Source organism: bacterium, assembly GCA_019695335.1.
GTDB lineage: Bacteria > CLD3 > CLD3 > SB21 > SB21 > JABWBZ01.
Map to the genome: position 1 here is coordinate 57,672 of JAIBAF010000003.1, position 57,671 is coordinate 115,342.

Sequence of the window (57,671 nt, forward strand, 5' to 3'; positions counted from 1 at the left end):
GATCAGGATGTATTTTCCAAAAGCGCCGCGTATCTCCGGTTAACCAGCCGTATGGGACATTTTGCTTCGCAATGGATCAACAGTCCGATAAGCAAGATCAACGTTCATTATTTTGGCGATGTATTGCATCATCCAACGAATCTGCTGACGCAAACACTGATTGCCGGACTTTTCAAAACGATGATCGAGCAAGTCAATATTGTCAATGCACCGGCGATTGCCAGAAAACAGGGCATTGATATTTCAGAAACACGTAGTACGGAGCATCAGGATTTTACTCATTTGATAACGCTTGAGATAGTGACTAATGACCGGTCCCAGTTTTTATGGGGAACATTATACGGAAAGAATGATCCTCGTATTGTAGGTATCAATGGCTACATTTTTGATGCACACCTCGATGGCGCGATGTTGGTTTTATCTAATGAAGATAAACCGGGTATGATCGGACGACTTGGCACCATTCTTGGAAATCATGGAATTAATATAGCCCAAATGTCGCTTGGGAGAAAAGGAGCGGGAGGCAAAGCCATGACCATCCTTAATGTTGACGATGCATGCGCCGATAATGTTATCCGTGAACTGGAAAAGCAAGGATTCACAGACATTCGGTTTATCCAAATAACAAATGAATTTGAACCGTATCGTTTCAGAGTTTCAGAATAATAACGTGACAAAGGCAGGTAAAATATTTCGTATTGCAGCGTTGACGCTAACGGTTGGCGCTTCTTTATTTCCATTGATCTGGATGCTCGGACAATCGTTGAAAGGCTACACTCAAGGATGGTCTTTTCAAAGTTACGTTGATGTGTGGAATTCTGGCCTTTTTGGGCGATATTTTTTTAACAGCGTTTTAGTCGCATTGTGTGTCACGTGCGGCAATTTGCTTTTCTGTTCATTGACAGGTTATTTTTTTGCACGGCAAAAATTTCCTTATAAAAACCTGATTTTTGCCAGCGTGCTATTGACGCTGATCATCCCGGCGCAAATTGTAATGGTTCCGATGTATGTGATGATGCATGCGTGGGGATGGCTAGATTCTTATTGGGCTTTGATTGTTCCATGGTTAGTCAATCCTTTTGGGATATTTTTGATGAAACAATACTTTGAAAGTTTGCCGGTGAGTATTGAGGAATCGGCAAAATTAGATGGCGCCAACGACTGGTCAATCCTGTTTAAAATTGTCATGCCCATTGCCAAACCGGCCCTCGCTGTGCTCGGAATTTATATTTTTGTAAATAACTGGAATCAATTTTTATTTCCATTTTTGTTTGTTGATTCCGATACAATGAGGACGTTACCGGTCGGCTTGGCATTTTACAGCGGTTATCAGGATATTGATATCCGTCATCTCATGGCCGGCGCATCCATCGCCTCGATTCCAATGATCTTGGTGTTCTTGATTTTTCAGCGACAAATAATTGCCGGATTGGTTGCAGGTTCGATTAAGGAGTAAAATTCATAAAATGGTTATTGCGGTTATTTCGGACATTCATGCTAATCTTGAAGCATTGACACGGGCGCTGGAAGTCATTGACGAATTGAAGGCAGATGAGATCATTTGCCTTGGGGATGTGGTCGGGTATGGACCCGATCCTGATGCCTGTGTAACTTTGATTCGTCAGCGTTGCAAAGTAGTACTTTTAGGCAATCATGATCATGCGGCGTTACATACGGATGCCGCGGCCAATTTCAACAATTTTGCAAAACAAGCTGTGTTATGGACAGCAGAACATCTGAGCGCTGAGAGCAAAAATTATCTAAGTAATTTGCCTTATACATACAAACGCGATAATATTTTGTTCGTACATGCTACGCCGATGAATCCGGAAAAATGGCATTATATTTTCACGTATGAAGAGGCTCAAAAGCACTTTATGCACTTCACTGAAAACATTTGTTTCGTAGGACATACTCATTTCCCGGGTATTTATAGTAATTCTCCCGAGGCAAAAAAGATTAACAAGGAAAATCAATTTATCATTAATGTTGGCAGTGTGGGGCAGCCACGCGACGGAAATTATCGTATTAGTTTTGGCTTATTTGATGATACCGAATGGAGTTATAAACACGTCCGTGCGGAATATGATGTAACGACAACTTTTAATAAAATCAAAAATAACGGACTGCCGGATTACCTGGCCGAACGCTTAATCCAGGGACGATAAATAATCAGGAGCATACGGATTTCATGATCAATTTATTATTAAAAACGATTTTCGGAGACAAACATGTCCGCGATATTAAAAAGATATTGCCGCTCGTTGAAGAAATAAATCGTTATGACGCCGAATTTGAAAAGTTAAGCGATGACGAGTTAAAACAAAAAACGGCTGAGTTCAAAAAGAAAATCAAAGATAATACCGTAGAAGAAGCCGCCGAAGTAGAAAAAGTGCGTGAAACTATTCGGTCAAACGCCGACCCCAATAAAGCCAAAGACCTGATTGATTCGCTTAAGGCTGCAGAAAAACATTTAACGGATGTTGAGAGAGCTGTGCTGGACGATATTTTACCTGAAGCATTTGCATGCGTAAAACAGGCGATGAAACGTTTGAAAGGGCAGTCATGGGATGTATGTGGGCGTCAAATCACCTGGGACATGGTTCCGTATGACGTTCAGTTGATAGGCGGAATCGTATTGCATCAGGGTAAGATTTCAGAAATGGCAACCGGCGAAGGTAAAACGCTGGTGGCTGTTGCTCCCATTTATCTGAATGCTCTTACGGGTCGCGGTGTACATCTTGTGACGGTCAATGATTACCTGGCGCTTCGCGATAAAGAATGGATGGGACGCGTGTACGAGTATATGGGACTGACTATTGGCGTCATTCTGAATGATATGAATCCGCAACAGCGCAGGGTCGCTTATGGCTGCGATATTACGTACGGAACCAATAACGAATTCGGTTTTGATTATTTACGCGATAACATGGCGACATCACCGGATGATGTTGTTCAGGTCCGAGGACATTATTATGCCATTGTGGACGAAGTAGACTCCGTACTTATCGATGAAGCTCGTACTCCTTTGATCATCAGCGGCGCCGTCGATGCGCCAACCAATCAAAAATATGAGGAAATGAACGGCGCGGTCAAAAAGTTAGTTGATTTGCAAACCCGATTAGTGAATCAACTGGTTGCAGACGGCGAAAAGTTAGCCGAAGCCGGAGATGAAAAAGAAGCCGGAAAAAAATTCTTGATGGCAATGCGAGGAGCACCGAAAAACAAACGTTTGATGAAAGCCATGAAGGAAGAGGGCATTGCCGCTTTAATTCAAGGAACCGAAAATGAATACCTTCGCGATAAGAAAATGCATGAGATCGACGAAGAGCTGTATTTTGCTATCGACGAAAAAAATCATTCCATCGATCTCACTGAAAAAGGTCGAAACACGCTTTCACCATCGAATCCGGAAACGTTCGTGATCCCGGATCTTTCCGATGAAATCATCAAGATTGACACGAATTCAGGTTTGAGTGATCACGAAAAAGTTATCAAGAAAGACGAATTGGGAAAATTATATTCCGAACGCAGCGATCGTATCCATAGTATGGAGAAATTACTGACGGCATATTCACTTTATGAAAAAGACGTCGAATATGTTGTGCAGGACGGAAAAGTTCAAATCGTTGACGAATTTACAGGACGTATCCTTTCCGGCCGGCGTTACAGCGACGGTTTGCATCAGGCGATTGAAGCTAAAGAAGGCGTCAAAGTCGAACGCGATACTCAAACGCTTGCGACAATTACGTTACAAAATTATTTTCGATTGTACAGCAAATTGGCCGGTATGACCGGTACGGCAGTGACTGAATCGACAGAATTCTGGGAAATATACAAACTGGATGTCACGGTTATTCCGACCAATCGAAAAATTGTCCGTGGAGATCACGAAGACCAGATTTACCGTACCAAGCGCGAAAAATATAATGCTGTGGTTGATTTAGTATCGCAAAATTGTAAAGACGGTAAACCTACGCTCGTTGGAACTACATCGGTGGACGTTTCGGAAACGCTCAGCCGTATGTTGACCCGTAAAGGCGTCAAGCACGAAGTACTCAACGCAAAACAAAATCAGCGCGAAGCTGAAATTGTCGCTAACGCAGGCCGAAAATTTGCCGTCACCATTGCTACGAATATGGCCGGTCGTGGTACGGATATTAAATTAGGCGATGGCATTAAAGAATTAGGCGGTCTGCAGATTATCGGTACAGAACGGCATGAATCACGGCGAATCGATCTACAGCTACGCGGGCGAAGCGGTCGGCAGGGCGATCCGGGTGCTTCAGTTTTCTTTATTTCCCTCGAAGATGATTTGATGCGTTTATTCGGATCGGAAAGAATTGCCCGCGTTATGGACCGGCTTGGAGCGGAAGAGGGGGAAGTCATTTCACACCGCTGGATTACGAAAGCGGTCGAACGCGCCCAAAAGAAAGTCGAAATGCGTAATTTCAGCATCCGTAAACGTTTGCTGGAATACGATAACGTAATGAATCAACAGCGCGAAATCATTTACTCACGCCGCCGTCGTGCGCTGATGAATGAAAACATTAAAACTGAATTTCTGGAAATCATGGATGAATTTATCGAGCTCTTGTTTGATAAATTTACCAATAAACAGCAACATCCGGAAGACTGGGATCTGGATGGGTTACAGGAATTTTTACTTCGTACGTGCGGTATTCAAATAAGCAAAGAAGATTTTTATTCCATCCGGTTAGAACAATTCAGTGAAAAACTCCGTTCAATTCTGGATGGACGTTATGAAACACGTGAGCAAGTATGGACTTCTGAGAATATGCGGCGCATTGAACGCATTGCTATTCTTAAAACCATCGATGAACGTTGGAAGGAACATTTGCGTGAAATGGAGGAATTCAAAGAAGGTATCCATTTACGCGGTTATGGTCAGAAAGATCCCCTGATCGAATATAAGACTGAAGGTTTTGACATGTTCATGCAACTGCTGGATCGGATCACAACCGAAGCGGTTGAATTTGTTTTCAGAGCAGAACCCGTTCAAGAGATGGAACAACAAATGATCAAGCGCGCACGCGCCATGAAAACCGTGCATGCATCATCGGATGGAATGGGCTACAGCGGTGGAGGTGAACAGGCGCAGGAACAGAAAGCACCCAGTCACACACCGGTCAAAGCTGAACAAAAAGTTGGCCGCAACGATCCATGCCCTTGCGGCAGCGGGAAAAAATATAAACATTGTCACGGCCGATAAAATTGCAATAAGAAAAATATGGTAATTCCAACAACGAACTTGAAAGAGTTCAAACTTTTTCGCCGAGGCAAGGTGCGGGATGTTTATGAAGTTGACGATAAACTTCTCATTGTCGCAACCGATAGGATTTCTGCTTTTGACGTGATCATGCCGAATCCTGTTCCCCAGAAAGGCGAAATTCTGACTCAGATATCATTATATTGGTTCGGCCAAACCAAAGATATCGTGCCTAATCATCTGATAACTTCAGATGTCGAACAATATCCATCTGTATGTAAACCCTATTCGCAAATTTTGTCTCAGCGAAGTATGTTAGTTCACAAAACCAATCCACTTCCGGTTGAATGTATTGTTCGCGGCTACATTTCAGGCTCCGGCTGGAAAGAATATCAAAAAAATTCTACGATTTGTGGAATTCCTCTGGGCAAAGGCTTAATGGAATCAGAAAAGCTGTCGGAACCGATTTTTACGCCATCAACAAAGGCGGAAAGTGGTCACGATCATAATATTTCGTTTGAAAAGATAAAGCATTTGATTGGTCAGGAAACGGCTGAAAAAGTACGTGAGATGGCTTTAAAGATTTACGTCAGAGCGCAATCCATTGCCGAGAAAAAGGGAATTATCATTGCCGACACAAAAATGGAATTCGGAATTAAAGATGGCGAAATTATTTTAATCGATGAACTGCTTACGCCTGACTCATCCCGGTTCTGGCCGGCAGCTTTGTATAAGCCCGGAGGAAGTCAGCCGAGCTTTGATAAACAATTTTTGAGAGATTATCTGATCGCTATTCGTTGGGATAATAATTCACCGGCGCCTCAATTACCCGACGAAATTATTATCAAAACTAAAGAGAAATATACAGAAGCTCTTCGTTTATTAACGCAATAAAGCTATTCCAATTTTTTCAGTAAAACCTTCCAAATAGCTTCCGGAACTGGGCCTACCGATAGCCGTGGCTGCCTCACAAGCTTCAGATCTTTAAATTGACTATCGGCCTTGATCTCTTTTAATGTCACCGTTTTAGCAAATTTCTTTATCGCTTGGATCTCAATTACGGATAAATCAGCATGTTTGGGATCCGGATAGGCCGTAGAAACGGCTTCTGCCAAACCTACAATACATTTCTCGTCTCCGGTATGATAGATCATCAGTTGATCTCCTTTTTGCATGCTCCGAATATTGTGCAACGCATACGGATTTTTAACGCCATCCCATACAGTTTTTTTGTCACGAATGAGGTCATCAATAGAATAGGTCGATGGCTCGGTTTTTAATATCCAGTAATTCATAAATTAACTCCATTTATTTTAAATAATAATATGTTTTAATGGTAACTGGATAAAGAAAGTTGTACCCAGATTCTGGACACTTTCAACATTGATTTGTCCGCGATGTTCTTCGATAATAGTTTTTACAATTGCAAGACCCAGCCCCATTCCGGTAGATTTAGTTGAGAAATGCGGCTCAAAAATCCGTCCAAGCAGGTCTTTTGGAATCCCTGTGCCATTATCGGCAACGGAGATATGAACGAACTCGCCTTTACAATACAACCGGATGACTATCTTACCATCATTTTTGGATGCTACTACCGAAGAAGCGTTTTCCAAAAGATTGATCAACACCCTTTTAATCGCTTCGATATCGGCTTCAATTGAAGGAATTTCATCCAACAATAGTTCTATAGGAATTTTTGCATATAGAGCTGAAACATCACGAACGACCTTTGTTAAATCTATCGATTTGAACGCCAAAACCGGCATTCTGGCAAATTCAGAGAATTCTTTGGTAAGATTTCTTAAACTTTCAATTTCTTCTTGGACAATTTCATAACAATCGTTTAAAGTTTTCCTATAGCGCTCATCGTCGCCTTTATATGAATCTTTAAGCTGTTGAATAGTCAATTGAATAGGGGTGAGAGGGTTCTTGATTTCATGAGCCAGCCGTTGCGCGATTTCCCGCCATGTGGACATTTTTTCGAGAAAAAGCAGCCGCTGCTGTTGTTGTTTGATATCCAAAACCATGCGATTAAACGAATTCGTCAATTTTCCTATTTCATCTTGACGGGATTCTATAGCGATTTGGTAATCCCAATTACCTTTGGAAATTTGATCGGTACCATAAACCAGTTCTTGAATTGGCCGTGTCATCGTCGAAGAAAAAAACACGGCAATGCCGATTGAAACGGCTATAATCAGTAAATAAACTGTTAAAAATGCGAATAAAAAGCTGCGTGTAATTGCATCACGCTCAAGTCCGAACGTTTTGTAGAACTGGAAAACCGCCAAGATATTCTCTGATTGTTTGGTAAAATCGGATTTAAGTTGGACCACACTCAATAAAATCCCTGGCTTTTGATTTGCCGTCAAAAAGGGCAGCCCGGTCAAAATAATCTGCCCATCTTCACGGTATTCCGATAGTATAATTTGACTTTCAAGTGCATCCTTAAACAATGCTCGGTCGTTTAATACTTGAGTAATACTATTGTCATTGGAATATATAAAAATTAACTGATCGGCATCTCGCACAGCAATCCCATCAAATTTAAAAGCGTTTGATTTTAATGATTCATAAAGCCGTCGAGATTCAGTTCGATTATCAATTTTAGTGTTCGTAACGGTGACAAGAAACCGGCGTACGTCGGAAGCTTGCATAAGCTGACGTGTATTTTCCAGGCAAATTTTTTTTTCATTTTGCAGTATAGTTCTGGAGAGTTTGACTCCGTCTTCTAACGCCAGTTCCATCCTTCGGCTAAAGCCAAGATTGAAAACCTTTTCCATCATGCTTTGGAACAAAAACGAGAGGGGAATCGCCGGAAAAAGGGAAAGAAAAATAAACGCGGCGATCAACCGGTTTTTGAGTTTTTGAAAAATCATTGGCGAGGTAATTCAGATAATTTAAAACTTTGAGAATTAAACCAGCCGCTCTTTTTAGATTTGCTTGAGCCGAAAAAGAACTGAAGCAGACCGGACAAACTAAAGTGAAGCTCTTTACCGGAATTTTCATCCAGTGAACTTTCTTCCGTATCGTTTAGCCATTCCCAGAATGTACGCTCCTGTTCCGATCCGATTTGTTTAATTAAAATTCGCAATCGAATCGTATAAGTTCGTTCATAATTCAATGTTGCAGAATTAGTTATATCGATATTCTGCACCTGTCGCATGTATGACTGTAACGAATCAAACGATGGAAACTTTTTTTCAGATGTCTCATTATGTAATGAAAATACTTCATCCCAAACATCGTAATGAATCTTCAATGCGCGATCGCCTCGGAGAATGTCAGAGTTTCCATCAGTTAATACCCAGTTTAAAGACATATCCATAGGTAACCCGCTCAAAATAGTTCCAGTAACTTTTTCGTTGAAAAAATTGTCCAAGCTGACGTCAAACTGTAACCGGTCATTACGAAGAAACGGTTTGATAGCGTTGACTTGTCCGTATAGAAAAGTTGCCGTTATGTTAAGCGCGATAATAATCGAAAAATAAATTTTTGAATATGATTTCATCAAAAAGTATACCCAAGAAAAAAGTGTAAAGTAAAATCGTCAACCAGTTCTTTGCGGCTTGAGCGTGTCAAAGGAAATCCCATGTCGAGACCGACGACATTGATCACAGGGATTTTCGCCCGAAACCCGAATCCAGTGCCAACAGCCACATGATTATTGAATTTAATTTCCTGATTGCTCGACCAATTATTACCGACATCCATGAAAATAATTCCTGTTAAAAAGTTTTGTGGGAATTTATTTCCAATTAGCGGAATCCGATACTCGCTATTGACGATATAAAATTTATTGGCGCCTTCGGCCGGTGAAAGACTGTAGTTTAAATATCCGCGTAAAGAGTTGGTTCCTCCTAGATAATAATTTTCGTAAAAAGGAACGCGCGTCAGGAAATCGGTTTTTTGCATGATGTAAGCACCGCGAAATCTCATAGCAAAAGTTTGTGCGCGATAAGTTCTAAAATAGCGGCGATAATCCAATTCGTATTTGATAAAACTATAATCACTGCCAAATGCTTTAGACGAAATATCTACGCCAATTTTAGTCCATTTTCCTCGTGTTGGTTGAATGCGGTTGTCACGGGTATCTCGGTACCAATACACATCAAAACTTGAGAAAAAATGTTTTTGAATGACGCGCTGAATGGCTCGGGGCAACAGTTCGTATGTCAAATCCAACCGATTGCTTGCAAATAATGCATTGGCGCCCGAATCGGCTTTGACGGAGGCCATTCTGAATTCTATAAATAAACCCCGTGTGATGATTTTTGAAAAATCGAAAGTAATAGAGCCACCGAGTCGCCGGAGTCCGTGAATATAACTTTGCAACTTTTTACGAGTTGTGTCAGGCGGAGTAGAGTAATACACTAATCCGCGTTTTTCAATAAAAGCTTTGACTGAATATGGAAGTCGACTGGTGTTAAAACCATTGTTGGCATATTCCATGTATAAGCCGCTCACGTTCCCACCAACAACACTTCCGATATGGCCTCCGATTCGAAAATCAAATTTCAGTTGTTCACCGCTACGACTAAAAACATTTTGCCGAATACCGATCGGCGTTACTGTCCATCCATCCATATCATATAAACCTGCCGCAAAAATCACATAAGGAAATTTCTGCTTTTCAGCATCGATAGTGAGAACCACTTGTCCTTTTCCGGATCCGGGTTGTGGCAAAATTTGAACGTTTTTAAAAAAACCACTGCTTTTTAGGCGAGATTGCGCGATTTGCAACTTTTCAACATCAAGCGGGGAATTGAGGCTCAGGCCTGTTAATTGGGCAAGCAATTGATCAGACAAGTGACCTACCGCCGGAAATCGTATTGATTCGATTTTCAGGACACGTTCAGTCGTATCAAGCTGTGAAAAAACAGATTGGCCGCTGATCATCAGGAAAAAAAATAAAAAGATTTTTTTCATTTTAACGTGAAATGGTTACACCTTTGCGCGCACAATATTTTTTTACTTTGCAATTACTGCATAGCGGGGACACGGGTTTACAATGATTTTGTCCGAAAGCAACGAGTAGATCGTTATATTTTAACCAATATTTTACCGGTAATTTTTTCCTTAATGCCATTTCGCTATCATCAGGAATTTTGGTCTTAATATAGCCGAACCGGTTAGAAATTCGATGGACATGTGTATCAACGCACATGGCCGGCTTATTATAACCCAGAATCAACACGAGATTGGCCGTTTTCCGGCCCACACCTTTAAATTTTAATAATTCATCAATTGTATCCGGAACTCGTCCTTGATACTCGTCAAGAAGCTTCCTGCAAATATTCAAAATTTCTTTGGATTTATTGCGATAAAAGGCAACAGGATAGATGAGTTTCTGAATTTCTTCTTCAGACAACTTCAGCATGTTTATGGGATTTCCTGCAATTTTAAATAGCCTTAGGCTAGCTTGTTCAGTCACTTGATCTTTAGTTCGCAAACTTAATACTGTGGAAATCAAAACGCGAAATGGCGATTGTTCGTCATTGGCAATTACGCTGACCACCGGTAATTTCCATTTTGTTGCTTCTTTTTCAATGATCGACAATACACGGTTAATATTTGAATTTGTGACCATTTTTGTTCTTTATTTGTGCGATTAGGTATTGCAAACGAGTAAATATTTAGTTATCATTTGCGGTTCACAAGATATTATTTTTTGAATGACAAAACAAGAAGTTTAAGTCGAAGAAAACTAATTTATTAGGAAATTTTTGCTGAATTTCTTGGGTTATTTAACTTGAATCTATATTCAAATTCCTGATCTTGGAGGTTGTATATCATGTCTGAAAATTCTGTTTCGAAAGTTTCGAAAACAGAAAGTACCTACGATCAAACGATCGCTATTACTCCTTCAAGTTCCTATGATCTTAGTGCCGCTGAACGACTCACGCCCAAAATAACTTACCCTACGGACATTCCTGCCAATGAACTCCTTTTATATCGTATAGGATTCTACACCGTTTTGATGTTAGGTTTGCTCATTTTAGCGTTCACACTCAATGGCTTTTACTTGTCGGAAAGGATGGTGTGGAACACATATATTGGCCCTGTTAATGTTGGTGGCAAAACAATTTCTGAAGCCCGGAACATGCTTGAAGACTATTTAAATGAATTTAAGCAGGCCAATATACCTCTCCGTACTAATAAAGGCGTTTTTATTGTCAGCAATGCCGGTTTTGGGACAACTTACGACATTGAATCGGCCTTGATCAAGGCATACAAAAAAGGACATGATGAACATTTCTGGCCAAACCAACGTAAACGACTCTCATCTTTTTTTTCTTCACAGACCATTCAACCCCAACATTGGTTTGATATAAATCGTTTTACTCGACTGATTACCAATAGCATTCCGGCTTTAAAATATAACCAGCCAACGGATGCTACGGTCAGTTATGTTAATAAAGAATTTGTAGTTGTACCTGGAACGGATGGATTAGGGTTTGATGAAGAAGCGGCAGTCAAACAGTATGAACAAATGCTTTCAGCTATCCAATCGGCGGATCTTAATATCGAAATTAAAGATCGGACAGCTGATATTGATGTTGAAATTGCCGAATCTGCCCGAAAACTTGTGAATTCTATGAGCCGCAGGCATTTAGTCATGATGTATTCGTACGACGGATACAATTATGACCGATGGTCTTTGTCGCTCAGAGAGTCTCGCGATTGGTTTGAATTCAAAAAAATCAAAGAAATGGGCAATGCTAATCTCTATCCTGTTTTAAAAAATGACAAATTGCGCGCTCATTTGAATAAACGCATCGCTCCATACATGTATCTCGCTAAAGAAGACATTACAATAAAAAACGTAAACGGCAAACCTGTTGCTGAAGGGGTTGCCAAAGACGGTTATTATCTTGATGTAAGAAAATCAGTTAATGCTATCAACGACTCTCTGATGGCCAACAGGATCGATACGGTTGGTAATTATGCTGTGATGCTTGAAGTTGCACATTTGATTGGCGGAGTATCTAATCCGGATAATGAATTTAATATTTCAGACGTACTGGCAACTGGCGTAACGGATTTTTTTGGTTCGCCACAAAATCGAAAATTTAATATTGGTCATGCGGCGAAAAATTTTCAGAACTTAGTTCTGCATCCGGGTGAACGATTTTCGTTTATAAAACAAATGGGGATCGTCGATAGTACTACCGGTTATTTAAAAGAATTAGTCATCGTCAATGGAGATAGTACAGAACCCCAATATGGAGGCGGCATTTGTCAGGTTTCCAGTACACTTTTCAGGACTGTCTTTTTTGCAGGCTTAGATATTGTAAATCGCATTAATCACTCGTTCGAAGTGAAGTATTATCGACCGGTTGGTCTAGATGCCACAATTTTTGATCCCTCACCAGATCTTATATTCAAAAATGATACGGAAAACTTGATTTTAATACAGAACTATGTCGATATAAAACGTACTAAACTTTATTTTAAAATTTTTGGTAAAAAAGACGGACGTAAGGCCAGCTTTGAAGGACCTGTTTATGACGGTTTAGTTGGAGAAAAACAAGAACATTACCGTTACACATGGTTCCGTCACATCGAATATAAAGATGGAAAACAGATTACAGAAAAATATCCGTCCGTATATCGAAACAAAGATCTTGTCAAAAAACACAATCCTTCTGCCGATTCACTGGCAAAAGTAATGGCAGACTCATTAGCCAAAGTTTTTGCCGATTCAGTATCAGCGGCTAGGGACGATTCGCTCAAATCTCAAATCGAAAAATCAAATGAGACGCCCGACGATGAAGAATTGGAGAATTCTCAAACGCCGTAGTCTTCAAATATGCGGGCAATTATCTGCTGATTGGCTTTAGGGAATGCAAAGCGTGTAAGCTCGCTGATCGATACCCACCTGAGTTTTGTTTCCTTCCGGTTTTTTAATTTTCCAAAAGTATGTCGTGCATAAAAAAAGTGCAGCATGATCGAATAATGGGAATAATGGTGTTTAAACGACACAATCGGCTTAGTTATTCGGACGGTTATACCTGTTTCTTCTTCAACTTCACGAATACACGCTTGCTCGATAGATTCATCTTCCTTTTTTTTCCCTCCTGGAAACTCCCATAAATTGCCTAAAATAACATTATCGGGGCGTTTTGCGATCAGAATCTTACCGTTTTTTATAATAACAGCGACCGCAATGTGTTTGATTTCTCCTCTGATTTTCTTTTTCTTTTTTGGTAAAATTGAAGGATCGTCCATCTCTCTAAAAGCGCGACATTCAAGTTTCCAACAACATTTCGAACAAAGCGGTTTAGCCGGTTTACAAACTAATGCACCCAATTCCATCAACGACTGATTGAAATCCGATGCTTTTCCTTCAGGGATCAATTCCTGAATAAAAGGTGTAATAACTTTTTTGACGATCGTTGAATCCAATAATCTGGTTATTTTCAACAGGCGAGAAGCCACTCTGATGACATTCCCGTCAACGGCCGGATAAGATTTGTTATAGGCAATGCTCAATACAGAACCCGTAGTATAAGTGCCAAAACCAGGCAATTTGCTTAAAAGTTCATAATCATCCGGAATGTTCCCGTAATATTTTGCAACGATAATCTTGGCTGCATTATGAAGATATTTGGCGCGTCGGTAATATCCCATACCTTCCCAGATTTTCATGACGTCATCAAGTTCAGCATTAGCCAATGAATACACATCAGGAAAACGCTTTAAAAAGCGTTGATAATAGGGGATGACCTGATCGACCTGAGTTTGCTGCAACATTAGCTCAGAAATCCAAATGGCATACGGATCTCTTGTTTTACGCCAAGGCAAATCACGCTTATTAGATTTAAACCACGTTAAAATTTTTTTTTGGAGTGTTTTTCTTTTTTTAAGGATCTCCGACGTGTACTGTTTGCTCATAATAAAATTTGAATTTGATTGTACTTTTGCTGAACGAATTGGTACGACAGGTGACGTTTTAATATTGATATTGGAGGTGTGTTTGCCTATATTTTTTTAATTCGAACATTTTACAAATTCTAGACTAAGAATACCAATAAAAATCTTACCTATGGAATTTTATGATCTTAACTGATGCTCAAATACTTTCGGAAATGGAGAAAAAAAGGATCCTTATCGAACCGTTTCGACGTGAATGCCTTGGCTCTAACAGTTATGATGTTCATCTCGGAAAGCATCTCGCTGTATATGAAGACGATGTTCTGGATTGCAAAAAAGATAATGCCATTCGGCATTTTGAAATTCCGGAAGACGGTTTTTTGTTATTGCCTACCAAACTTTATCTGGGCGTGACCGAAGAATACACCGAAACTCACGCTCATGTTCCTTTTTTGGAAGGAAAATCCAGTATTGGAAGATTGGGAATTGATATTCATGCTACAGCTGGAAAGGGCGATGTTGGCTATTGCAATACTTGGACGCTTGAAATTTCGGTCCGCCAGCCGGTAAAAATATATGCCGGAATGCCCATTGGCCAATTAATCTATTTTGAAGTATCCGGCAATATTGAAATGCCATATAACCGAAAAGATTCTGCTAAATACAATGAACGTACTGTGAAACCGATCAGCTCTAGGATGTTCAGGAATTTTAACCCACAATCCAACCGATGGAAGTAATAACATAGAACAGCTCTGCTATGCCGTTATCCAGCCAAATTTTTGTTCCGCTTTTCCGTGCATTAATTTCCCTTGAAAGTCAGAACTCTTTTTTAAAACTATTTGCTACTTCGTTATTTGAAAATATACCAGCCGAAGAACTGAGCGTGATAACATCAAGTTCTCATTCATCTTTTCACAGAACTTGGTGCGCCTGCTCTGGTCCATCCGGAATTATTGAGAACTATGATCGTGTAATCATAGAACAGAACAATAATTTTTATAAAACAGTCCTTTTGAAAGCAGAAACTTTTCAAAAAAAACTTGAAGATAACGCGTTTCCGTGGTCGGTTTTTTCACGAAACGATCATTCTACTTTTGTATGTTTTCCTGTCACATCGCATGATTCAATAATCGGATCTCTCAATGTTGGCAGAACCAAACCTAATTTTAGCGATTCAGAACTTTATTTGATTCAGGCTTATACCGATTTGTTATCTCTGGCTTTACTCATTCATAAATTTAAAGACGATTATCAAGCCCTCAATGATAAGCTGCAAGCTATTGAAAAAGAAACAAAAGAAAGCAAGGAGCGGTTCACTCAAACCGGTAACAACTTGGATGCGTGTAAATCAATGTTGCACCATTTCCACGAGATGTTAAACGTACTGAATCATAATTCTTCACACATTTCCAAATCTATTCTTCAATCCTTACTGGTTATTTCTGATTCGATGAGTATTTCATTAAGTTCTTTGACTGCAGGGTCAGAGTTTCACGAAAAAAATGGAATGGCTGACTGTAAGAAATTGATCAAGGAACTCAGCGATAATTTGAATGTGGATATTAAATCCGAGAATTTTTTTTCATTTCTTTTACCGGTCAATTATGACGTATTGCTTCAGTCGTTGACAACTATATTAAACCAATTAAAGAAAAGCGGATCAATCAGACTTAGTGTATTCGTTCAAAATAATCAGTCACATTTTTGTATGACTACAGGAACAAGCGCTCCGGATTATTTACTCCAGCAAGATTGTCATTCAATAGCTTCTGACATTGATGATCCGCTCATTCTGACAGAAATTATAAAATTACGTTTAATAAGCGCCAAAATAAAATCGAATAAAAAAGGAGACATCCTTGATTTGGACGTCGCCTTTGACATAGTACCTCATCCGGAACAAGTAGCTATGACGGAACAAACAGTTGCTGGTGATAATCAAATTTTAATTGTCGACGATGATGATGCATTACGTGAATTGCTTGCCGATATTCTGGAATCCAGAGGATATCATGTTATTGCATCGGCGGATGGTTTTAAAGCTCTTGAATTGATACAGCAGGAAAAGATTTCGTTGGTGATTTCTGATTTTGAAATGCCCAAAATTAACGGCGTTGAACTTGCCAAACAGATTAAAGCTCTTAAACCTAATCTTCCAATTGCTATTATTACAGGATGGGGAAATGATTTGAAAGAAAATTCGTCTTATTTTGATCAAATCCTTGCAAAACCATTTAATCTTACCGAAGTGCTAAAAATGGTTGAGAATTGTTTATCGATTAATCCAACGGACCGCCCATGATACTATCGCGTTCTATTTTAATAGTCGACGACGAAGAAAAAGTCATCGATGTCTTAAAAAAAACTTTCGAAGATGATTATACTGTTTACACTTCACGCGGTGGAATAGAGGGGCTCAGTCAACTTAGAGAACATTCTGTCCAGGTGATTATTACAGATGAACGTATGCCTAAAATGAGCGGGATGCAGTTCTTAAAAGAGGCTCAAACAATCAACCCTCGTACTGTAAATATCATATTAACCGCTTATACGGATATTACCGTCGCTATCGATGCGATCAATAGCGGCAATGTGTACAGGTACATAATAAAACCTTGGGATACCGAGGAATTACGTTTAACTGTTCGTCAGGCTTTTGAATTATATTATCTTCAGACTGAAAATAAATCGTTGACGGACGAACTGCTTCAAAAAAATAAAATGCTGGAAAGTAAAATTATCGAACTCAAAACTGCTCAAGAAAAGTTATTACGCACTGAAAAATTCATGACTATAGGGCAACTCACAGCCAGCATTGGGCACGAGTTAAAAAATCCTCTATCACGGATCAAGTCATCGGCGGCCGTTCTTCAATCGGAAATTAATGAAGCATCGGATGAAGTAAGGGAATTATTGCGAATTATTGATAACGAAGTAATGATTTCGACAAAAATCATTAACGATTTATTGGATTTTTCCCGTGAACGTCAAGCTATTCTAAACAAAACGAATTTGGATAAAGTTATTGATCAAACTTTGCAACGCTTAAAAATCCCGTCATACATCACTATTGAAAAAAATACCGGTAGTGACATACCTGATTTATTTTTGGATGAGGGTCAAATCCAACAAATCTTAGTGAACGTTCTTCTTAATGCAATTCAAGCAATGGACGAAAATGGGGGAAAGCTATATATTCGGACATCTGTCAATGCTGATAAAGTACAATTGTCCATTAAAGATACCGGGTGCGGAATGAATGCCGAGCAGATTAAAAAAATATTTGAACCGCTTTATACGACTAAGCCCAAAGGCATTGGATTGGGAATGTCGGTTGTCAAAATGCTGCTGGATAAACATAATGCAGAAATCAAGGTCGAAAGTAGAGAAAATATCGGTACGACCGTTACAATTTTATTTCCAATGCAAAATTAACGATCGGAGACTTCATGTTCAAACCTGTTACTGAACAGCTTGCTATCATCAAGCGTGGAGCTGTGGATATCATACCGGAAGAGGATCTCGTTAAGAAGCTTGAAAGGTCATACAGTCAAAATAAACCTCTCAAAATTAAATTAGGATGTGATCCTTCTAAGCCTGATTTACATATTGGCCACGCGGTTGTATTGCGAAAATTGGCTCAATTTCAGGAACTCGGACATACGGCTATTTTGGTAATTGGAGATTTTACGGGCATGATTGGAGATCCAAGCGGCAAAAATAAAACACGTCCACCCCTTACCATTGAAGAAACCCGGGAAAACGGTAAATCATATTTCGAGCAAGCTTCCAAGATTTTGCATAAAGAGAAGACGCAAATCGTATATAACTCCGATTGGCTTGGGAAAATGTCATTTGCCGATGTGGTTAAACTGACAAGCAAATATACTGTTGCAAGAATTCTTGAACGCGATGATTTCGAAAAAAGATATCATAATAATGAACCGATCAGTTTGCACGAATTTCTTTATCCAATGGCCCAGGCGATGGATTCCGTTGCTTTGGAAGCAGATGTTGAATTAGGCGGTACTGATCAACGATTTAATTTGTTGGTTGGAAGAGATATTCAGAGGGAATTTAATCAAGAGCCTCAGGTGATATTAACTATGCCTGTTTTAGAAGGTACGGATGGCGTTCAGAAGATGAGCAAGTCTTTGAATAATTATATCGGATTTACCGATCCTGCTAAAGAAATGTTTGGGAAAGTGATGTCCATCCCGGATACTATGATCTATAAATATTTTGAATTAGCCACTACTGTTTCACTCAACGAGCTGGATACAATTAAAACTGAATTGTCGGATGTTAAAACTAATCCTTCATTGTTAAAACGGCGATTGGCGCGCGAAATTATCACAATTTATTATTCACAAAAAGCGGCTGAAGATGCCGAGGCAGAATTTGACCTGATATTTAAGAATAAAAGTATCCCCGATGAAATACCGCTTTTCAAGGTACAATCTGACGACTTTTCGTTGGTTAAACTGCTCACTGAATCTAAATTGGTCGACTCAGGTAATGAAGCGCGACGCCAAATTCAACAAGGCGCCGTTAGTATCAACAATGAAAAAGTCAAAGATGAAAAATTAATTGTTCGTTTGGATGGAGCCGTAGTCATTAAGGTAGGGAAGCGAAAGTTTCTAAAAGTGGTGAAAGCCTGACAATCACTCGATAGCCGGAATATCAGTGATATCTTCGCCGTCGTCGTGGTGTTTAAACAAATCGATCAAAGCCCTCAACAATCCGGTCAATATAAATACCATCATTGCGGGAAAAATTAATTTAGCAGGAAAAAGAATCAAAAATGGCGTTGCTACGATCATGATCAAAAGTTTAATGGTATCTTGATGTTTTCTGAATGAAAAATTAGGCATTGCATCATAGCGAATTTTACTGACCATCAGCGCAGAAACTAATACGGTAATCCCCACCAGCACTTCTTTGTGATTAATTCCTCCAAACAATGAAAATTCAAACATGACAAAAGCGGCCAAGGATATGGCTGACGATGGAATCGGGAGCCCTTTAAAAAAACTGTCTTTTTCATGAATATCGGCCAGCTGTGAGTTGAAGCGCGCCAATCGAATTCCGCCAAATACAAGCGGGAGAAAGCTAATGAGAATACCTGCAGCGCCCCAAGGCTCAAAATACGCTTTGTAAATCAAAATAGCCGGTGCAAAACCAAACGACGAAACATCTGCCAGCGAATCGAGTTCGACTCCGAATTCTGAACTTGATTTGACTAACCGGGCGACTTTTCCATCCAAAACATCCATCACGGAGGCTATAACAATCAGCCATGCTGCCATTACGTAGTCTTCATGAATGGAATGAATAACCGATAAAAATCCTGCAAGCAAATTGAGAGAAGTGACGAGAGATGGCAAATGCCGTTTGGGGGAACGTTTCAAGCGTCAAACCTCGGCTTTTTCTTTGACAGATTTCGCAAGAGAATTTGTATTAAAACCGCCATCGCCGTTGGATGCGTTGGTATGGATAATTCCAATAACCGATGTACCACCGATAACCCGATCGCCAACTTTTAACTTTATTTCAACATTTTTCGGCACTATAACGTCGACACGTGATCCAAATTTGATAATTCCAAAACGGTCTCCTTTAACGACGCGTTCATTTTCACGTGGAATACATACGATACGTCGTGCCAGCAAGCCCGCAATTTGTTTGAATAGGATTTTACACTGTGGGGATTGTATTCCAATGATCGTTTGTTCATTAAGACGAGACGCGGTTTCCTTAAAAGCTGCCAGAAATTGGCCCTTCATGTATTCAAAATATTTTACGGTACCGGAGACTGGAATTCGATTGACATGTACGTTAAAAACCGATAAAAAAATACTGATTTGGATGGCTTCATCTTTTAAAAACTTATTTTCCCGAACGGGTTGAATCAATACGACACGGCCGTCAGCAGGGGAAACAATTACGTTTTCGTCTTCAGGAATTGTTCTATCCGGATCTCTGAAAAAATATATTATCAATGCTTCAATGGCCAAAAGAGGTATCATCACACTGTAAGTCAGTGTAGGTTTTTGAAGGAAGAATAGTAAAATAAAAGTTACTATCACAACTGAACTTACGATGGCAATGGTCGCATACCCTTCTTTAGAAACTCTCAAAATTTTCTCCTCACATTGATGAAAAAAATATTAAGTGCGATTTTTTTCTTCTTTATTCTTTGGATGTATTAATTTTTGTTTAATTTCCGCATAGAGCTTACCAACTTCAGTTTCTTTACCATGTGCGATTTCTTTTTCAATTTTTCTATCAGAAGTGACTTCCCATAAACGAACGGTGTCCAGACTGATCTCATCCGCAAGATAAATATTATTTCGTGAACGTCCAAATTCTAATTTGAAATCAACTAGTTTAAAATTCCTTCTTTCAAAGAAGTTTCTCAAAACGGCATTGACTTTGGCTGCAAGCCGCTGAATTGTCCGGACTTCATCTTGATTGGAATAGCCAAAGGCGTACAAGTGATATTCATTGATCATCGGGTTGCCAAGTTTGTCATTCTTAAAATAAAATTCTATGACAGGTGCGGGTAAGACCTGGCCTTCATCGAGTTTATAATTTTTCGCAAAACTTCCGGCTGCAATATTGCGGATAACCACGTTGATAGGAATGATATCGACTCTTTTTACCACGCAGCTTTTTTCATCAAGTCGGCCTACGTAGTGATTAGGAATATGATAGCTGTCCAAAAACTGAAAAACATGCGAGGATACTTCATTATTGATTTGCGATTTTCCGCGCACTTTAATGATTTTTTTTCCATCCGGTACAACCAAGTCATTCTTATATTCCATGAACAGATAATCTGGATTATTCGTTTGGTAAAGCTTTTTAGTTTTACCATCAAGGAATAATGACTCTTTTTCGAGTTTTTTAATATTGACTTCCAAGGTTGCCTCCTGCCAATCCGGTTTCAGTTGGAAAATTAGTTAAGACCTACGCGTTTAAATAAATAATCAACGTGAACTATACTCTGCTGAAGATCAAAACAGCGATCGATTTCTGCGAGGGATAAAACGTTTTTAACTTTTTCATGATTGACGATCAATGTTCTGAAGTCATCGTTTTCATTCTCCCATACACGCATGGCACAGGATTGAACGGTCTTGTAGGCATCTTCACGGAGCATACCTTTACGGGTCAGTGCAAGGAGTACCGGTTGACTAAAGATAAGTCCTCGGGTTCGATGGATGTTCTTCAACATATTTTCAGGATAAACGATCAGTGAATCCATAATATCAATAAATTGACCCAGCATATAATCGAGTAGAGTAGTACTGTCGGCAATGATTACCCGTTCAACGGAAGAATGCGTAATATCTCGTTCGTGCCATAATGCTACATTCTCAATAGCGGCCAAAGCGTTCGCTCGAATAATTCTGGCAAGCCCGGCGACGCGTTCACTGCGAATTGGATTCCTCTTATGCGGCATTGCCGACGAGCCCTTTTGCCCTTTTGAAAAATATTCTTCAGCTTCCAGAATTTCCGTTCGTTGTAAATTCCGGATTTCCGTGGCAAATTTTTCAAGCGACGCCGCTAATAATGCCAGGGTCATCATAAATTCCGCATGTAGATCTCTGGGCACAACTTGTGTGGAATTAATAGGGCGTAATTTTAAAATACGTGCTGTAATTTCTTCGACTTTAGGATCTAAATGTTCAAATGTACCAACAGCACCGGATATTTTTGCTACGGATATATTGGCTACAGATCTCTGAAGGCGATCGAGGTTTCGATTGATTTCATCGTACCATAATGCCAGTTTCAAACCAAATGTAACCGGTTCGGCGTGAACGCCGTGTGTACGTCCGATGCAGGGCGTTAACTTAAATTCTTGAGCGCGTCGGGCAATTACATTGCGCAGTTTTTCAAAGCTATCTATTAACTGTTGTCCGGCTTCACGCATTAATAACGAAAGGGAAGTATCCAGCACATCATTGGAAGTCATGCCTAAATGAATGTACCGTGAGTCGTCACCGACGTGTTCGGCCACATTCGTCAAAAAAGCGATTACATCGTGCTTGACTTCGCCTTCGATTTGCAGAACACGGTCCACATCAAAAGCGGCATTACTTTTGATCGTTTGCAGAGCTTTTTGTGGTATTGCACCTAATTCCGTCTGAGCCTCGCACACAGCCAATTCAACTTCCAACCATTTCTGAAATTTATTTTCGTCAGACCATATCTTCTTAAAAATCGGTCGTGTATAACGGTCAATCATAAATTCATTATTTCAGTTTGCTGAAATTCTCCATCGCTTTTTGCGCTTCCGCCTTCATTTGCAAATTGGTATAAGCGACTAACAATAAATTCCATGCATTTTTATGATCATTTTTCAACTCAACAGTTTTTTTCAAAAACGGCAACGATTTTTCAAAGAAAGGCTTTTGCAACTTGACCTTTTCTTTGTTTTCCAAATTATATCCTAAATCACCCTGAAGCTGTGCAATATAGGTATAGCATTTTCCAATTCGGTAATTATATTCCAATTGGTCAACTGCAGTAGGTAAGTTTAGTTCAAGAACACGGAGAGCTTCTTCTAAATTTTTAATTACATTTTCGATTTGTGGTTTGAGTGCGTCAGTCACTTTTTTCATATCGGCTTTATCACCACCCATTTTCTCAATAGTAGAACTGCGCTCACGCGAGTATACAGTGTAGGTTTCATCCGCAACCTGGTAATTTGATTCAACATCATCCGGTTTCAGTCGTTTGATGGTCTTAAACTCATCCAGGGCTTTATCCATTTCTTTTCTGAGAATGTATAAACGGGCCAAGTTAAAATGGAGATCGGCATTATTTGGATCGGATTTAATGGCTTCCTGATAAACTTTCAAAGCTTCATCGGGCTTATTCATAACGTCAAGAATAAATGCCTTTTGGGCAATTAGTTGTGTTTTAAGCACAATAGAGGCACTGTCAGTTACTTGAACCTGCAAAGCTTTGTCAATCCACTCTAATGATTTTTCCTGATTTTTTGCCTGATCGTATAACATATAGATATTGTAATAAATCGACAGATTATTTTTATCAATCTCAGTTAGCTTTTCCAGATTGGCTAACGCTTTATTGCGCAATTCGTCTTTTTGTGCTTCGTCTTTTTCATTGTTCAGCAATTGAAAATAACAATTGACAATCGTTCCGTAGACACCGGCCGCATAGCTTTGTTCATTAATGAAAACTTTCGGATCCCATGACAAAATAGTTTCAAATTTTGAAATGGCATCGTTGATCAATAATTTCATGCTGTCCGGATTCACCGCAGCCATCTTTTGAGCTTCATTGAACGCACGATTGGCTTTATTAAAAGTTTTCAGTTTCATGTCATTAAGGGCAGCTTTAATGGAAAAAAGAGGCGTTCCACCGGATAATTTTTCTTCTTTATCCCAATATTTCTTGCCAAAACTTAAAGCGTTTTGAAATGCTTCAAATGCTTTAGAAAATTCGTTTTGGCGATAATATACATTGCCTAAATAGAAATACGTTTCCTCTTTATCTTTTTCTTTTGTATCACGAATAACATTGTTATTGAGTAAAAGATCAATTGCTTGTTGAAGTTGGGCGTCTTTTTCGGATGGTTTAGCTTCCGAGTTAATAAGTCTTTGTTTTACGCCATTGATCACAGCGGAATGGGTGAGTTTTTGAGCATAAGAAACTTGAAATCCTATCATCAATAATATGATCAACCATCCTATTTTCGCAGGAAATAAACGCATATAGAGCCTCCAAATGATATAATGATGTTAGTTATTGCGAACGTCTGAGAAATTGTAACGAGGGCCTTTATAAATTTGTTTTTCAGTAATAATCGCAGAAATAAGCTCTGCGGGAGTCACATCAAAAGCTGGATTGTAAACCGTAGTTTCCAATGGAGCAACGCTCCGTCCAAAGCCATTCGTAATTTCTTCCGCAGGTCTTTCTTCGATTACGATTGTCTTTCCGCTTGTTATTTTTGTGTCAATGGTCGATGATGGAGCTGCAATATAAAAAGGAATTTTATGTTTTTCACATAAAACAGCCAATGTATAAGTACCGATTTTATTGGCCGTATCGCCATTCATCGCGATACGATCTGCTCCAACAATGACACAATCAACTTTTTTTTGCTGCATTAGATAACCAGCCATGTTGTCACAGACTAACGTATGAGGGATGCCCTCTTTTTTTAACTCCCACGCTGTTAGACGCGCACCTTGCAAAAGCGGTCTAGTCTCATCAACATAAACATGAATATTTTTGCCTTTGTTATGAGCCGTAACCAAAACACCTAGTGCGGTGCCAAATCCACCTGTTGCCAAACCGCCAGTATTACAATGCGTGAGAACGGAAGCTGAATCACGGATAAGCTGTTCGCCATGGTTTCCTACAGCTATACACATGGATATATCATTTTCTAAAATATTCATAGCTTCACTCGATATCAATTCAATGCATTTGGTTACAGATTCTGATGAATCCTTTACAATATTCATTATCCGTTCCACGCCCCACTTCAAGTTAACGGCAGTTGGCCTAGAGTCAATGAGACGTTTAGAAGTGTATATCAATTGAGATTTAAAATGTGGATAACTTGCATTTTTTAAACTATTGGAGACGAGATATAGTCCAAAGGCACCCGCAATCCCAAGCGCCGGAGCACCGCGCACACGAAGTTTCTGAATAGCTTCAATTAGCTGATCAATTGTTGTTAAGTCAATATATTTTTCTTCAATCGGTAAAGAAGATTGATCTAAAATACGAATGCAATTGTCAATCCAACGAATAGTTTCGACCATTTACAGGTTAACTTATAAATTCATAAAAAACAATAAAGACAAAATGTTGAGTAATATATTCAATGGAGCGTAAAAAATCAAGTTCATTCTATCCTCCAAAACATTTATTTCCATGCTTTTGTTTATCGTAAATGAATAACAAAGGATAGATTGCATCATGTAAATAATTTATGATTGCATTTGAACAATACTGGATATATATTCAAAAAAATAAAGAGGAGTCTATAATGAACACGCAAGTAAAGGGGGGAGTGGTTTGTTTTTTCATAATGGTGCTCATTGTCACTAATAGCCATTCATTAATGAGCCAAAAGCAGCTTGATACTCAAGATTCATCATTGATTTCATTGAAAAACGCTGCAGTTTTAGAATTAAAAAGTTATGAAGAACTTACTGGTGCTTTAAAATTTCTTGCAAAGTTGTTTGGAGATAAGTTAAAAAATGCAGATAAAAACCTTAAAATTGTTTTAGAAAAGAACTCTGAAGATATTGAAGGCTTGTTTTTAAAAGGTATTCTTCTGCGATTTAAAGGTGATTTAGATGAATCTGAAAATTTATTTAAACGAGTGATTTCCAAGGATGATCGTTATGTGGCTTTTGATTTTCCCAATGTCTGGCTTCAATTAGGGTATCTTTATAAAGAGGAAAAAAAATATGAATTGGCTGTGGATGCCTTTAAGCAGGGCGCAATCATTAATCTACAAGATACATGGCCTCTGATTGAATTATCGTTAGTTTTTATTGAAATGAATCGTCCAGAAGAAGCCAGTGAGGCTTTCAATGCAGGGCTGAATGAGATTAAAAATATTAAATTAATTAATAAATTATTCATTGATGTGCAAGATATAGCAACGAAATTTGAGTTGGCTCAATGGGATAGTTTAAATTCAGACAATGAGAAACTCCAATTTCTAAAAACCTTTTGGAAGAAGAGGGACCCCAATCCAATCGATCCCGTCAATCAGAGATTGATCGAGCATTATAAACGCTTGACTTATGCCCGTCAAAGTTATGGACGTCCTTTGAAACCATGGTATGATGATCGAGGATTGGTTTATGTAAGATTAGGTAAACCAGATCGTGTTTATTTTGGTAAACCAAAACAAGATGTTAGAGAGAATGAGTCTTGGTTGTACGATAATATCAAGGCTGGATTGCACTTTGATTTCGTTGAGTTTAACGGTAATTATGAGTTAAGATCTTTATTGGACGCAGCTGAAAAATCGGCTAGTATGGAAGAAATCATCAGTATCTTTGAAGAACGTTCAATGTTGCATTCCTATTATCAGGAAATGTACCAAAAAATAAGGACACAGGCCGATGTACAAAGAGGACGAGCTGAGGAACAACTAAATAACTTTTCTTATGGTGGTGGCGGGAATTTAAACTCAGCTTTTGAAAGGCTTGAACAATCGCAAATGGGGGTTCAATTTCTTGGAAATAATACTTATCAACAGGATTATATCGGTAATCAGGTATTTGCTCAGCAGAATCAACATTTTGTTTTTGATTTTGGCGCGCCACATTTGCCGATGAATGTCAATTTTGCATCCTTTAAAGGATCAACAAAGAACTCACGTCTCGAATTTTATTTTATCGTTCCTTTCGAAAAACTCAGTTTTATACCCGATAAAAATCAGTTCGAAAAATACTCATCAAATTTAAAACTAAACCTCAAGATATATGACACTAAATACAATGAGATTACATCGACCGAACGCGAAGTGACCGTTAATTCAAATGCAACGGAATTAAAAACTCATTTTTATTTAGATCAGATCGAACATGAACTCTCGCCTGGCAAATATGTCATGGCCGTTGAGGTACGGAATAATGAAAAAGATCGTGTTGGGATTTATCAGTTCGTAGTGTCAGTTCGAGATTATAGCGCCGATACTCTGACGGTAAGCGATATTGAGTTAGCCCAGTATGTTGACAATACTCTGGTAAAAGATAAATTTGTAAAACCACAAAGTACCTTAAAAGTAGTTCCTAATCCTGCCGCAGGAATCCTAAAAAATAAACCTCTAACCGTTTATTATGAGGTTTACAATCTCACGGTGAACAACGAAGGCAAAAGTTCATACCAGGTTTCTTATTCAATCAAAATGCTCGATACCGATCAAAGCTTTTTAAGTTCAATCGCTGGTATTTTTTCTTCAAGCAAAGATGCTTCCACAACGTCCGTTACAGTGAAAGAAGGTAAATCGACTTCCGAAAAAGAATATATTGGATTTGACATCAGTGAATTGCCTAAAGGTGTCGCTAGACTAGAAATTAAAGTAAAAGATTTATTATCCAATAAAGAAACGGTCAGTGGCATCAACTTGACAATTGTTGAAGACGAAAAAGCCACTTCTATTTCCAAATCGAATGAAGAAAATCAAAATTAATGAAAATTTTATTTTCGATAGGTTGGTTTTTGTACATTAGTTTTAACGTTTATGGGGGCGATGAAAAATCAGATTCTCCAACGACATTTTTTGTAGCCGGAGAATCATTTTCAACTCAATTGTGGTATAACGTTTACAACTTACAAACCTCATCGAGCGTAGTATCAACTCAGCCAAAATCAGTAAAGGCAGCTCTTGGACTCTCGCTGTTATTTCCGGGTGCAGGAGAAATTTATGCCGAAAATGGACGTGAAAGTCTAATTAAAGGCGCTGCATTTGCTGCAATCGAAATTACAGGCTGGCTGCTTTATTTTCACTATAAGGATAAGGGAAATTCTCTTGAGAAGAAATATAAGCGTTATGCTGATGAAAATTGGGATATCAACGATTATCTTGATTTTCTGGAGCGAACTTTATCCAACTATGATGCCGGAGAATTAGGACGTTGGAATGGCAATTATGTCAACGGCCAATTTGATGGTATTGATTTCGATAAATTAGTAGCAGCTGAAAATGAATGGCATGAATTGACCAATGGAGCCCATTCGATACCTCATTCAAAAACCCAGCAATATTATGAAATGATTTACAAATATCCTGTTCAATTTGGTCAGGGATGGTCGGATGCCGATCCCAATGCTATTACCGCTGAAGGTTTGTCAGGATATGATTATACTAACCTAACTTCCAATATGCTGTACTACCGTGGACTGCGAAACAGAAGTAATTCCAACTTGCAGAACGCCACAACTATGACCAGTCTTTTTCTGGCTAATCGTTTTCTAAGTATGATCGATGCAGTCTGGACAGTCAAACGCAAAAACAAAGAATCAAAAGTGGAAATAGGATTTCGCGTCAGGAACGGTTGGATCAATGAGCAATTCGTGATGATGCCGACGGTACAATTTACTTTCTAACTTTAAGGTGTTTTATGACGATCGAAGGAAATTACTCAGCCGCGAATCATAAATTTGCAATTATAGTAAGCCGATTCAATAATTTCATCACTGATAAGCTCTTAGAAGGCGCTATCGATTGTATTACACGTCATGATGGCACGGCCGATAAAATTGATATCATCAAAGTACCCGGTTCATTTGAAATTCCAGTAACAGCGCATAAGATCGCTCTCTCAAAAAAATACGATGCCATCATATGTCTGGGAGCCGTTATTCGTGGACAGACATCGCATTTTGATTATGTTGCAGGCGAGGCGGCGAAAGGCGTGGGTCAAGTGGGTTTGTTGACAGGAATCCCGACAATTTTTGGAATTCTTACGACGGATTCCATCGAAGAAGCAATCGAAAGGGCAGGCACTAAGAGCGGTAACAAAGGCTGGGATGCAGCTTTGTCGGCGATAGAAATGGCCAACCTTTTCAAAAAATTGTCATAGATTTTATTCATTTTCTTTGTAAATTCTCACCGAAATTTTTCCATCCTTCAGCTTTCTGTCGAGCAATGCTAACATTGTTGTACATAAAAAATTTTGCGCTTATTGAAGAAGCGGAAATAACTTTTGAAAACGGATTAAACATCATTACCGGCGAGACAGGTGCCGGAAAATCGATTTTAATCGGCGCTTTATCGTTGATTTTAGGCGAACGGGCGAGTACAGACTCTATTCGAACCGGTTCAGAGCGTGCAATCATTGAAGGTCATTTTCAAATTACAAAAAATGCCAAGCTAAAAAAATTCATACGCGAACAGGATATTGAGATTTCAGATGACTCCATCGTGCTTCGGAGGGAAATTTCGGCTAAAGGACAAAGCCGTTGTTTTGTCAATGATAATTTGATCACCAATAGCGTTTTAAATTCAATCGGAGACCTTTTGGTTGATCTCCACGGCCAACATGAGCATCAATACTTACTTCGCCAGGAAGTACATATTGACATTCTGGATGAATTTGCCCGCCTGGAAGTTTCAGCGAATGAAGTTGCGGATCAGTACAAGAAAATCTCAGACCTCAATAAGAAAATTCAGGAAATCAGCTCTCAAAAAGAATCCTATAAAGAAAAGCATGAGATTTATTCTCATCAGTTAAAAGAAATTACAGATGTAGCGCCTGAACCAAACGAGGATGAACAATTGCTGCAGGAAGAAAAGATATCAGGTAATTCTGAAAGACTATTTGAACTGACGAAAAAAATTTTTGATATCTTATATGAAGCCGAAAATGCAATGATTGGTAATCTGGCAAGTATCGAAAATGATTTTAACGAACTCAAATCCATTGACAGCAAATTTTCAGACGTTGCAGAACAATTTCAAACAGCCAAAATTACTATTGAAGAAACTGCCCGTTGGATAGGTGATTACAATCATCATATAAGCTTTGATCCGGAAAGATTGGAAGCTATTCGTGAACGATTATCTAAAATTCAAAGATTAAAGAAGAAATACGGATCAATTGAAGATGTTCTTTTGAAAAAAACGGAATTGGAAGAACAGATCAACCTATCGGAAAATTTTGACGCCGAATTACAGAAACTAATGCAACAACTCCAAAAAGACGTTCAACTTTATATCGAAAAAGCTTTAGACATTTCCCAAGCACGCAAAAAAGCCGCAAATAAATTAGAAAAGCTTGTGGTTGATGAAATGAAAAAGCTTGGAATGGAAAACGCTGTATTTAATGTTCACATTGATACAATTACCGATTCTCAAAGTATTGTAAAGATAAAAGGGGAACCCATCAAAGCAACTTCTAAAGGGATCGATCATGTTGAATTTTTCTTGAGCACCAATTTAGGAGAAAATCCTAAACCTTTAATAAAAGTTGCATCCGGCGGGGAAATTTCGAGAATTATGTTAAGTTTGAAAACGGCATTGGCAGAATCGGATCAAATTCCTACCCTCATATTCGATGAAATCGATGTCGGAATATCGGGAAGAGTTGCCCAATCGGTCGGTAAAGCTTTATATGCGCTGGCTCAATCCCACCAGACCATTTGTATAACGCATCTGCCACAAATCGCCAGTATGTCTCAATGTCATTTCTCAGTTCATAAATCCACTCATGGTAACAAAACGCAGACCCGTATCACTAAATTGAACGCTGAACAGAAAATTCATGAAGTAGCTAAGCTTCTAGGCGGGGAAACAGTAACTGAAGCAACTTTGGAAAATGCCAGAGAGTTGGTTGATGCTGTAAAGTAATTACTCTACATCAATTTTTTAATATTTTTAGAATTATCATGATCCAGTTAAAGTTTTTGTTTAAAAACCTGAAGTTATTGATTCAACCAATAATTCTATGCATTGCAATTCTGATTGGATGTCAGAAGGTAATGACGACTGTGCCACCTACTGAAATTGAAGATCTTTTAAAAAGACGTACCGAGAAAGACGCCTATTTTTTAGGCGCGGAATCGCCGTTAAGTGACAGTCTAAAAAAACATTTTCACGGATTGAATTATTTCCCCGAAGATTCTACATATCGTTTTTGGATTAAACTGAATAAATATGACAACCCCCGTGAGCTTGAAATGTTGACGTCAAAGGGAAAACGAAAACACTATATTGAATACGGCTATTTTGAATTTGAGTTAAACGGAACTGTCAATCGGCTGAATGTGTTTAAGGCCAACCCTCCTATTGAAGGCCATGAAAATTATCTGTTCATTCCTTTTAAAGATGCAACTACGGGAAAAGAAACATACGATGCAGGTCGTTATTTGGATTTAGAAGAAAAGCCCGATGATAGGTACGTTTTGGATTTTAATCTGGCCTATAATCCGTGGTGTGCATACAGTAATAACTACAACTGTCCTTACCCTCCTAAAGAAAACCTACTTTCAATTGAGATCCGCGCCGGTGAAAAGCGTTTTGAACATTAGTTTTGTTTGTTCTTTTCTATGCACCGTACGGTGTCGCGAGCGATTAAAAGTTCTTCATTTGTCGGGATCACCCAAAGTGTAACTTTTGATTCGGATGCAGAGAATTTGCCTTCTTTTCCGGCATTGAGATTCTTATTGGCATTTTGATCCGGTTTCACTCCAAACCAATCCAGGCCTTCACATATTTTTTGACGTATCCTGTCTGAATTTTCACCGATGCCGCCCGTAAAAACTATCCCATCAATCCCGCCCATTGTTGCTGCATATGCGCCAATGTATTTTCTGACACGATAACAGAAAATTTCAATGGCGAGTTTTGCACGGCGATCATCATGTTCATCGGCTTCAGCTATTAATTCTCGCATATCATTAGTTAAACCCGAAATACCCAAAAGCCCCGATTGTTTGTTAAAAATTGTTTCGACCTCGGCAAGCGAATAACCTTCTTTCAATGTTAAAAATTGAATGATTGCCGGATCCAAATCACCGGATCGTGTACCCATAACCAATCCCTCAAGCGGCGTCATACCCATGGATGTATCAAAAGATTTTCCGTTTTTAATCGCACAAATCGAACAGCCATTTCCAAGATGCAATGTGATGAGATTAACTTTGTCTTTTTCAATGTGATTGATAGTGCGGTAGCGATAGGCGACGTACCGGTGAGAAGTACCGTGAAATCCATAGCGACGTATTTTATAACGGCGATACAATTGGTAGGGAATGGCGTACAGATATGCATAATCGGGAATTGTATGATGAAATGCCGTATCAAATACTGCAACTTGCTTGATACCTTTACCGAAAATTTCCTGAACGGCATAGATGCCTTTCAGATTCGCTGGATTGTGTAATGGAGCCAGTTCAATACAATCTTCAATTTCTCTGATCACAGCATCGTCGAGCAAAACCGATGCGGTTAAAGTTTCACCTCCGTGAACGACTCTATGCCCGACGGCGTGGATATCGGTGAGGGATTTGATCGTACTGAGATTAGCTTCTTTTGAAACGATCCACTTGATAATTTTGTCGACGGCGATTTTATGATCGCGGATTGGAGCGGTTTGTTTATAAGTTGCTTCCGTCTCATGAACACGAAATGTAATAATTGATTCACTGCCTATCCGATCAATTAAACCGGAAGCGATTTTCCGATCGGCATTTTTTTCGATAAGCTCTAGATTCGTTTCGATAACTTGAAATTTCACCGAAGAACTACCCGTATTCAATACAAGAATATTCATAACTCACCCGTAGGATTTTATTGTAGGACTAGTCTTTATAAGGATCAAACACATCTTCACCGGCCATAGCTACACCGATGGGGCGAAGAACATATAAAATTTTGATAGAATTCTGGTGTTCATTGAGGACTTCATTCAATCGTCGGTAGCAATGGGGAGATTCATCTACACCGGCGCCGCGTAACTCCACGCCTTTTTCTTTAATCCACGAAAGCATCATACCATCGCTTACTTCACCGCCACTGCGCACACGGTGGCCTCTTTTGTTTTTGTGCCATTTACCGGCAGCAGCGCGACGGCTCATGACACGGCCGGCCCCATGCACCGTCGAATAAAATGATAACTGGCTTTCCTGATGTTCAATTCCTTCAATAATAACCGAATTATCGCCCATAGAACCGCCAATAAAGCCTTTTTGACCGGGAAATGCCGGCGTTGCGCCTTTACGTACGACAATTAGTTTCTCGCCATTATGGCTTTCTTCCCATGCGAAATTATGGTGATTATGAATTTGTTCGAGTGGCTTTGCGCCAAGAATTTTTAAAACCCGATCACACACCCAATCGCGTCCGGCATAAGCATAACGTCCCGCAAGTTCCATACATTGCCAATAATCCTGGCCGAGCTGTGACCGCAAATCGAGAACAGTTGCCGGTGCATCCATATTTTCACCACGAGGTGAATCTTCAAATTTCCTTCCGTGCGCGAGATTCATAAAACCTGTTGCAATTCTGTGTCCTAAACCTCTCGATCCAAAATGATCAGCTACCCAAATCTGATCGTCTTGGTCCACCAAAATATCGATAAAATGATTGCCGCTACCAACCGTTCCTAATTGGGCTTCAGCCAGACTTCTAAACTTCTTGAGATAAGGAATTTCACGCCAGACAGGCAAGTCAAACAACGGATCATCGACTTTTTCTTCATTCACCCTGCCAATTCCAAAACTGATTCGACTGAATATCTCATCCATGATGGATTTGATATTATGACGAATATCACTGTGCGTCAGATCAGTTTTAATTGCTTTGTTTCCACAGGAAATGTCATAACCGACGCCCGATGGAGATACTTTGTTACGGTACGCCACAACGCCGCCGATCGGCATTGAATAACCTTTATGATGATCGGCCATCAAAGCTGCGCCGGCAACACTCTCATCTTTGGCGCACGTCAGAATTTGTCTTAAGGCGTTTTCATCAGGAGTGTTCCAGACAGGTATTTTATTAATAATTTTCATTGTATTTTTTTCAATCAAAAGAAAATACGCAATTAATCTTTGAAATACAATCGGGCGCATGCTGGTAAACTCTCAACTTGATTAAATAATGAACCAGACATATCTTGTTATTAATAATAATCTAACGAGTACTACGTGAATATTTCCTTTATAGACAACTTGATTCATTATAATGTGCATGAGATTGATGCATTTTATAAAGAGACACCCGATGCAGTTGAAGAATTTACAGTACAACAAAATCGATTAAATTTACGCAATGCTATAGTCTTTATCTGGATAGTAATTATCAGCCAAATGATTGTGGGTATAGGGAGATTGGTCGGTGAGTGGGGATTTCCATACTATAATACTGCCTTGATTGGATTGTGTTTCTTGCTGTTGTGGCTTATTCGGGTTCCTTTTTTTATAAAAAACATTACTAACGTTGCTTTGATCCTTTTTTGCAGTTGGGCAATTACTTTTCCTTTTTTTATTATTCGATTGGGTGGATATAATGCGCCCACATATCCAATTTATTGGCTGATGATCGTCTATATTCTTGTATTTTTTTATTTTTCAATTAAGCATTATCTCTTGTTGTTCGGAATTATTTTTCTGTCAAACATATCGATTTTTTTTCTGCACGCTGATTTCTCATTGGACGAATTTTTATACAGACAAGTTGTAATGTTATTGTTCGTTTCAGTCGGAATTGCCGGATCCTACATCAATGTTCATTTGCGAAAAAAAGATTTTTACAATCAATTTGTTCTCAAAAGTCAGAAGCAGCAATTACAGACAGCATATAAGCAACTGGAAGAAAAAGAACTTCAATTGATTCAATCTGAAAAAATGGCTTCGTTGGGGAAAATGACGGCAGGATTAGCTCATGAAATCAACAATCCATTGGGGTTTATACATGGTAATCTACAAACAATCAACGACTATCTGAACGATATTAAAAAGCTTTTGGAGCTTTATGAACGACCTGGAAGCCGGAATGAAATCGAGGAATTTAAAAAAAGCATTCAATACGATTTTTTGCTAGACGATTTACATAAAACTGTTGAATCGTGTGAACGAGGATCTTCCAGAATCGCGACTATCGTAAATAATTTAAAAAGCTTTTCACGACTTGATGAAGCCGAACAAAAAAAAGCTAATGTTGCTGACTGTGTTGAATCAGCATTGAACCAGGCATTAAGTAAAGATGCGGGAATAAAAATTTCCCGTAATTTTGACAAATTGCCTGAAATAGAATGTTATCCTTCACAATTGAATCAGGCTTTTTTTGCATTAATTCAAAATGCTGTTGATGCAATAGGTTCGGCTGAAAACGGGCAAATTATACTTAAAGGATCTCTTGATAAGGATCGCCTTGTTATTGAAATTTCGGACAACGGCTTCGGAATTCCTGATGGCATACGTGAAAAAATATTTGATCCATTCTTCACGACCAAAAGCGTTGGCAAAGGCACGGGATTGGGTTTGTCAATGGCTTACGGCATTATCCAAAGACATCAGGGTCAAATCCACTTTACAAGTGTCACCGGAAAAGGGACTTCTTTTTTTGTAGAACTGCCTGTTTGAAGCTTTTACAGCCTGTTTTCAATTTGATTTAAGAGTTTTTCTTCTCTATATTAGCGCCATTCAAGTTCATTATATCTTAATTTGGAGAACATTCCTTGCCAGGCGCAACTTCACAACAAATTCGTTCTGATTTTATCAAATTTTTTGAAAAACATGGGCACAAATTCGTAACGTCCAGTTCCGTTGTACCATTAGATGATCCGACCTTATTATTTACCAATGCCGGAATGAATCAGTTTAAGCCGATTTTTCTCGGTTCTACAAAATCCGACTATACGCGTGCGGTTAATTCACAAAAATGTATTCGTGTCAGTGGAAAACATAATGACTTGGAAGAAGTTGGCCACGATACGTATCACCACACTTTTTTTGAGATGCTGGGTAATTGGTCATTCGGAGACTATTATAAAAAAGAAGCGATTACTTGGGCGTGGGAACTTTTTACTAAAGAGTGGGGATTACCCAAAGAGCGGCTCTATGCAACCGTTTACAAGGATGATACGGAAGCGGAAGAGCTTTGGAAACAGGTAACCGATATCAATCCATCCCATGTGATGCGGTTTGGCGAAAAGGATAATTTCTGGGAAATGGGTGAAACCGGGCCGTGCGGCCCATGCTCGGAAATTCATATTGATCTTACTCCGAATGGAGATGGCGGTAGACTAGTGAATGCCGGCTCATCGGATGTCATCGAATTATGGAACTTGGTCTTTATACAATACAACCGTAATGCCGATCGTAGCTTGACACCATTACCATCGAAGCATGTAGATACAGGCGCCGGATTTGAGCGCGTAGTGCGAGTTCTGCAGAATAAACAGTCCAACTATGATATTGACATATTTACCGATATCATTCACGGCATTGAATCACGCACTAAAAAATCGTACGAGACAGCCGTTACACAGCCGTCGTTTCGCGTTATTGCTGATCATCTTAGAATGTTGACTTTTTCAATTACGGATGGCGCCGTACCGGGCAATGATGGACGCGGATATGTATTACGTCGAATTCTGCGACGCGCTTCGATGTACGGACGCAAATTGGATATGCGCGAACCTTTTATACATGATCTTGTAAAATACGTCGTACAATCAATGGGCGATGCTTTTCCGGAAATTAAATCCCGCCAATCCTTTGTAGAAAAAGTAATTAAAACTGAAGAAGAAAATTTTAATCGTACACTGGATAGAGGAATCGAAGTTTTCGAAGATGTTGTCCGGCAGGTGGAGAAAAAAGGCTTCAAAATGATTGCGGGCGACGATGTATTTAAATTATATGATACTTACGGCTTTCCATTCGATTTAACACGCGTCATGGCTGCGGAAAGAGGATTAAGCGTTGATGAAAATCAGTTTACCGAAGCAATGACGAAACAAAAAGAACGTTCACGCGAGGAAGGCAAAAAGAAATTCGTTGCAGCCGACATTAAATGGAAACAAGTCAATCAGGATGTTAAAACTAAATTCCTTGGTTACGATACATTGGCTTCAGAAGCACACCTGATCAAGTACCATCGCGATGGACATCAATTACAATTAATATTAGATCAGACGCCGTTTTATGCAGAATCGGGAGGACAAGTTGGAGACAAAGGCGTGATTGAATTCAATGGCACAAAATTGGAAGTGTGGGATACTCAAAAAATAAACGATGTGACTATTCATTTCGTTGATGATCCGGAAGATTTGAACATTGAAAATTATTCGGCTGTACAGTTAAAAGTATTACCAGAGCACAGGAATCCTACGATCAAAAACCATTCGGCGACGCATCTTTTACACGCAGCGTTGCGCTCTGTATTGGGAGATCATGTGCACCAAGCCGGAAGCGTTGTCGAACCTAGCCGCTTGCGGTTTGACTTTTCACATTTTGAAAAGCTTTCGGTCGAACAAATCGAGCAGATTGAGCGAATTGTTAATCAAAAAATTCGTGAAAACATCCCGTTACAGCATCATCGGAATATTCCGATTAGTCAAGCCAAACAAATGGGAGCGTTATCATTTTTCGGCGATAAATATGGCGAATGGGTTAATGTCGTACAATTTGGGGAATTTAGTAAAGAATTCTGTGGTGGAACCCATGTGCCATCAACCGGTTTTATAGGCTTTTTCAAAATAATATCCGAATCAAGTATTGCATCGGGAGTACGCCGAATTGAGGCGGTGACCGGAGAATTAGCAGAAAAAATGATCCATGAGGCTTTAGAAATTTCTGACAAATTGCAAGCTTTACTGACCTGTAAATCGAATGAGATTATTGATCGCGTAGGCCATTTGATTACCGAACGAAAAAATCTTGAAAAAGAATTAGGACAAGTGAATCTAAAAATAGCGGCATTGGAGATCGATACTTTGATCAAAAATGCACGCGAAATCAACGGTTTCAAAGTCGTCTCAGAGAAAGTCGATTTGCCGCAAGGGGTTGAACTTAAATCGATGGGAGACAGTCTTCGTGAAAAACTGAAATCCGGCGTGGGGGTTCTAGCCGCATCAAACAACGGAAATATTGCTTTCGTGTGTGTAGTTACTGACGATCTGATCAAATCGAAAAATTTGAACGCCGGTAACTTAATCAAAGAAATTGCCAAAATAGCCGGTGGAAGCGGCGGGGGACGTCCACATCTGGCAACGGCCGGAGGAAAAGAAGTCGATAAGCTGAAAGAAGCTTTGAATAAATTATTTGAGCTAGTGAAATAGTTACTGAAACAATTATTATGAAAACTAAAAAAAATAAAATCGAAAAAACAAAAGCCCACACGACAAAAGATTCAGCTGTTGTAAAAATCTCTTCAAAAGGTCGCGTAAAAAAACTCATAACCAAGAAAAATACTGTTGCTAGACAGCAAGAACCCATTCATGCTGTTCCTGAATCTAACCTTATGATTAGTGTTTCAGGAATCCGCGGAATTGTCGGCGAAGGCCTCACTCCCGAAATAATAACAAAGTATGCTTCGGCGTTTGGAACATGGGCAAACGGCGGAAAAATTGTAATCGGTCGTGATTCACGGGTCAGTGGCGAAATGGTACGCATGGCGGTCGTCGCCGGATTATTGGCAACCGGTTGCCGTGTTATCGATATCGGAATTGTTTCAACGCCTACCACTGAAATTGCCGTAAAAAACCTTAAAGCTTATGGTGGAATTGCTATTACAGCCAGTCATAATCCGGTAAACTGGAACGCCTTAAAACTGATCGGTCCTAAAGGACTCTTCCTCGATCAAGCTCAGGGCAATGAAGTTATTGAATTGGCTTTGAAAGAGAATATACTGTATCAACATTGGGACCGGCTTGGAAAAATTGAATATTATGATTACGCGATTCAAAATCATATCGATCAAATACTTGAACTGGAGTATTTAAATGTCACACAGATAAAAGATCGCAAATTTAAAGTTGCCGTTGATTGCGTCAATGGAGCCGGTGGAATTTTTATTCCTAAACTTCTGCAGGAACTGGGATGCGATGTTGTAATTTTAAATGAAGAGCCACACGGAATTTTTCCAAGAAACCCGGAACCGGTCGTCGAAAATCTCGGCCAATTATCCAATGCTGTTCTTGAGTTCAAAGCGGATATAGGATTGGCCGTCGATCCTGATGTTGACCGGCTGGCAATTGTAGATGAAAATGGTCAGCCTATCGGAGAGGAATATACATTGGCATTAGCAACCGATTTTATATTGTCGAAACAATCCGGTTCTGTAGTTATCAATGCTTCCACTAGCATGGTCATTGATGATATCGCACAAAAATATGGTAGTACCGTATTTCGTACTAAAATTGGCGAGATCAATGTTTCTACTAAAATGCAAGAAAAGAATGCCGTCATCGGAGGAGAAGGCAATGGAGGGGTTATTTTGCCCGAAATCCATTTCGGACGTGACGCGGCAACGGGAATTGCTCTCATATTACAGCATCTCTGTTCCACAGGAAAAAAAGTTAGTGAACTGAAGCAAACATTACCTCAGTACGCAATGATCAAAACAAAAATTGAATTAAGTAAAGTTAACGCTGACGAAGTTTTGCAGCGAATTACGCATAAAAATAATGCTCAAAAAGTAGATAAAACTGACGGAGTCAAACTGATTTACGACCATTCATGGATTCATTTTAGAAAATCGAATACTGAGCCCATCCTTCGAACGATTGTAGAGGCACGTACGCCGCAAGAAGCCGAAGCGCTATTGTCGTCGTTTACCTCATTTTTTAAATAATGATACATGCGCGTTCTCAATAAAACTTAAGTGAGAGGAGTGCAGCCTTATGAGAATGGTGTTATTATCTCTTGTAATTGCGGGAAGCCTTTTGGCTCAAAAACCCGATTGGGTAAACAACCCCGGTACATTTGCCGCTGAAAATTTCGTAGCCGTAGGTGTTGCAAAAAATGATAAACTCGATAAAGCAAAAGAAAAAGCCGAAAGCAAAGCGATGAAGGGCATTGAAAAAATGCTCAAAAATAAATACAAAAACAAAGACATCAAACCGGCCTTAGCCTCTATGCGTATTCATGCAACGTGGCAGGATCCAGCGACAAAATATTTTTATGCTTTAGCTCTATTACCAATTGAAGCCATTGACAAAGATTATGCCGGACAGAAAAAATTAGATAAAGCAAAATCCAGCGCCATGAGCGCAACCAAAATGCTCATGGGAATGACGAATGATCCGGATGTCGTAATCATCAAAGCCGAAGAAGGTAACGATGAAATAGCCGAATCTTCGGATAATGACGAAGAATCCGGTGTCGAGACAAAATCCGAAGAACAAAACGAAGACCAAGCGGTTCAAACCGAAAGTAAGAGCGAGAAAAAGGAAATGATGACGACCGTTTCAGGCAATGGAAACCAGACAGATTTTAAAAATAAATCTCTTGGCAACTTTAAATGGATTGATCAAGACGGTAACTCGAAGAGTTCGTTCTTAGGAGAAAACTTGACCGCGACAGTTGCCGGTTACGAAAATTTCAAACCTGAAGAGGGTAATAAAAAAGCTCCACGTTTAGAGTATCCTAATGTAACAGGAGATTTTTCCATTGAAACTAAATTCCGTTATGATTGGGCTAAATACTATAGTTTTGGTGTGGGTTTATATGCATTGAACGGCAAGCAATATGTGAGAACGTATGTTGAATACCACGGCGAATATGTTTATTTAAACGGTTATGCTAACGATATTACTTTACCGCAAACCGAAAAAAGAATTGAACATTTAAAAACGCCGGTCTATTTTAAATTAGAACGAAAAGGTTATACATTTACGGCATATTACAGCACAATAGACGGAGATTGGATTGAAATAGCGAACGTGGAAACTGAATTTCCTGAAACGGCCGGTGTTGGAATATTTTTTATGAATGATGACAACGATACGGCCCAGTGCAAAGTTGAATATGTCAAGTTAAAACAATAAGTCATAAAATAATTTCAAATAAAAAGCGAGTCTATAGCTCGCTTTTTATTTTTTCCTTAAGTTAGCTATACTACACTATAAATTTCACCTTTAACAAAATTGATAACTATATGAAATTAAAATATCCCAATTATCCTGTTGCGCTTGTAACGGGCTCGGGAAGGCGATTAGGAAGGAAAATAGCCGTTGCCTTAGCTAAAAATGGATTCGATATCGTTATTAATTATAATTCAGCCGATAGTGGTGCTAAGAAGGCCGTTGATGAAATTCATTCTCTCGGTCGTAAATGTATTTGTATTAAAGCGGATGTCTCAAAAAAGCTGCAGGTTCAAAAAATGTTTCGGTCATTATATACAAAATTTGGGCGTTTAGATTTGTTGGTCAATAATGCAGCAATCTTCCCTAAAGCCTTTGTGTTGGAGAAAACGCCTGAAGAAGTATGGGACCAAGTTATCGATATCAATTTGAAAGGTACCTTTTTGTGCGCGCAAGAAGCTGCGAAAATCATGCTTAAACAGAAATCCGGCCATATCATTAATTTAGCATCATTGGGAGGATACTTAGCGTGGACCCAGCATATTCCTTATAACGTGTCCAAAGCGGGAGTGATCATGTTGACTAAATCCATGGCCAAAGCGCTTGCACCTGATATCCGCGTCAATGCTGTAGCTCCAGGTACGATTATTATTCCAAATGAGGAAACCGGTATCGATCATCAGCCTTCCATTGAACGAATACCACTTAAAAAATATGGCAAACCGTCCGATATTACCGACATGATTATTTTTCTCGCACATTCATCTGATTATATAACCGGTCAAGTCTTTTCTATCGATGGGGGAGTTACGGTTTTATAATCTGCACCTCTGCCAATCTGCCGGAATTCTTAGATAACTTAGAACCAAAACAAAAAAGCATCGCTGAAAAACGATGCTTTAATATTTAAAAGTGAGCCACAAGCGGGATTTGAACCTGCGACCTGCTGTTTACGAAACAGCTGCTCTACCGCTGAGCTATTGTGGCGATATTCGTGTTCTTAAAAATGCGGGTCAAATATAGACGAATCGAAATGAAAAATCAAATATTTTTTGTCAATTGTTCTAAGTCCTGTTTGGCTTGCATATCAGTAATGAGTTATCTATATTTTTTTGCATATCAAAATTATCCAATACTATTTTTTTCTTCAGTCAGCCATGCAGATCGATGACCGATACAGAACCGGGGTTTTATTACAAAAAGCCGATGAAACCCTAGGTCATGCGGAATTACATATTCAGGCAGAACGCTTTGAGGATGCAATTCTAAGTTGCTACCATAGCGTTTTTTTTACATTGCGTGCTTTTCTGAAAAAAAATCATACTGAACCCGAAAAAACGTCCGATTCAATCCTGATTTTCAAACAGAACTACATCGATAATAACATCATTCCGATACGCTATTATGAACTACTACTTACTATCGTAAAAAAAATTCAAACTGACAATGACGTGGCTGACGTGCATGATGCTCAAAAAATTTTTAACGATTCGGAATCTTTTTACAATTACATTACCGATAAAATATGAGGATACTGTTGTATGAGCAAAAAATTGAAAATTGGAGTTTTGAGAGGAATGGAGACTACGTTTCCGGATGCGTTGGTTGCCAATATTAACAAAATAGCTGCGGAAAAAAAATTAAATATCGAAGCGGACTTTATCATGCTGAGCGGAACTAAGATGGCTGAACCAACCGGCTATAAACTAATCATCGATCGAATTTCTCACGAAGTAGCTTATTATCGCGCATTCTTGAAAAATGCGATGCTCAATGGTACCGAAGTCATCAATAATCCATTTTGGTGGTCAGCGGATGATAAATTTTTTAATTATTCCCTGGCTGAAAAAATGGGAATTCCTGTCCCCAAGACAGTCATATTGCCGCATCATTCACATCCGCCTAATACGACGGATCAATCGTTTCGTAATTTAGTTTACCCGCTGCCGTGGGATCAATTGTTTGAATACGTTGGTTTTCCGGCTTTTCTAAAACCCTTTGATGGCGGTGGTTGGAGACACGTTTATAAAGTAACTTCACCCAAAGACTTTTTTGAAAAATACGACTTGACTGAAAGTCTGTGCATGGTGTTACAAGAAGGAATAGAATTCGAAGAATATTATCGTTGCTACTGTATCGGAAAAAAAGATGTCCGAATTATGCAATATGATCCCGGCGCCGAACCTCATGAACGCTACGTAAAAAATCCAAAACCATTGGCTCCAAAGATGGAGAAACAAATTACTCAATTTTGCATTGATTTGTGCAAAGCCCTTGGATATGATATAAATACCCTTGAATTTGCTGTCCGGAATGGAGTCCCTTACGCCATTGACTATATGAATCCTGCCCCAGATTGTGATTATCATTCGGTTACACCGCCTAATTTTGAGTGGGTACTAAGCAAAGTCACAGCAATGGCCATAGAAAGAGTATTAGACAAAAGCAGGGAAGTCAATCAGTATCGCTGGTCTGAATTTCTTAAAGGATTGGATCATTCGACGCCTTCAAAGACGTCCAAAGTAAAAAAGAAATCAAAAGCATGACCACCAATATCCCTGAAGCAATCCGTTTTTATAATAGCAGTTTAGAGACGTACGCGCAATCCATTCCGGAAATTTATCAACAGTTTTCCAAAGATTGTGAAAAGAGAAAATTGACTTTCGGTGGTCGTTCCATGTTCAATTTTTTACGGCCGAACTTTGTCAGCATCGAGCAATACCAGTATATTCGTCACGTTTGCAAGATACTGAGAAATGCCGTTACTAAATTCAAGCAAGCCGCTCTCTCTGATGAAAAATATTTGCGTCAAGCAGGATTGATCGATAAAGAACGATCGTTGGTTATGATCCACCCCGGATATGATCGGCTCTCTATAACGGCACGATGGGATTCTTTTTTGAGTGATGAAGAGTTTTGTTTTGTCGAATTGAACGCGGAATGTCCTGCGGGGATTGCTTATTCTGAAATTGCAGCCGATGTTTATAGCCGGTTGCCATTTGTCCAAGATTTTAAGAAACGCTTCAGGGTACATAAATTCAAAATCCGACAGACATTACTTGACGGGCTATTAAAAACCTATAACGAATATCGCGGAAATAATAAATCTAAAAAACCGACTATAGCGATCGTCGATTGGAGAGAAGTACCGACTTATACTGAGTTTGAACTATTCAAAGAATTTTTTGAAAGTAAAGGCTTGAACTGTGTTATCGCCGATCCAAGGGATTTAGAGTATTCAAATGGTCGATTGAAACACAACGGCACTGCCATTGATTTGGTGTATAAACGAATTCTTACCAATGATTGTGTTGAAAAGCCCGATGAAACCAAGGCATTGGTCGATGCCTATCGTAATCACGATGTTTGTATGATTAATCCATTTCGTGCAAAACTTGTCCACAAGAAATCTTTATTTGCAGTCTTGACTCATGAACAAAATCGGAACTTATTTAATTCTGATGAACTTTCTGTTATTGCTAAACATATACCTTGGACGCGATTGATTTGTAATGAGAATACGATTTTCAATGGGAGAAAAATTGATTTAGTGAATTACATCTCTATTAACAAAAATCAATTTGTGATTAAACCTAATGACGAATATGGTGGAAAAGGGGTATATCTCGGAAAAGAAACGAATGAAACTGAGTGGAATCAAATTATCAATGACGCAGTAAATGGCGAACCTTATGTGGTTCAAGAAATAGTAAAAATTCCCCGAGCTGCATTCCCAATTGTTGACAACCATTCTATCAAGTACGTCAATATGGTTGTAGACTTGGATCCGTATGTGTTTGGATCAAAAACTGAAGGTCTTTTGACTCGTTTATCTTCCTCATCTTTAGCGAATGTAACAGCCGGTGGTGGAACTACTCCCACATTTGTGATTGAAAGAATAGCAACAAAAAAATCTCGAATCAGCGCTAAAGTAACACTTAAAACCAAATCATCTAACAAAATTAAAAATAAAGTATTTAAACGCTCTAAAAACAAAAAAGTATCAAATCGTAAAAAAGGGAAACGCAATGCCCGATAAACACTCTTTTACGCTCGGCATTGAAGAAGAATATCAAATAGTTGATGCTCAGACAAAAGAATTACGTTCACATGTAAGTACCCAGCTACTCGAGGAAGGTAAGATGATTTTGGCTGAGCAAATCAAAATGGAAATGCACCAATCAGTCGTGGAAGCAGGGACTCACATCTGCCACACAATTCAAGAGGCAAAAAAGGATGTGGTAAAACTCCGGAGCACGCTGTCAAAACTGGCCGAAAAAAGGGGGTTGAAGATTGTGGCAGCAAGCACACATCCATTCAGCGATTGGAAAACACAGGAAATCAGTGAACATGAGCATTATAAGCAAATAGTTGAAAATATGCAGGATTTAGCCAGGGCTAACCTGATTTTTGGCTTGCACATTCATATCGGAATGCCCGATAATGAATCATGCATTGCTATTCTAAATCAAATTCGATACTTTTTACCACATATTTTGGCCTTGTCAACAAGTTCACCATTTTGGATAGGGCGGAATACTGGTTTAAAGTCAATAAGAACAAAGATTTTTAAGAGATTTCCACGAACAGATCTTCCTCCATATTTTGAATCCTGGTCTGAATTCGATAATTATGTAAATTTATTACTCAAAACGAATTGTATTGACAACCGCAAGAAAATTTGGTGGGATGCCAGGCCTCATCCAAGTTTTGGTACATTAGAAATTCGCGTTTGTGATTTACCAACTCGTGCGGATGAAACAATAGCCATCGCTGCGTTAGTACAGGCACTGATGCATACGTTGTATCACAAATTGTATAAGCAAAACCTTAGTTGGAGAAATTATTCCAATGCTTTAATATCAGAAAACAAATGGAGGGCGAGCCGATATGGTTTGAATGGCAAACTAGTCGATTTTGGTAAGCAAGAAGAAGTTCACGTTAAAGATCTGATTTACGAGCTTATAAGGTTAATCGATGAATCTGTTGATGAATTGGGGAGCCGGAATGAGATCAATTATATTTATAAGATACTTGATGAAGGCAGTAGTGCCGATAGACAACTTAAAGTATTTGAACAAAGCGGCAAAAATTTACACGCAGTAGTTGATTATTTAATACAAGATACAGTTACTAATTTGAGTTAAATCATTAAAATATATAAAATTACATTTAACCTAAATTCACGGAGGTAAATATGGGCATCTTCGCACGTATGACAGACATTATGAAAGCAAATATTAATGATTTTCTGGATAAAGCCGAAGATCCGGAAAAGATGATTAAACAAATGGTCATTGAAATGGAAGAAGCCGTCAATAAGGCAACAACGGCTGTTGGCTCGGCTATAGCGAATCAAAAGAGATTGGAAAAACAGTATAATGAAAACAAAAAATCAGCCGATGAATGGCAAAATAAGGCCATTCAAGCTGTTAATGCCGGCCGGGACGACTTGGCAGGTCAGGCATTAACTAAGAAGCAATCGTATATGACAGCTGCCAACTCATTGGAATCGACATTGGCTGAGGCCACTAAAACGGCTGAACAAATGAAACTTCAATTGACACAATTAAAAGCCAAGCTTGACGAGGCCCGCGTTCGACAAAATACCTTAATAGCACGTCATCAGGCCGCAAAAGCCAAGAAAATGATTGCTCAACAAATGAGCGGCGTTGGTGGAAATGCTTTTGCGAATTTTGACAAATTTGAGAAGAAAGTTGAAGATGTTGAAGCCGAGGCCGATGCTCATTCAGAACTTGCCGGTGAATCGACATCGTTAGATGATGAATTTAAAAAACTAACTTCAGACTCCAATGTTGATTCAGAACTCGCAGCTTTAAAGGCACAACTTGGCAAATAGCCTATACCGTCAATTGATATATAATATATATTATGTAAACCATAATTCGCCTGACATAGAAATAAAAAAACCTGTTAGATTCTACTCTAACAGGTTTTTAATTTTTTCTTATTTCTTACTTTTGTGCAACAGATTGAAATCCAGTATTCCAATCCTTCCATTCCAGACGTTTCTTCTTTTGACGCATATCTAAAAATAATACGTAAGCCCATTCGGTATTAGTCTTGAGGTCCCGATAATCTTCAATATTAATTTGGCTTTCATCAACTCCAAATATTCTCAGATAATGCGCCAAAGTGCTGGGCAATATCTGATAACCGCCAACTTCCCCAAGCGCCCCATCCGTGAATTGCCATAATGAGCTTTCAGTTTTCAAAACATTAATAACAAAATCATCGCTAATGTTCATTTCACGGGATTTTCGCTGAATATAACGAATCAAAAGCTTATCAGGTAAAAATCCATTACTTTTCAAATTAGCAATTCTCTGATCGATTTCGTCAACCTCAGATTTATACTTCTGCAATATTGAATTATCAATCTTCAATTGACGATTTTCATCACGCAATTTTTCGATTTCTTTACGTTGCTGGTCGATAACTGAATCACCTCCAATGTATCCGGTTATCAACGAAGTTACCAAAAACACACCTAACAAACTAAAAACAATAGAAACAGAGACTTTCAACGTGTTTTTTACTCTTTGACTCACTATTACTTTCCTTCCATTTGGTTGCAAGATATGCCTAACTCTAGGCTTGTTTACCTATTACTTTAAAATAAACAAAAGGTTAATGACAATACCTTATAAAAGGCAGTTATTATAAATTATTTTCCTCTTGAAAACAAGTATTTTTTTAAAAAAGTGTGTACTGTAAAATAATAAAAAACAAATAATTAAATTAACTAAATAAAAAAGTGATGCCCAAAACCTATGATTTGAACATCACTTTTCGTTAAAACGTACTTTATTTCACTAATCTATTTGGCGACTTCTTTCTTGGATCGCTTGGATCCGTTTCCATTTTTTCCTTCTTCGGCTAAAGTTTTTGAAGTAACACGGATGTCTTGATACTGTTTTAATCCTGTTCCAGCAGGTATAAGACGTCCCATGATCACGTTCTCTTTCAGACCTAGCAAATAGTCAGTTTTGCAACTAATTGCAGCATCAGCCAAAACTTTAGTCGTTTCTTGGAAAGAAGCAGCTGATATGAAACTTTCAGTACTCAATGAAGCTTGCGTAATTCCCAATAACAGCGGTTCAGCAGTCGCCGGCATTGCTTCTCTGAATTCCGGCCCCTTTTTCTTCTCATATTTCTTGAGAATCTTATCCAACTCGGCCTTAGTGAGAATCTGGCCATCTTTTAGGCTTGAGTCCCCTTTATTGGTAATAACGACTTTTTCACGAATCTTCTGGTTTTCGTCTAAAAATCTTAAACGATCAACCTGATCATCTTGTAAGAAAATCGTATCGCCCGGATCCAGAATGCGAACACGTTGCAGCATCTGTCGAACGATAATCTCAATGTGCTTATCGTTGATTTTAACGCCTTGCGTACGGTACACTTCCTGAATTTCGTTGACAAGATAACGCTGTACTTCCGAAGGACCTTTGATGCGAAGAATATCGTGTGGAGCGACCGAACCGTCACACAATTGTTCACCGGCGTACACGTAATCGCCATCATGAACAATAAGGTGTTTTCCAAACGGAATTTTATAAGATTTCGCTTCGCCTTCTTTTCCTTCAACGCTTACTTCACGATATCCGCGAGAGATCTTACCGACCTTTATATAGCCGTCGATTTCACTGACGATGGCGGAATCACGCGGCCTGCGGGCTTCAAACAATTCTTGCACACGCGGTAGACCGCCGGTAATATCTTTAGTTTTGGACATCTCTCGTGGAATTTTCGCAATCGGATCTCCTGAAACTACATCGTCACCATCCTTCACCACAAGATACGCACGGGTCGGAAGAATGTGTGATTCCAGCGTTTCTCTGCCTTTCTTCAGGACGAGTGTTGGAGTAATTTTTTTATCGCGGGAATCAATAATCACTAAGTGCTTCATACCGGTTGCTTCATCGGCTTCTTCACGGCAGGTCACACCTTCTTTGATTCCTTCAAATTGCACCACGCCATCATTTTCAGCAATTATTGGCGTATTGTACGGATCCCATGTCATGATGAGATCATCTTTTTTCACAGTCTGACTGTCACGAACAGCCACAGTCGCACCGTAAGGAACTTTGTATGCATAAACCAATCGTCCGTCTTCGTGCAATTCAATACGTGCGTTACGACTCAAACAAATACGCGAGTTATCTGATTTTCTTTCAAGGAATTTGATTCCCTGTCCGAATGTGATCTTGCCGTTTGATTTGGCCAATGCCTGCGGTTGTTCACCAATACGTGAAGCAACGCCACCGATGTGAAAGGTACGCAAAGTTAACTGAGTTCCAGGTTCACCGATTGATTGCGCTGCCATAACACCGACGGCCTCACCCATATCAACTATTGTTCCGGTTGCAAGATTACGTCCGTAGCATTTCGAACATACTCCGCGTTTGGATTCACATGTTAATACGGAACGAATAACAACAGTTTCAATAGCAGAATTGGATAACATCTCGGCTTTATCTTCATCGACCAACTCTCCTGCTTCGATCACAACGTCTCCGGAAGAAGGATCGACAACGTCGTCGGCAGCTACACGACCTAAACATCGTTCACCCAACGACTCCTTAATTTCTTCACCTTCTTTGATTGCACTTGTACTGACGCCTAAAATAGTACCGCAATCAACCTCAGTGATGATAACGTCCTGTGCAACGTCCACTAATCGACGAGTCAAATAACCGGCATCAGCCGTTTTCAAAGCCGTATCGGCCAGACCTTTACGCGCGCCGTGGGTTGAAATGAAATACTCCCACACCGAAAGGCCTTCTTTGAAACTAGAAGTAATCGGGTGTTCGATAATTTCTCCGACTTGGCCTGTCATTGATTTTTGCGGTTTCGACATCAGACCGCGCATACCACCAAGCTGTTTGATCTGATCACGGGATCCACGAGCGCCGGAATCCATCATCATGAAAATGGGATTAAAACCGTCGCGGGAGACTGTAATCGCTTTATACATGGCCGCTGCAACATCATTCGATGCATGCGTCCAGATATCGATAATTTTATTGTAACGTTCACCGTCCGTCATCAAGCCCATTCGATAAGTTTTTTGAACTTTTTCGACTTGTTGTTTGGCTTCTTTGAGAACGTCTTCTTTATTCGGAGGTGACAATACATCGTCAATACCGATGGATGAACCTGATCGCATAGCAAATGTGAACCCGAGCATTTTTAAATTATCAAGAAATTCAACGGTTTTGAGATTTCCAATTATCGAATGCATCTTGGAAACGATCTCTTCCATCTTTTTCTTGGTAAGTAATTCATTCAAATACCCCATTCCCTTCGGAACGATTTCGTTAAAAATGGCTCGGCCGACACTCGTATCGATATATTTAAAAACCGGTTTCTTACTGTTAGCATTCGGATCTTCGATACGCAATTTGATCTTTGAATGAAGTTCAACCGAACCGGCATCGAATGCCATACGTACTTGTTCGATGGAAGCAAATTTACTTCCTTCAGCCAAGCCACCTTTTTTCTCTTTGGTAAGGTAATAACATCCCAACACAATATCCTGTGACGGTATCGCAATTGGACGACCGCTGGAAGGCTGAATAACGTTATGGCTTGAGAGCATCAGCAACCGGGTTTCAATTTGAGCCTCATATGACAATGGAATGTGAACGGCCATCTGATCGCCGTCAAAGTCAGCATTGAATGCGGCACAAACTAACGGATGCACTTGAATGGCACGGCCTTCAATTAAGACAGGCTGGAATGCCTGGATACCCAGACGGTGCAACGTAGGAGCGCGATTGAGCATGACCGGATGATCTTCAACAATCTTTTCAAGGATTTCCCAAACTTCCGGTCCGTGTTTGTCCACCATGCGTTTTGCACTCTTGACCGTCTTGACGTAACCGCGTTCAACCAATTTGCGGATAATAAACGGCTTGAATAACTCAACGGCCATTTCTTTTGGTAATCCGCATTCATGAAGTTTTAATTCCGGACCAACAACAATCACTGAACGGCCGGAATAATCTACACGTTTACCCAAAAGGTTTTGACGAAAACGTCCTTGTTTACCTTTGAGCATATCTGATAACGATTTCAGAGGACGATTGCTGTCGCTGCGTACAGCGGCTGTTTTCCTTGAATTGTCAAATAAGGAGTCGACCGCTTCCTGCAACATGCGTTTTTCATTACGCAAAATCACTTCAGGCGCTTTGATCTCGATTAATTTGCGAAGCCGATTATTACGAATGATCACACGGCGATACAAATCATTAAGATCGCTGGTAGCGAAACGCCCGCCTTCCAAAGGCACTAAGGGACGTAATTCAGGCGGAATAACCGGAATCACATCAAGTACCATCCATTCCGGCATGTTGTAGGTATCACCTTCGCGATTGCGAAATGCGTCCGCAACACGGAGTTGTTTCAGAACGTCCGTACGTTTTTGCATAGAAGTTGAAGGATCGCGAAGAATTCTACGGGCGTCGATCGACATCTGTTCGACATCGCAACGTTTGAGCAATTCTTTGACGGCTTCTCCACCGATCAATGCAATAAATTTGTCCGGATCGGTGTTAGGCAACAATTCATTTTCAACGCCTAATTCTTCTTTGATACGGTATAATTCTTCTTCCGGAATAATGTCTTTGTATTTCAATCCACTCTTGCCGGGCTGAACCACAACATAATTTTCGTAATAAATTATTTTGTCTAATTGCTTAATGCTCAATCCCAGCAAGCTGCCGATTTTTGATGGCAACGAGCGGAAAAACCAAATATGAACAACGGGCACGGCTAAAGCAATGTGCCCCATCCGTTCGCGGCGCACCGCTTTCAACGTCACTTCGACGCCGCAACGGTCACAAATAATACCTTTATAACGGATGCGTTTGTACTTTCCACAATGGCATTCCCAATCTTTGACGGGACCGAAAATCTTTTCGCAAAACAAACCGTCTTTTTCCGGTTTAAAACTGCGGTAATTAATCGTTTCGGCCTTTGTCACTTCTCCGTACGAACGGCTAAGAATTGCGTCCGGGGAAGAAATTCCGATGGTAATACTGGAAAAGTTTTTTGCTAAACTGGTATTCGATAAATACGATGATGTCACTGTAAACCTCCTTAGGCGGAAGTATTATTAAATTTTAAATTAGTTGACGGTTGGTGAAAATCACTCGATTTTCACTTCAAGACCAAGTCCTTGCAATTCACGAACAAGTACGTTGAAAGATTCCGGAATTCCAGCCTCAGGCAAATTGTCGCCTTTAACAATGGATTCGTATACTTTCGCACGTCCCGTAACGTCATCCGACTTATACGTCAGGATTTCTTGTAAGGTGTGAGCGGCGCCGTACGCTTCAAGCGCCCACACTTCCATTTCACCAAAACGCTGGCCTCCGAATTGCGCTTTACCGCCCAACGGCTGCTGCGTAATCAGCGAATAAGGTCCGATCGACCGGGCGTGAATCTTATCATCGACCAAGTGGTTCAGTTTCATAATGTAGATATAACCTACCATGACTTCTTGATCGAATTTTTCACCGGTACGTCCGTCTGTCAGCCAAACTTTGCCGTGCTCAGGCAATCCTGCTCCACGAAGTTCGTTTTTAACATCCTCGATTTTGGCTCCGTCAAACACATTTGTCTCATAATGTTTGCCGAGAATTTTTCCAGCCCAACCAAGTGATGTTTCGAAGATCTGGCCAAGATTCATACGCGAAGGCACGCCCAATGGATTAAGAATGACTTGAACCGGCATTCCGTTGCTGAGAAAAGGCATATCTTCTTCCGGAACGATTTTGGAAACGACGCCTTTGTTACCGTGGCGTCCGGCCATTTTATCGCCGACCGAAATCTTACGTTTTTTGGCAACTTGAACTTTAGCTAACTGAACGATTCCCGGGGGTAACTCATCACCGACCTGGAGTTTGTATTTTTCTGAATTGTATTCAGTTTCTACTTCTTCCATATTACGTTCGAAGTTATCAAAGAGGAAATTAGCCATTTCATTTGTTTCTTCGTCGTCGCTCCACTTGCTTTCCTGCAGATTGATTTCCGAAGGATCAAGATTTTTAAAGCTGTCTTCAGTGAATTTCTTTCCTTTTTTGAGGAACTCAGAACCGTCCGTGTAAGAAACTCCTGCCGATACTTTGCCAACCAAAAGTTTGGTTAATTCGTCGCGTAAATTGGATTTAAGCCGGCGAACTTGTTTCTTGTATTCGTTCTCAAGCTCTTCCAATTTCTTTTTATCTTCTTTCTTGGATTCCGAATCCTTTTTCTTGCGGCTGAAAAGTTTTGTCGAAACGACAATTCCTTTCATGCCCGGAGGTGCTTTCAAAGACGCATCCTTTACATCGCCGGCTTTATCACCGAAGATTGCTTTCAGGAGTTTTTCTTCCGGCGTTGGATCGGTTTCACCTTTAGGAGTAACTTTACCAACGAGAATATCACCTGCTTGCACTTCAGCTCCGACACGAATGATACCGTTTTCATCCAGATCTTTGGTAGCATCTTCACTAACGTTCGGAATTTCACGGGTCAATTCCTCTTCACCGCGTTTGGTATCGCGAACTTGAATTTCATATTCTTCAATATGAATTGACGTGAAAAGGTCTTCTTTAATCAATTTTTCACTCAGAATGATCGCGTCCTCAAAGTTATACCCACGCCACGGCATGAAAGCTACAAGCACGTTACGACCGAGCGCTAAATCACCACGTTCAGTCGCACAACCATCGGCAATGATTTGTCCTGCTTTTACTTCGTCGCCGATACGAACTATCGGACGCTGATTGATACATGTGTCCTGATTCGTTCTGAAAAATTTCATCAATCGATAAGTGACCGTATCGGACACTTCCGATTTCTGTTTCTTAACATTTCCTTTTTTACGAATTGTAATCTCGTTGGCTGAAACATCTTCGACTACGCCATCGATTTCTGAAATCAAGACGGCACGCGAATCAACAGCAACAATACGTTCCAATCCTGTTCCTACAAGCGGCGCTTCCGGCATCAGCAACGGAACAGCCTGACGTTGCATGTTGGAACCCATCAGCGCGCGGTTCGCATCATCGTGTTCCAAGAATGGAATCAATGCGGCGGCGGGACTTACGATTTGTGCCGGTGAAACATCCATATAGTCCACTTCATCCGGAGGCACAATCGGGAAATCACCTTTTTGGCGCGATTTGACAAATTCGTTTAAGTAATTTCCTTTTTTATCGTACTGTTCATTTGCTTGCGCAATGATTTTATCGTCTTCGTCCCCTGCTGTCAAAAATTCAACACCGGGTTGAACCTTTGAATTCGTGACTTTTTTATAAGGCGTTTCGATAAATCCGTAACGGTTGATGCGTGCGAATAGACATAACGATGAAATCAAACCGATATTCGGTCCTTCCGGTGTTTCAACCGGGCAAAGACGTCCGTAATGTGTATAGTGTACGTCACGAACTTCGAATCCGGCACGTTCACGCGTAAGACCGCCGGGTCCGAGAGCAGAAAGACGACGCTTGTGTGTCAATTCTGACAACGGATTGGTTTGATCCATGAATTGGGATAACTGGCTCGTACCAAAAAACGTATTGATTACGCTGGAAATCGTTCTGGCGTTCACCAGATCCTGTGGCGTTAAATTCTCATTATCACGCAAATTCATACGTTCTTTGATCGTACGTGTCATTCTTGACAACGCAACGCTGAATTGTGAAGCCAGTTGTTCTCCGACCGTTTTCACACGGCGATTTCCAAGATGGTCGATATCATCGGTAGAACGAGTGCCGTTGCGAAGCTCGATCAAAGCTTTGATGATCGCAACAATATCGTCTTTAGTCAGGACTGTCACAGCTTCCGGTATATTCAAGCCCAATTTTTTATTAATACGATTACGGCCGACATCTCCCAAGTCATAACGCTTGGCATTAAAGAACTGACGTTCAAGCAGACCGCGTGCAGTCTCCAGATCCGGAGCATCACCCGAGCGCAACTGACGATAAATTTGTTCCAGAGCTTCTTGTTCGCTCTTTGTGATATCTTTACGAATGGTATTAGCGATCACTTCCGGAATAACATCTTCCGTTTTGATCAAATCAATTTTTTTGATTTTATTTTTCTTCAGCTTCGCTACTAATTCATCATTAATTTCAGATTCTTTTTCGGCAATAATTTCGCCTGTTTCTTCATTGACAATATCTAATGCAAGTTTACGTCCCATGATAGCATCACCGGAACGCGATAATTCAACCTCATCAATGACTCCAAACAGTTTCAACATGTCACGATCTGAAGAATATCCGAGTGCTCTTAAAAATGTCGTGACAGGAAATTTTTTCTTACGATCTATAAAAACATACATTACATCATTAACATCGGTGGTGAATTCAATCCAAGATCCGCGAAATGGTATCACGCGGGCCGAAAACATTTTAGTGCCGTTCGGATGGATTGATTCATCAAAAAATACTCCGGGTGAACGGTGTAATTGACTGACGACTACACGTTCGGCGCCATTGATAACGAACGTACCTTTGTCAGTAATGTATGGCAAATTACCTAAATAAACGTCCTGCTCGATGAGTTCGGGATGCTTATCATCTACCGACTTTTTGCTCGAGAGGCGCAAAGTTGCTTTAAGTGGTACCGAATAAGTAACACCACGTTCCTGACATTCACGGACATCGTATTTCGGACGCTCAACAAAATACTTCAGGAATTCTAACTTAAAGAGTTCTTTCGCGTCTTCAACGGGAAAAGAACTGACAAAAACAGATTGTAAACCGGTATTAGTGCGTTTTTCGGAAAGAGTATCTTGTTGGAGGAACTCGCGGTATGATTCGATCTGGATCTCAAGTAAATCAGGCATTTTGAGAGAACTGGCGTTTCTAGCGAAATTAACACGCTCGATCACTTTTTTCGTATTCAAAGGGACCTGCCTTTTTTTTAAATTAGATTTAAAAAAATTGATAATGAACTAATTTAAGTGCAAGGCATCTGCACTTGAACATTCGAAAATCCATATTCTCGCCTGGATTTTTATAATAGAGGAAGGCGATTCGTGCAGAACCGCCTTCTCTATGCTACCAATTAACAAAGAACGAGTGTCGAACCGGATTATACGATGTCAATCGTTGCACCGACTTCGGCAAATTTAGCTTTGATTTTCTCAGCTTCGTCTTTTGAAACACCTTCTTTGACAACCGCCGGAGCGCCGTCCACGAGGTCTTTCGCTTCTTTCAGGCCGAGGTTAGTCAATTCACGAAGAACTTTGATGACCTGAATTTTCTTATCGCCTGCGTTAGTTAATTTTGCAGTAAATTCTGTTTTTTCTTCAGCTGCAGCAGCCGTACCACCGCCTGCAGGCGCTCCGCCGCCAACCGCAGCTACCGCAACCGGTGCAGCGATTTCTACGCCGAATTTACTCTTAATGTCTTTGACGAGCTCGCCGATTTCGATCATATTGGCATTGGCCAAATAGTCGAGCACATCTTCTCTTGAAACTGCCATGGGAGATACTCCTTCGATTTGTTATCGCCAGTCACTCGCAACATTTATACGAATGATAAATTAAGGCGATAAACGGTTAATATGATAAATAGTATTAAGCTGCTTTTTGATTTTTTAACGATTCCAATATTCCAACCAGATTTTGCATCGGTGTATTGAGCAACATGACAACATTCTGCATCGGCGAATTCAATAAGCCCATCAATTGCGCCAACAAATCTTTCTTCGTCGGCATCTTGGCTATATCACCTAATTTTGATGCTTCAAAAAGTTGTTTTTCAATAACACAAATCTTCAGTTTGAGCTTATCATTTTCCTTGTCTTTAAGGAATTCAGACAAAGTTTTAGCCGGCGCGATCGGATCTTCATAACCAAACGCAATGCCGGTCGGACCTTCCAAAAATTTATCCAAACCGCCATCGTATCCGGCGCGATTCAGCGCAATTTTGGCCAGTGTGTTTTTGACAACTTTAAATTCCGATTTGTTTTCACGGAACTTGTTGCGAAGGTCTTCCATCTTCTTAACATCGATTCCGCTAAAATCGGTTAGATAGATTCCCGATGCTTTCTGCAACTTCTCAGCAAGCTCGGCAATCAATTCGTTTTTATTTTCTTTTTTCATTGCTGCCTCTATTCGATAAACTTTTAATGAATTCGATTAATTAGTGAATAGTCAGAGCGCCAACTTCCTGGCTGTTGACTTTGATGCCGGGTCCCATAGTTGTAGATACGAAAACGCTCTTCAGATATTGACCTTTGGCTGATGCCGGTTTCATCCGCATAATCGTTGTCATGAAACTTCTAAAATTATCGGCCAATTGTTTGGCATCAAAATTTGCTTTCCCGATGGCAACGTGAACCGTTCCTTGTTTATCTACTCTGAACTCCACACGTCCGGCTTTAACTTCACCAATAGCTTTGGTAACGTCTTGAGTGACCGTTCCACTTTTCGGATTAGGCATTAGACCTTTAGGTCCCAATACTTTTCCTAATTTACCCAATTCAATCATAGCTTCCGGGGTCGCGATAATGACGTCGATATCCGTCCACCCATCTTTGATTTTTTGCAAATACTCATCGAATCCGACAAAATCAGCGCCTGCTTCTTTGGCTTCTTTGTCTTTGGTTTTAGTAATAACTAAAACTTTCACTGTTTTACCTGAGCCATGCGGTAATAAAACAGTACCGCGTAACGCCTGATCGGCATATTTCGGATCGACCCCAAGGTTAACGGCAACATCGACCGACTCAGTGAATTTTGCACTTGATGTTTCTTTGATAAGAGTAAAAGCTTCGTCGATCGAATACTCTTTCTTCTTATCGACTTTCTTGTCGATGCCTTGGAAACGTTTACTTCTCTTTTTCATAATACTCCTTGTAACGAATTTTCACGCGCGTTGTAAATACGGTGATTATTCTCCCACCATGGGTGGTATGGTTTAACAACTTAATCGATGACTTCGACGCCTAAGCTTTTGGCCGTGCCTTCAATCATACGCATTGCTGAA

46 protein-coding genes and 1 tRNA gene (2 of these 47 cut by a window edge) are annotated in these 57,671 nt (G+C 39.7%); 25 read left to right on the forward strand and 22 right to left on the reverse strand.

From position 1 onward, the window contains the following. The 5 genes in view from serA to K1X84_01415 are tightly spaced (at most 23 nt apart) and all read left to right on the forward strand, a layout consistent with a single transcriptional unit that may run on beyond the window. Positions 1 to 666, forward strand: partial view of a phosphoglycerate dehydrogenase gene (gene serA / locus K1X84_01395; protein MBX7150265.1) — the 3' portion only. Its footprint begins 942 nt before the window's first position; only the last 666 of its 1,608 coding nucleotides appear in the window; its start codon lies beyond the left edge, outside the window; it ends in the stop codon at positions 664 to 666. A gap of 4 nt (positions 667 to 670) precedes the next feature. After that, the gene (locus tag K1X84_01400; protein MBX7150266.1) at positions 671 to 1,456 is read left to right on the forward strand and encodes a carbohydrate ABC transporter permease; all 786 of its coding nucleotides are present in this window, start codon (positions 671 to 673) and stop codon (positions 1,454 to 1,456) included. Positions 1,457 to 1,466: 10 nt separating this feature from the next. After that, the gene (locus K1X84_01405) at positions 1,467 to 2,168 is read left to right on the forward strand and encodes a metallophosphatase family protein (protein MBX7150267.1); all 702 of its coding nucleotides are present in this window, start codon (positions 1,467 to 1,469) and stop codon (positions 2,166 to 2,168) included. Between the two features lie 23 nt (positions 2,169 to 2,191). Then, complete coding sequence (gene secA, locus K1X84_01410) at positions 2,192 to 5,233, forward strand: preprotein translocase subunit SecA (protein MBX7150268.1); 3,042 nt, start codon at positions 2,192 to 2,194, stop codon at positions 5,231 to 5,233. Between the two features lie 18 nt (positions 5,234 to 5,251). Then, entirely contained in the window at positions 5,252 to 6,124 is an 873-nt protein-coding gene (locus K1X84_01415; protein MBX7150269.1) for a phosphoribosylaminoimidazolesuccinocarboxamide synthase, read from the forward strand. A gap of 2 nt (positions 6,125 to 6,126) precedes the next feature. On the opposite strand, the gene K1X84_01420 is transcribed toward K1X84_01415, so the two are convergent. Genes K1X84_01420 through K1X84_01440 form a run of 5 tightly spaced genes read right to left on the reverse strand, consistent with a single transcriptional unit; the run spans position 6,127 to position 10,820 of the window. Further along, on the reverse strand, positions 6,127 to 6,525 hold the full coding sequence (locus tag K1X84_01420) for an EVE domain-containing protein (GenBank protein MBX7150270.1): 399 nt from the start codon (positions 6,523 to 6,525) through the stop codon (positions 6,127 to 6,129). An 18-nt stretch (positions 6,526 to 6,543) separates the two neighbouring features. Further along, positions 6,544 to 8,109, reverse strand: coding sequence for a HAMP domain-containing protein (locus K1X84_01425; GenBank protein ID MBX7150271.1), 1,566 nt, complete (start codon positions 8,107 to 8,109; stop codon positions 6,544 to 6,546). Further along, positions 8,106 to 8,741 (reverse strand): DUF4390 domain-containing protein, encoded by a 636-nt coding sequence (locus K1X84_01430; GenBank protein MBX7150272.1) that lies wholly within the window; start codon positions 8,739 to 8,741, stop codon positions 8,106 to 8,108. The genes K1X84_01425 and K1X84_01430 overlap by 4 nt, the downstream gene beginning before the upstream one ends. After that, positions 8,741 to 10,159 (reverse strand): BamA/TamA family outer membrane protein, encoded by a 1,419-nt coding sequence (locus K1X84_01435; GenBank protein ID MBX7150273.1) that lies wholly within the window; start codon positions 10,157 to 10,159, stop codon positions 8,741 to 8,743. Before K1X84_01435 ends, K1X84_01430 begins: the two co-directional genes overlap by 1 nt. 1 nt (position 10,160) lies before the next feature. After that, a complete protein-coding gene (locus K1X84_01440) occupies positions 10,161 to 10,820 on the reverse strand; it encodes an endonuclease III (protein MBX7150274.1) in 660 nt (219 codons plus the stop codon). Between the two features lie 204 nt (positions 10,821 to 11,024). Between K1X84_01440 and K1X84_01445 the strand changes: the two genes are divergently transcribed. Next, positions 11,025 to 13,034, forward strand: a complete 2,010-nt coding sequence (locus tag K1X84_01445; protein MBX7150275.1) for a VanW family protein — start codon at positions 11,025 to 11,027, stop codon at positions 13,032 to 13,034. Here the strand turns inward: K1X84_01445 and mutY are convergent. Further along, positions 13,022 to 14,128 carry an A/G-specific adenine glycosylase gene (mutY, locus tag K1X84_01450; GenBank protein ID MBX7150276.1) on the reverse strand — a complete coding sequence of 369 codons (1,107 nt, stop codon included), beginning with the start codon at positions 14,126 to 14,128 and terminating at the stop codon, positions 13,022 to 13,024. The genes K1X84_01445 and mutY overlap by 13 nt on opposite strands. Positions 14,129 to 14,289: 161 nt before the next feature. Between mutY and dcd the strand changes: the two genes are divergently transcribed. From dcd to tyrS, 4 genes are all read left to right on the forward strand, one after another. Continuing rightward, positions 14,290 to 14,847 carry a dCTP deaminase gene (dcd, locus tag K1X84_01455; GenBank protein MBX7150277.1) on the forward strand — a complete coding sequence of 186 codons (558 nt, stop codon included), beginning with the start codon at positions 14,290 to 14,292 and terminating at the stop codon, positions 14,845 to 14,847. A 275-nt stretch (positions 14,848 to 15,122) separates the two neighbouring features. Next, a complete protein-coding gene (locus K1X84_01460) occupies positions 15,123 to 16,412 on the forward strand; it encodes a response regulator (protein MBX7150278.1) in 1,290 nt (429 codons plus the stop codon). Next, positions 16,409 to 17,545: a response regulator gene (locus K1X84_01465; protein MBX7150279.1), complete on the forward strand. Its 1,137-nt coding sequence runs from the start codon at positions 16,409 to 16,411 to the stop codon at positions 17,543 to 17,545. Before K1X84_01460 ends, K1X84_01465 begins: the two co-directional genes overlap by 4 nt. A 14-nt stretch (positions 17,546 to 17,559) precedes the next feature. Then, a complete protein-coding gene (gene tyrS, locus K1X84_01470) occupies positions 17,560 to 18,771 on the forward strand; it encodes a tyrosine--tRNA ligase (protein ID MBX7150280.1) in 1,212 nt (403 codons plus the stop codon). Positions 18,772 to 18,774: 3 nt separating this feature from the next. On the opposite strand, the gene pssA is transcribed toward tyrS, so the two are convergent. From pssA to mtnA, 6 genes are read right to left on the reverse strand one after another with little or no spacing between them, the layout of a single operon-like run. Further along, entirely contained in the window at positions 18,775 to 19,521 is a 747-nt protein-coding gene (gene pssA, locus K1X84_01475; protein ID MBX7150281.1) for a CDP-diacylglycerol--serine O-phosphatidyltransferase, read from the reverse strand. Positions 19,522 to 19,524: 3 nt separating this feature from the next. After that, the gene (locus tag K1X84_01480) at positions 19,525 to 20,250 is read right to left on the reverse strand and encodes a phosphatidylserine decarboxylase family protein (GenBank protein MBX7150282.1); all 726 of its coding nucleotides are present in this window, start codon (positions 20,248 to 20,250) and stop codon (positions 19,525 to 19,527) included. Positions 20,251 to 20,280: 30 nt separating this feature from the next. After that, positions 20,281 to 21,036 (reverse strand): phosphoribosylaminoimidazolesuccinocarboxamide synthase, encoded by a 756-nt coding sequence (locus K1X84_01485; GenBank protein ID MBX7150283.1) that lies wholly within the window; start codon positions 21,034 to 21,036, stop codon positions 20,281 to 20,283. A 35-nt stretch (positions 21,037 to 21,071) separates the two neighbouring features. Continuing rightward, on the reverse strand, positions 21,072 to 22,367 hold the full coding sequence (gene purB, locus K1X84_01490; GenBank protein MBX7150284.1) for an adenylosuccinate lyase: 1,296 nt from the start codon (positions 22,365 to 22,367) through the stop codon (positions 21,072 to 21,074). A 7-nt stretch (positions 22,368 to 22,374) separates the two neighbouring features. After that, positions 22,375 to 23,862 carry a tetratricopeptide repeat protein gene (locus K1X84_01495; protein MBX7150285.1) on the reverse strand — a complete coding sequence of 496 codons (1,488 nt, stop codon included), beginning with the start codon at positions 23,860 to 23,862 and terminating at the stop codon, positions 22,375 to 22,377. A 27-nt stretch (positions 23,863 to 23,889) separates the two neighbouring features. Further along, complete coding sequence (mtnA, locus tag K1X84_01500; protein ID MBX7150286.1) at positions 23,890 to 24,921, reverse strand: S-methyl-5-thioribose-1-phosphate isomerase; 1,032 nt, start codon at positions 24,919 to 24,921, stop codon at positions 23,890 to 23,892. 227 nt (positions 24,922 to 25,148) lie between these two features. Here mtnA and K1X84_01505 point away from each other — a divergent pair, with 227 nt between their 5' ends. The 5 genes from K1X84_01505 (at position 25,149) to K1X84_01525 (ending at position 31,153) form a co-directional block, all read left to right on the forward strand. Beyond that, on the forward strand, positions 25,149 to 27,314 hold the full coding sequence (locus tag K1X84_01505; GenBank protein MBX7150287.1) for a GWxTD domain-containing protein: 2,166 nt from the start codon (positions 25,149 to 25,151) through the stop codon (positions 27,312 to 27,314). Beyond that, positions 27,314 to 28,231: a hypothetical protein gene (locus K1X84_01510; protein MBX7150288.1), complete on the forward strand. Its 918-nt coding sequence runs from the start codon at positions 27,314 to 27,316 to the stop codon at positions 28,229 to 28,231. Before K1X84_01505 ends, K1X84_01510 begins: the two co-directional genes overlap by 1 nt. A gap of 14 nt (positions 28,232 to 28,245) precedes the next feature. Next, complete coding sequence (ribE, locus tag K1X84_01515; GenBank protein ID MBX7150289.1) at positions 28,246 to 28,707, forward strand: 6,7-dimethyl-8-ribityllumazine synthase; 462 nt, start codon at positions 28,246 to 28,248, stop codon at positions 28,705 to 28,707. 65 nt (positions 28,708 to 28,772) lie between these two features. Further along, positions 28,773 to 30,473, forward strand: a complete 1,701-nt coding sequence (gene recN / locus K1X84_01520) for a DNA repair protein RecN (GenBank protein MBX7150290.1) — start codon at positions 28,773 to 28,775, stop codon at positions 30,471 to 30,473. 56 nt (positions 30,474 to 30,529) lie between these two features. Next, positions 30,530 to 31,153: a DUF1684 domain-containing protein gene (locus K1X84_01525; GenBank protein ID MBX7150291.1), complete on the forward strand. Its 624-nt coding sequence runs from the start codon at positions 30,530 to 30,532 to the stop codon at positions 31,151 to 31,153. On the opposite strand, the gene K1X84_01530 is transcribed toward K1X84_01525, so the two are convergent. Then, positions 31,150 to 32,397 (reverse strand): acetate kinase, encoded by a 1,248-nt coding sequence (locus K1X84_01530; protein ID MBX7150292.1) that lies wholly within the window; start codon positions 32,395 to 32,397, stop codon positions 31,150 to 31,152. The genes K1X84_01525 and K1X84_01530 overlap by 4 nt on opposite strands. Positions 32,398 to 32,425: 28 nt before the next feature. Beyond that, on the reverse strand, positions 32,426 to 33,637 hold the full coding sequence (locus K1X84_01535) for an RtcB family protein (GenBank protein ID MBX7150293.1): 1,212 nt from the start codon (positions 33,635 to 33,637) through the stop codon (positions 32,426 to 32,428). 135 nt (positions 33,638 to 33,772) lie between these two features. On the opposite strand from K1X84_01535, the gene K1X84_01540 reads away from it, so the two are divergent. The 5 genes from K1X84_01540 (at position 33,773) to K1X84_01560 (ending at position 41,474) form a co-directional block, all read left to right on the forward strand. Continuing rightward, positions 33,773 to 35,209, forward strand: a complete 1,437-nt coding sequence (locus K1X84_01540) for a HAMP domain-containing histidine kinase (protein MBX7150294.1) — start codon at positions 33,773 to 33,775, stop codon at positions 35,207 to 35,209. A gap of 95 nt (positions 35,210 to 35,304) precedes the next feature. Further along, the gene (gene alaS / locus K1X84_01545; GenBank protein MBX7150295.1) at positions 35,305 to 37,908 is read left to right on the forward strand and encodes an alanine--tRNA ligase; all 2,604 of its coding nucleotides are present in this window, start codon (positions 35,305 to 35,307) and stop codon (positions 37,906 to 37,908) included. Positions 37,909 to 38,090: 182 nt separating this feature from the next. Then, the gene (gene glmM / locus K1X84_01550; protein MBX7150296.1) at positions 38,091 to 39,422 is read left to right on the forward strand and encodes a phosphoglucosamine mutase; all 1,332 of its coding nucleotides are present in this window, start codon (positions 38,091 to 38,093) and stop codon (positions 39,420 to 39,422) included. A gap of 49 nt (positions 39,423 to 39,471) precedes the next feature. Then, the gene (locus tag K1X84_01555; GenBank protein ID MBX7150297.1) at positions 39,472 to 40,617 is read left to right on the forward strand and encodes a DUF1349 domain-containing protein; all 1,146 of its coding nucleotides are present in this window, start codon (positions 39,472 to 39,474) and stop codon (positions 40,615 to 40,617) included. Between the two features lie 110 nt (positions 40,618 to 40,727). Then, complete coding sequence (locus K1X84_01560; GenBank protein ID MBX7150298.1) at positions 40,728 to 41,474, forward strand: SDR family oxidoreductase; 747 nt, start codon at positions 40,728 to 40,730, stop codon at positions 41,472 to 41,474. 94 nt (positions 41,475 to 41,568) lie between these two features. On the opposite strand, the gene K1X84_01565 is transcribed toward K1X84_01560, so the two are convergent. Next, positions 41,569 to 41,640, reverse strand: a tRNA-Thr gene (locus K1X84_01565). Between the two features lie 125 nt (positions 41,641 to 41,765). On the opposite strand from K1X84_01565, the gene K1X84_01570 reads away from it, so the two are divergent. The 5 genes from K1X84_01570 to K1X84_01590 are packed head-to-tail and all read left to right on the forward strand — an operon-like array spanning position 41,766 to position 46,513. Next, positions 41,766 to 42,182 carry a HEPN domain-containing protein gene (locus K1X84_01570; GenBank protein ID MBX7150299.1) on the forward strand — a complete coding sequence of 139 codons (417 nt, stop codon included), beginning with the start codon at positions 41,766 to 41,768 and terminating at the stop codon, positions 42,180 to 42,182. Positions 42,183 to 42,194: 12 nt separating this feature from the next. Next, positions 42,195 to 43,199 (forward strand): hypothetical protein, encoded by a 1,005-nt coding sequence (locus K1X84_01575; GenBank protein ID MBX7150300.1) that lies wholly within the window; start codon positions 42,195 to 42,197, stop codon positions 43,197 to 43,199. After that, complete coding sequence (locus K1X84_01580) at positions 43,196 to 44,692, forward strand: circularly permuted type 2 ATP-grasp protein (GenBank protein MBX7150301.1); 1,497 nt, start codon at positions 43,196 to 43,198, stop codon at positions 44,690 to 44,692. The genes K1X84_01575 and K1X84_01580 overlap by 4 nt, the downstream gene beginning before the upstream one ends. Further along, positions 44,682 to 45,800, forward strand: a complete 1,119-nt coding sequence (locus tag K1X84_01585) for a carboxylate-amine ligase (protein ID MBX7150302.1) — start codon at positions 44,682 to 44,684, stop codon at positions 45,798 to 45,800. Before K1X84_01580 ends, K1X84_01585 begins: the two co-directional genes overlap by 11 nt. A 50-nt stretch (positions 45,801 to 45,850) precedes the next feature. Continuing rightward, the gene (locus K1X84_01590; protein MBX7150303.1) at positions 45,851 to 46,513 is read left to right on the forward strand and encodes a PspA/IM30 family protein; all 663 of its coding nucleotides are present in this window, start codon (positions 45,851 to 45,853) and stop codon (positions 46,511 to 46,513) included. 115 nt (positions 46,514 to 46,628) lie between these two features. On the opposite strand, the gene K1X84_01595 is transcribed toward K1X84_01590, so the two are convergent. The 7 genes from K1X84_01595 to rplK form a co-directional block, all read right to left on the reverse strand. Then, the gene (locus tag K1X84_01595; protein MBX7150304.1) at positions 46,629 to 47,201 is read right to left on the reverse strand and encodes a hypothetical protein; all 573 of its coding nucleotides are present in this window, start codon (positions 47,199 to 47,201) and stop codon (positions 46,629 to 46,631) included. Positions 47,202 to 47,494: 293 nt separating this feature from the next. Next, complete coding sequence (gene rpoC, locus K1X84_01600) at positions 47,495 to 51,718, reverse strand: DNA-directed RNA polymerase subunit beta' (GenBank protein ID MBX7150305.1); 4,224 nt, start codon at positions 51,716 to 51,718, stop codon at positions 47,495 to 47,497. A gap of 111 nt (positions 51,719 to 51,829) precedes the next feature. After that, positions 51,830 to 55,582 (reverse strand): DNA-directed RNA polymerase subunit beta, encoded by a 3,753-nt coding sequence (gene rpoB / locus K1X84_01605; protein ID MBX7150306.1) that lies wholly within the window; start codon positions 55,580 to 55,582, stop codon positions 51,830 to 51,832. 188 nt (positions 55,583 to 55,770) lie between these two features. Then, positions 55,771 to 56,163: a 50S ribosomal protein L7/L12 gene (rplL, locus tag K1X84_01610; protein MBX7150307.1), complete on the reverse strand. Its 393-nt coding sequence runs from the start codon at positions 56,161 to 56,163 to the stop codon at positions 55,771 to 55,773. A gap of 94 nt (positions 56,164 to 56,257) precedes the next feature. Next, the gene (gene rplJ / locus K1X84_01615) at positions 56,258 to 56,785 is read right to left on the reverse strand and encodes a 50S ribosomal protein L10 (GenBank protein MBX7150308.1); all 528 of its coding nucleotides are present in this window, start codon (positions 56,783 to 56,785) and stop codon (positions 56,258 to 56,260) included. Between the two features lie 40 nt (positions 56,786 to 56,825). Next, positions 56,826 to 57,530, reverse strand: a complete 705-nt coding sequence (gene rplA, locus K1X84_01620; protein MBX7150309.1) for a 50S ribosomal protein L1 — start codon at positions 57,528 to 57,530, stop codon at positions 56,826 to 56,828. Between the two features lie 80 nt (positions 57,531 to 57,610). After that, positions 57,611 to 57,671 carry the final stretch of a 50S ribosomal protein L11 gene (rplK, locus tag K1X84_01625; GenBank protein ID MBX7150310.1) on the reverse strand. It continues 362 nt past the right edge of the window, so the window shows 61 of its 423 coding nt (coding positions 363–423); the start codon falls outside the window, past its right edge; its stop codon occupies positions 57,611 to 57,613.

What these genes read in the sequence shown, in the direction of transcription:
- K1X84_01405 (MBX7150267.1), top strand. Translation starts at nt 1,467, where the DNA reads ATGGTTATTGCGGTTATTTCGGACATTCATGCTAATCTTGAAGCATTG.
- secA (MBX7150268.1), top strand. Translation starts at nt 2,192, where the DNA reads ATGATCAATTTATTATTAAAAACGATTTTCGGAGACAAACATGTCCGC.
- K1X84_01415 (MBX7150269.1), top strand. Translation starts at nt 5,252, where the DNA reads ATGGTAATTCCAACAACGAACTTGAAAGAGTTCAAACTTTTTCGCCGA.
- K1X84_01420 (MBX7150270.1), bottom strand. Translation starts at nt 6,525, where the DNA reads ATGAATTACTGGATATTAAAAACCGAGCCATCGACCTATTCTATTGAT.
- K1X84_01425 (MBX7150271.1), bottom strand. Translation starts at nt 8,109, where the DNA reads ATGATTTTTCAAAAACTCAAAAACCGGTTGATCGCCGCGTTTATTTTT.
- K1X84_01430 (MBX7150272.1), bottom strand. Translation starts at nt 8,741, where the DNA reads ATGAAATCATATTCAAAAATTTATTTTTCGATTATTATCGCGCTTAAC.
- K1X84_01435 (MBX7150273.1), bottom strand. Translation starts at nt 10,159, where the DNA reads ATGAAAAAAATCTTTTTATTTTTTTTCCTGATGATCAGCGGCCAATCT.
- K1X84_01440 (MBX7150274.1), bottom strand. Translation starts at nt 10,820, where the DNA reads ATGGTCACAAATTCAAATATTAACCGTGTATTGTCGATCATTGAAAAA.
- K1X84_01445 (MBX7150275.1), top strand. Translation starts at nt 11,025, where the DNA reads ATGTCTGAAAATTCTGTTTCGAAAGTTTCGAAAACAGAAAGTACCTAC.
- mutY (MBX7150276.1), bottom strand. Translation starts at nt 14,128, where the DNA reads ATGAGCAAACAGTACACGTCGGAGATCCTTAAAAAAAGAAAAACACTC.
- dcd (MBX7150277.1), top strand. Translation starts at nt 14,290, where the DNA reads ATGATCTTAACTGATGCTCAAATACTTTCGGAAATGGAGAAAAAAAGG.
- K1X84_01465 (MBX7150279.1), top strand. Translation starts at nt 16,409, where the DNA reads ATGATACTATCGCGTTCTATTTTAATAGTCGACGACGAAGAAAAAGTC.
- tyrS (MBX7150280.1), top strand. Translation starts at nt 17,560, where the DNA reads ATGTTCAAACCTGTTACTGAACAGCTTGCTATCATCAAGCGTGGAGCT.
- purB (MBX7150284.1), bottom strand. Translation starts at nt 22,367, where the DNA reads ATGATTGACCGTTATACACGACCGATTTTTAAGAAGATATGGTCTGAC.
- K1X84_01495 (MBX7150285.1), bottom strand. Translation starts at nt 23,862, where the DNA reads ATGCGTTTATTTCCTGCGAAAATAGGATGGTTGATCATATTATTGATG.
- mtnA (MBX7150286.1), bottom strand. Translation starts at nt 24,921, where the DNA reads ATGGTCGAAACTATTCGTTGGATTGACAATTGCATTCGTATTTTAGAT.
- K1X84_01505 (MBX7150287.1), top strand. Translation starts at nt 25,149, where the DNA reads ATGAACACGCAAGTAAAGGGGGGAGTGGTTTGTTTTTTCATAATGGTG.
- K1X84_01510 (MBX7150288.1), top strand. Translation starts at nt 27,314, where the DNA reads ATGAAAATTTTATTTTCGATAGGTTGGTTTTTGTACATTAGTTTTAAC.
- ribE (MBX7150289.1), top strand. Translation starts at nt 28,246, where the DNA reads ATGACGATCGAAGGAAATTACTCAGCCGCGAATCATAAATTTGCAATT.
- recN (MBX7150290.1), top strand. Translation starts at nt 28,773, where the DNA reads ATGCTAACATTGTTGTACATAAAAAATTTTGCGCTTATTGAAGAAGCG.
- K1X84_01530 (MBX7150292.1), bottom strand. Translation starts at nt 32,397, where the DNA reads ATGAATATTCTTGTATTGAATACGGGTAGTTCTTCGGTGAAATTTCAA.
- K1X84_01535 (MBX7150293.1), bottom strand. Translation starts at nt 33,637, where the DNA reads ATGAAAATTATTAATAAAATACCTGTCTGGAACACTCCTGATGAAAAC.
- glmM (MBX7150296.1), top strand. Translation starts at nt 38,091, where the DNA reads ATGATTAGTGTTTCAGGAATCCGCGGAATTGTCGGCGAAGGCCTCACT.
- K1X84_01555 (MBX7150297.1), top strand. Translation starts at nt 39,472, where the DNA reads ATGAGAATGGTGTTATTATCTCTTGTAATTGCGGGAAGCCTTTTGGCT.
- K1X84_01560 (MBX7150298.1), top strand. Translation starts at nt 40,728, where the DNA reads ATGAAATTAAAATATCCCAATTATCCTGTTGCGCTTGTAACGGGCTCG.
- K1X84_01575 (MBX7150300.1), top strand. Translation starts at nt 42,195, where the DNA reads ATGAGCAAAAAATTGAAAATTGGAGTTTTGAGAGGAATGGAGACTACG.
- K1X84_01580 (MBX7150301.1), top strand. Translation starts at nt 43,196, where the DNA reads ATGACCACCAATATCCCTGAAGCAATCCGTTTTTATAATAGCAGTTTA.
- K1X84_01585 (MBX7150302.1), top strand. Translation starts at nt 44,682, where the DNA reads ATGCCCGATAAACACTCTTTTACGCTCGGCATTGAAGAAGAATATCAA.
- K1X84_01590 (MBX7150303.1), top strand. Translation starts at nt 45,851, where the DNA reads ATGGGCATCTTCGCACGTATGACAGACATTATGAAAGCAAATATTAAT.
- rplL (MBX7150307.1), bottom strand. Translation starts at nt 56,163, where the DNA reads ATGGCAGTTTCAAGAGAAGATGTGCTCGACTATTTGGCCAATGCCAAT.
- rplJ (MBX7150308.1), bottom strand. Translation starts at nt 56,785, where the DNA reads ATGAAAAAAGAAAATAAAAACGAATTGATTGCCGAGCTTGCTGAGAAG.
- rplA (MBX7150309.1), bottom strand. Translation starts at nt 57,530, where the DNA reads ATGAAAAAGAGAAGTAAACGTTTCCAAGGCATCGACAAGAAAGTCGAT.